Source organism: Marinifaba aquimaris, assembly GCF_013328345.1.
Lineage (GTDB): Bacteria > Pseudomonadota > Gammaproteobacteria > Enterobacterales > Alteromonadaceae > Marinifaba > Marinifaba aquimaris.
Map to the genome: position 1 here is coordinate 56,083 of NZ_JABULX010000015.1, position 43,456 is coordinate 99,538.

45 protein-coding genes and 2 pseudogenes (1 of these 47 cut by a window edge) are annotated in these 43,456 nt (G+C 38.1%); 8 read left to right on the forward strand and 39 right to left on the reverse strand.

Features of this window, described 5'->3' with window-relative positions:
- Positions 1-3,284, reverse strand: the 5' portion of a protein-coding gene (gene hrpA / locus HR060_RS10860; protein ID WP_174200363.1) for an ATP-dependent RNA helicase HrpA. Its footprint begins 637 nt before the window's first position; the window shows 3,284 of its 3,921 coding nt (coding positions 1-3,284); it begins with the start codon at positions 3,282-3,284; its stop codon lies off the left edge, out of view.
- 191 nt (positions 3,285-3,475) lie between these two features.
- Complete coding sequence (locus HR060_RS10865) at positions 3,476-3,895, reverse strand: CBS domain-containing protein (RefSeq protein WP_174200320.1); 420 nt, start codon at positions 3,893-3,895, stop codon at positions 3,476-3,478.
- 229 nt (positions 3,896-4,124) lie between these two features.
- Here HR060_RS10865 and HR060_RS10870 point away from each other — a divergent pair, with 229 nt between their 5' ends.
- Positions 4,125-5,585 carry an NAD-dependent succinate-semialdehyde dehydrogenase gene (locus HR060_RS10870; protein ID WP_174200321.1) on the forward strand — a complete coding sequence of 487 codons (1,461 nt, stop codon included), beginning with the start codon at positions 4,125-4,127 and terminating at the stop codon, positions 5,583-5,585.
- Between the two features lie 26 nt (positions 5,586-5,611).
- Here HR060_RS10870 and HR060_RS10875 read toward each other — a convergent pair whose 3' ends face one another.
- Complete coding sequence (locus tag HR060_RS10875) at positions 5,612-5,986, reverse strand: hypothetical protein (RefSeq protein ID WP_174200322.1); 375 nt, start codon at positions 5,984-5,986, stop codon at positions 5,612-5,614.
- 170 nt (positions 5,987-6,156) lie between these two features.
- Between HR060_RS10875 and asnS the strand changes: the two genes are divergently transcribed.
- The 4 genes and pseudogenes from asnS to HR060_RS10895 all read left to right on the forward strand — a co-directional run bounded on the left by asnS (position 6,157) and on the right by HR060_RS10895 (position 11,035).
- Entirely contained in the window at positions 6,157-7,551 is a 1,395-nt protein-coding gene (gene asnS / locus HR060_RS10880) for an asparagine--tRNA ligase (RefSeq protein ID WP_174200323.1), read from the forward strand.
- A 333-nt stretch (positions 7,552-7,884) separates the two neighbouring features.
- A pseudogene (locus HR060_RS19860) lies at positions 7,885-9,144 on the forward strand (chitinase); the annotation flags it as partial.
- A gap of 291 nt (positions 9,145-9,435) precedes the next feature.
- A complete protein-coding gene (locus HR060_RS19865) occupies positions 9,436-9,843 on the forward strand; it encodes a cellulose-binding domain-containing protein (protein ID WP_174200364.1) in 408 nt (135 codons plus the stop codon).
- 106 nt (positions 9,844-9,949) lie between these two features.
- On the forward strand, positions 9,950-11,035 hold the full coding sequence (locus HR060_RS10895) for a substrate-binding domain-containing protein (RefSeq protein WP_174200324.1): 1,086 nt from the start codon (positions 9,950-9,952) through the stop codon (positions 11,033-11,035).
- Between the two features lie 5 nt (positions 11,036-11,040).
- On the opposite strand, the gene HR060_RS10900 is transcribed toward HR060_RS10895, so the two are convergent.
- The 3 genes from HR060_RS10900 to smc form a co-directional block, all read right to left on the reverse strand.
- Entirely contained in the window at positions 11,041-11,430 is a 390-nt protein-coding gene (locus tag HR060_RS10900; protein ID WP_174200325.1) for a hypothetical protein, read from the reverse strand.
- 144 nt (positions 11,431-11,574) lie between these two features.
- Positions 11,575-12,411 carry a cell division protein ZipA gene (zipA, locus tag HR060_RS10905; RefSeq protein WP_174200326.1) on the reverse strand — a complete coding sequence of 279 codons (837 nt, stop codon included), beginning with the start codon at positions 12,409-12,411 and terminating at the stop codon, positions 11,575-11,577.
- Positions 12,412-12,480: 69 nt separating this feature from the next.
- Positions 12,481-15,969 carry a chromosome segregation protein SMC gene (smc, locus tag HR060_RS10910; protein WP_174200327.1) on the reverse strand — a complete coding sequence of 1,163 codons (3,489 nt, stop codon included), beginning with the start codon at positions 15,967-15,969 and terminating at the stop codon, positions 12,481-12,483.
- Between the two features lie 95 nt (positions 15,970-16,064).
- Between smc and cysZ the strand changes: the two genes are divergently transcribed.
- Positions 16,065-16,757, forward strand: coding sequence for a sulfate transporter CysZ (gene cysZ / locus HR060_RS10915; RefSeq protein ID WP_174200328.1), 693 nt, complete (start codon positions 16,065-16,067; stop codon positions 16,755-16,757).
- Positions 16,758-16,776: 19 nt separating this feature from the next.
- Positions 16,777-17,775 (forward strand): 2-hydroxyacid dehydrogenase, encoded by a 999-nt coding sequence (locus tag HR060_RS10920; RefSeq protein ID WP_174200329.1) that lies wholly within the window; start codon positions 16,777-16,779, stop codon positions 17,773-17,775.
- A gap of 99 nt (positions 17,776-17,874) precedes the next feature.
- On the opposite strand, the gene HR060_RS10925 is transcribed toward HR060_RS10920, so the two are convergent.
- Positions 17,875-18,411, reverse strand: a complete 537-nt coding sequence (locus HR060_RS10925; protein ID WP_174200330.1) for a hypothetical protein — start codon at positions 18,409-18,411, stop codon at positions 17,875-17,877.
- A gap of 185 nt (positions 18,412-18,596) precedes the next feature.
- On the opposite strand from HR060_RS10925, the gene HR060_RS10930 reads away from it, so the two are divergent.
- Positions 18,597-19,811, forward strand: coding sequence for a serine hydrolase domain-containing protein (locus HR060_RS10930; RefSeq protein ID WP_174200331.1), 1,215 nt, complete (start codon positions 18,597-18,599; stop codon positions 19,809-19,811).
- A gap of 332 nt (positions 19,812-20,143) precedes the next feature.
- Here HR060_RS10930 and HR060_RS10935 read toward each other — a convergent pair.
- The 32 genes and pseudogenes from HR060_RS10935 to HR060_RS11090 form a co-directional block, all read right to left on the reverse strand.
- Positions 20,144-20,284, reverse strand: a pseudogene (locus HR060_RS10935) (NAD(P)/FAD-dependent oxidoreductase); the annotation flags it as partial.
- Positions 20,275-20,931: a sigma-70 family RNA polymerase sigma factor gene (locus HR060_RS10940; RefSeq protein ID WP_174200332.1), complete on the reverse strand. Its 657-nt coding sequence runs from the start codon at positions 20,929-20,931 to the stop codon at positions 20,275-20,277. The gene HR060_RS10940 and the pseudogene HR060_RS10935, both read right to left, overlap by 10 nt.
- 4 nt (positions 20,932-20,935) lie before the next feature.
- Positions 20,936-21,664, reverse strand: coding sequence for a flagellar type III secretion system pore protein FliP (gene fliP, locus HR060_RS10945; protein ID WP_174200333.1), 729 nt, complete (start codon positions 21,662-21,664; stop codon positions 20,936-20,938).
- A complete protein-coding gene (locus HR060_RS10950; protein ID WP_174200334.1) occupies positions 21,651-21,932 on the reverse strand; it encodes a hypothetical protein in 282 nt (93 codons plus the stop codon). The genes fliP and HR060_RS10950 overlap by 14 nt, the downstream gene beginning before the upstream one ends.
- Positions 21,933-21,943: 11 nt before the next feature.
- Entirely contained in the window at positions 21,944-22,261 is a 318-nt protein-coding gene (locus HR060_RS10955) for a FliM/FliN family flagellar motor switch protein (protein WP_174200335.1), read from the reverse strand.
- A gap of 1 nt (position 22,262) precedes the next feature.
- Positions 22,263-22,979, reverse strand: a complete 717-nt coding sequence (locus tag HR060_RS10960; RefSeq protein ID WP_174200336.1) for a hypothetical protein — start codon at positions 22,977-22,979, stop codon at positions 22,263-22,265.
- 2 nt (positions 22,980-22,981) lie between these two features.
- Positions 22,982-24,154 (reverse strand): flagellar basal-body rod protein FlgF, encoded by a 1,173-nt coding sequence (gene flgF, locus HR060_RS10965; protein WP_174200337.1) that lies wholly within the window; start codon positions 24,152-24,154, stop codon positions 22,982-22,984.
- Between the two features lie 10 nt (positions 24,155-24,164).
- Complete coding sequence (locus tag HR060_RS10970; RefSeq protein WP_174200338.1) at positions 24,165-24,581, reverse strand: flagellar hook assembly protein FlgD; 417 nt, start codon at positions 24,579-24,581, stop codon at positions 24,165-24,167.
- A complete protein-coding gene (locus tag HR060_RS10975; RefSeq protein ID WP_174200339.1) occupies positions 24,571-25,425 on the reverse strand; it encodes a hypothetical protein in 855 nt (284 codons plus the stop codon). Before HR060_RS10975 ends, HR060_RS10970 begins: the two co-directional genes overlap by 11 nt.
- Complete coding sequence (locus HR060_RS10980) at positions 25,425-25,880, reverse strand: hypothetical protein (RefSeq protein WP_174200340.1); 456 nt, start codon at positions 25,878-25,880, stop codon at positions 25,425-25,427. The genes HR060_RS10975 and HR060_RS10980 overlap by 1 nt, the downstream gene beginning before the upstream one ends.
- 9 nt (positions 25,881-25,889) lie before the next feature.
- On the reverse strand, positions 25,890-27,185 hold the full coding sequence (locus HR060_RS10985; protein WP_174200341.1) for a FliI/YscN family ATPase: 1,296 nt from the start codon (positions 27,183-27,185) through the stop codon (positions 25,890-25,892).
- Positions 27,185-27,901, reverse strand: coding sequence for a FliH/SctL family protein (locus HR060_RS10990; RefSeq protein WP_174200342.1), 717 nt, complete (start codon positions 27,899-27,901; stop codon positions 27,185-27,187). The genes HR060_RS10985 and HR060_RS10990 overlap by 1 nt, the downstream gene beginning before the upstream one ends.
- Positions 27,894-28,166 (reverse strand): hypothetical protein, encoded by a 273-nt coding sequence (locus tag HR060_RS10995; protein ID WP_174200343.1) that lies wholly within the window; start codon positions 28,164-28,166, stop codon positions 27,894-27,896. Before HR060_RS10995 ends, HR060_RS10990 begins: the two co-directional genes overlap by 8 nt.
- A 1-nt stretch (position 28,167) precedes the next feature.
- Positions 28,168-29,514, reverse strand: a complete 1,347-nt coding sequence (locus tag HR060_RS11000; RefSeq protein ID WP_174200344.1) for a flagellar M-ring protein FliF C-terminal domain-containing protein — start codon at positions 29,512-29,514, stop codon at positions 28,168-28,170.
- A 19-nt stretch (positions 29,515-29,533) separates the two neighbouring features.
- Positions 29,534-29,845: a flagellar hook-basal body complex protein FliE gene (gene fliE, locus HR060_RS11005; protein ID WP_174200345.1), complete on the reverse strand. Its 312-nt coding sequence runs from the start codon at positions 29,843-29,845 to the stop codon at positions 29,534-29,536.
- Positions 29,846-29,847: 2 nt separating this feature from the next.
- Positions 29,848-30,216: a flagellar basal body rod protein FlgC gene (locus tag HR060_RS11010; protein ID WP_174200346.1), complete on the reverse strand. Its 369-nt coding sequence runs from the start codon at positions 30,214-30,216 to the stop codon at positions 29,848-29,850.
- Positions 30,216-30,569: a hypothetical protein gene (locus HR060_RS11015; protein ID WP_174200347.1), complete on the reverse strand. Its 354-nt coding sequence runs from the start codon at positions 30,567-30,569 to the stop codon at positions 30,216-30,218. The genes HR060_RS11010 and HR060_RS11015 overlap by 1 nt, the downstream gene beginning before the upstream one ends.
- Before the next feature lie 15 nt (positions 30,570-30,584).
- Positions 30,585-31,709 (reverse strand): flagellar basal body P-ring protein FlgI, encoded by a 1,125-nt coding sequence (locus tag HR060_RS11020; RefSeq protein WP_174200348.1) that lies wholly within the window; start codon positions 31,707-31,709, stop codon positions 30,585-30,587.
- Positions 31,706-32,299: a flagellar basal body L-ring protein FlgH gene (locus HR060_RS11025; RefSeq protein ID WP_174200349.1), complete on the reverse strand. Its 594-nt coding sequence runs from the start codon at positions 32,297-32,299 to the stop codon at positions 31,706-31,708. Before HR060_RS11025 ends, HR060_RS11020 begins: the two co-directional genes overlap by 4 nt.
- Before the next feature lie 9 nt (positions 32,300-32,308).
- Positions 32,309-33,223, reverse strand: coding sequence for a flagella basal body P-ring formation protein FlgA (locus HR060_RS19755; RefSeq protein ID WP_174200350.1), 915 nt, complete (start codon positions 33,221-33,223; stop codon positions 32,309-32,311).
- A gap of 1 nt (position 33,224) precedes the next feature.
- Positions 33,225-34,013 (reverse strand): flagellar basal-body rod protein FlgG, encoded by a 789-nt coding sequence (gene flgG / locus HR060_RS11035; RefSeq protein ID WP_174200351.1) that lies wholly within the window; start codon positions 34,011-34,013, stop codon positions 33,225-33,227.
- Positions 34,014-34,015: 2 nt separating this feature from the next.
- Positions 34,016-34,681: a flagellar basal body rod C-terminal domain-containing protein gene (locus tag HR060_RS11040; protein WP_174200365.1), complete on the reverse strand. Its 666-nt coding sequence runs from the start codon at positions 34,679-34,681 to the stop codon at positions 34,016-34,018.
- A 9-nt stretch (positions 34,682-34,690) separates the two neighbouring features.
- Positions 34,691-36,784: a flagellar biosynthesis protein FlhA gene (locus HR060_RS11045; RefSeq protein ID WP_174200352.1), complete on the reverse strand. Its 2,094-nt coding sequence runs from the start codon at positions 36,782-36,784 to the stop codon at positions 34,691-34,693.
- A complete protein-coding gene (locus HR060_RS11050; protein WP_174200353.1) occupies positions 36,784-37,848 on the reverse strand; it encodes an EscU/YscU/HrcU family type III secretion system export apparatus switch protein in 1,065 nt (354 codons plus the stop codon). The genes HR060_RS11045 and HR060_RS11050 overlap by 1 nt, the downstream gene beginning before the upstream one ends.
- Positions 37,848-38,585 carry a flagellar biosynthetic protein FliR gene (locus HR060_RS11055; protein WP_174200354.1) on the reverse strand — a complete coding sequence of 246 codons (738 nt, stop codon included), beginning with the start codon at positions 38,583-38,585 and terminating at the stop codon, positions 37,848-37,850. The genes HR060_RS11050 and HR060_RS11055 overlap by 1 nt, the downstream gene beginning before the upstream one ends.
- Positions 38,585-38,848, reverse strand: coding sequence for a flagellar biosynthetic protein FliQ (locus tag HR060_RS11060; RefSeq protein WP_174200355.1), 264 nt, complete (start codon positions 38,846-38,848; stop codon positions 38,585-38,587). The genes HR060_RS11055 and HR060_RS11060 overlap by 1 nt, the downstream gene beginning before the upstream one ends.
- Before the next feature lie 3 nt (positions 38,849-38,851).
- The gene (locus HR060_RS11065) at positions 38,852-39,964 is read right to left on the reverse strand and encodes a tetratricopeptide repeat protein (RefSeq protein WP_174200356.1); all 1,113 of its coding nucleotides are present in this window, start codon (positions 39,962-39,964) and stop codon (positions 38,852-38,854) included.
- Between the two features lie 182 nt (positions 39,965-40,146).
- Positions 40,147-40,476 (reverse strand): hypothetical protein, encoded by a 330-nt coding sequence (locus HR060_RS11070; protein ID WP_174200357.1) that lies wholly within the window; start codon positions 40,474-40,476, stop codon positions 40,147-40,149.
- Positions 40,477-40,481: 5 nt separating this feature from the next.
- On the reverse strand, positions 40,482-41,060 hold the full coding sequence (locus HR060_RS11075; RefSeq protein WP_174200358.1) for a tetratricopeptide repeat protein: 579 nt from the start codon (positions 41,058-41,060) through the stop codon (positions 40,482-40,484).
- A 120-nt stretch (positions 41,061-41,180) separates the two neighbouring features.
- Positions 41,181-42,014, reverse strand: a complete 834-nt coding sequence (locus HR060_RS11080; protein WP_174200359.1) for a transposase — start codon at positions 42,012-42,014, stop codon at positions 41,181-41,183.
- Between the two features lie 239 nt (positions 42,015-42,253).
- Positions 42,254-42,637, reverse strand: coding sequence for a hypothetical protein (locus HR060_RS11085; protein ID WP_174200360.1), 384 nt, complete (start codon positions 42,635-42,637; stop codon positions 42,254-42,256).
- Positions 42,638-42,674: 37 nt separating this feature from the next.
- Positions 42,675-42,980: a helix-turn-helix domain-containing protein gene (locus tag HR060_RS11090; RefSeq protein ID WP_174200361.1), complete on the reverse strand. Its 306-nt coding sequence runs from the start codon at positions 42,978-42,980 to the stop codon at positions 42,675-42,677.
- Positions 42,981-43,456 lie beyond the last annotated feature (476 nt).

Sequence of the window (43,456 nt, forward strand, 5' to 3'; positions counted from 1 at the left end):
TTGTTTGGCAGTTTGTTTTGTAAATGACTCACTGGCGATGGAATGTTCAGACAAACCAATCTAACTAGACCTTTTAAGTGAAAATGTTCAGCTAATGTCGCCTCATCAAATAACTTAACAGCAACCGTTTTACCCTCATCATGGAGTGCAGGAAATGCCTTGACCTCATAGTTTCCGCGCTTTTGTATATACTCAACGGGTAATTCTACATTTTCAGGCCAAGCGGTTAATCCGTTTTGCTCAATACCTTTTTCGGCAACTTGGCTTAATGTCTTTTTAACCTTTCCTTGGAGATTTTGTTTCAATAAATCCAGAGACTTACCAAATGCGATAGTTTTATTGTGCTCATCAACAACTTTATATGTTGGTGTTAAATGACTAGGAATTTGCGTCAGGTCCCAACTGTCTTTTTCGATTCGTGTACCTGACATTTTTAATAACGCTTTACTGACTGCATCGAGCAGTGACGTTTTTTCGTCAAATTCAATCGATTCTAGTACAGCATTAGCATAAGTCGGTGCAGGTACAAAGTTCCTTCTAATCGCCTTTGGTAATGACTTAATCAATGCGGTGATCAGGTCGTGACGATAAGCAGGGATGGTCCAATCAAAACCAGCGGGTTTAACCTGATTTAATAAAGGAAGTGGAATAATGACATTAATACCGTCGTCATCTTGATTAGGTTCAAAGACATACTCTAAATTTAAATTGAGGTTACCTTGCTGCCATTTGTCGGGATAATTGAATTTGGTGATCTTTTCAGCATCGTGCTGCATTAATTCTTCACGTTTAAAGTGAAGATATTGAGGCTGTGTATCGCGTGTTTTGAGCCACCATTTTCTAAAGCTGGCCGTGTTTGATATATCAGCTGGGATCTTACTCGCATAGTAGAGGAATAAGTCTTCCTCATCAATGAGGATATCACGACGTCTCGCTTTATCTTCTAATAGATTGATCTCATCGATGAGTCGATTGTTATCATCAATAAATTTATCTTTGAAGTTAATTTGTCGATTGATTAAGGCTTCACGAATGAATAACTCGTGGCTCAGCTGTGGATCTATTTTCCCATATTGAACACGTCTACGATTGACGATCGCCAAACCGTATAATTTTTGCGTTTCTAGTGCGATGACAGATTGGCGTTTTTTCTCAAAATGGGGCTCATCATACGATTTTTTAACTAAATGCTGGGCATAAGGTTCAACCCAGGAGACGTCTATACTGGCATTATTTCGCGCATAAAGTTTACTGGTTTCAACCAGTTCAGCTGACATGATCCATTTAGGCTGCTTTTTAAATAAGCCAGAACCGGGGAAAACATGAAAACGAGAGTTTCGTGCGCCCAAATAACCACGCTCAGTATCTTTCATACCAAGGTGGCTCAATAAACCGGTTAATAAGGACTTATGAATGTCATCATCGCTACCCGGATTAGCATTCAATTCAAACTTAAGTTCCCTTGCGCTTTGTTTTACCTGGGCGACTAAATCTTGCCACTCACGTAATCTTAAATAACTCAAAAAGCCCTGTTTACAGGCTTTTCTAAATTGGTTGCCTGTGAGCTTTTGTTGAAGTTCTTTAACATGCTGCCATAAATTCAAATAGCTTATAAAATCTGATTGCTCAGCGAGGTATTTCTCATGAGCCTCATCTGACTTTTGTTTGAAATCATGTGGGCGTTCACGTGGGTCTTGAATACTTAACCCAGTCACGATCACCATGACTTCATTTAAGCAGTTTAATTGGTTAGCGGTGATCAGCATTCTTGCCAACCTTGGATCAATTGGCAATTTAGCGATTTGTCTACCTAACTCTGTTAACGTTAAATCACTGTTTTTTTGGCCCTTACCTTTCCTTTTATTGCGCTTCACCGCACCGAGTTCAAGTAACAAGTTAATACCATCTTGAATACTACGGTTATCTGGGGCTTGAATAAAAGGAAACTTATCAATATCGCCCAAACCTAGTGCCAACATTTGAATAATAACGGATGCCAGGTTGGTTCTCAGTATTTCAGGATCAGTAAACTCTGGACGACCATTAAAATCATCTTCGCTGTACAAGCGGATACAAATCCCTTCAGCAACACGACCACAACGACCTTTACGTTGGTTGGCAGAAGCTTGAGATACGGCTTCTATTGGTAAACGCTGTACTTTAGTACGATATGAATAGCGAGAAATACGCGCAGTACCGGGATCAATAACATATCGAATGCCAGGCACAGTTAACGAAGTTTCGGCAACATTGGTCGCTAAAATAATTCGTCTACCGTTAGAACCTTTAAATACCAGGTTTTGTTCTGCAGCTGATAATCGAGCATACAGAGGGAGTATCTGAGAGTGGCGTAACTTTCGTTTCTCTAATGCCTGAGCAGTATCACGAATTTCGCGTTCACCGTTTAAGAAGATCAGAATATCACCCGGTCCCTGTGCCTGCAGCTCATCAACAGATTCAAAAATGGCGCGCATTTGCTCGTCGTCTTCACCATCAAATTGACCTTTCACTTCAGTTGGATCTTTATAACGCACTTCAACTGGGTAGGTTCTACCGCTAACTTCAATGACGGGTGCATTGTTGAAGTGTTTTGAGAATCGCTCTACATCAATGGTTGCCGACGTGATGATAATTTTTAAGTCTTTTCTTTTATCAATTAATTGCTTTAAATAACCAAGGATAAAATCAATATTTAAACTTCTTTCATGCGCCTCATCTATGATAATGGTGTCATATTGGTTTAAGAATCTGTCGTGCTGCATCTCAGTTAATAAGATACCGTCAGTCATTAATTTAATATAAGAATTGTCATTAACGTGATCGCTAAATCGAACTTTAAAACCAACTTCTTGACCCACTTCACATTTGAGCTCTTCGGCTATACGGTTACAGACACTTCTTGCTGCTAAACGTCTTGGCTGAGTATGGCCAATAAAACCATTGGTGCCGCAACCCGCTTGTAGACACATTTTAGGTAACTGAGTTGTTTTACCTGAACCCGTTTCACCAGCGATAATCACCACTTGATTATTTTTAATGAGCTCGATGATTTCTTGTTTTTTACCTGATACCGGTAGATTTTCAGGGTATTCAATATCCGGCAGATTTTGCTGGCGCAATTGGCGCTTTTCAATTGAGGTTTGTAAAGCGAGTAACCAATCTATTTCAGCATCTGTAGGGGCACTAATATTTGCATCTTGGGTACGTGCTTGATTTTGCTTTTTCAGAATATTTTGGCGTTGTCTCTTTAACCTAAACTTATCTGCTCCGTAGCAATCTTGCATAAATTTGAAATCAGATAGGTATTGATTTATTGATGTTGTCAAAGACTCAGACAAAACATAACTCCGAAAATACTAATAAAAACGGGCGGATAATAGCAAATTAAGCCCGCATGCGGTATCGGAGGAGAATAAAAAAAACGGCATAGGTAACAACGTCTATGCCGCTTTTGCTTCAGGAAATATTCGATGAATTAAGATGCCATGTGATAAGCGTCGTGTAGATGGTTGTCAATCGCTACCATAATGTCATGCCTTGTAATAAGGCCTTCGAGATAACCATCATCATCAACGACAGGGAAAATTCGCGTTCGATTTTTTGCCATATCTTGTGCTAATTCTAATACTGAGTCATAGGGTTTTACCGTTCTAACATCAGCAACCATAAATTGCCCCAGCTTAGCAATGGCCTCACGGTAGTATGTCGACTCTAACATTTTTTGAATACAATCTTGTTCCGAGACAAAGCCAACCAATTTGTTTTGTTTATCCACCACTGGACCACCTGACTGGTTTGAGCTTATCAGCAATTCAACCGCTTCAGCCACAGACATATCTTTATGAAACTTGACTGGGCGAGCTTTCATATAGTCTTCAACTTTGAGTGATTCCATCTTGACCTCCATCGATCAACAAACAGCGCAAATTTTATTATCTTTTCTGATGATACTTATAATGTGTATCGTCTTTCATCGAAAGCTTCGACAAGTCATAAAAAATTAACTTGCCTTAATGTAAGCTTAGCCATTTGCCTTAATTTCGCCTAAAAAAATGACGCTTTTTTCTAGATTATTGTGATAGAGTTTTTCAATTGTTTCTAATTGCTTACAAATGGTTGTTTTTATGGTCAAAAATCGACTTATCCAAAACCATATCGACTCTGGATTACTTCATACTCATAGCTTTATCAATGGTCAATGGCTAGATACAGGCATGGATACACTGACAGTTTACAGCCCAATTGACCAACAACCTTTGATTAACCTCTCGCAAGTTTCTGAATCACAGATCACATCAGCAATTGAATCAAGTGTAAAAGCACAACAGAAATGGAAAAAAACACCTGCAAATAGCAGACGTGAAAAACTAAAAAAATGGTTAGCTTTAATTGAAAAGCACAAAGACGATTTAGCCCAGATCATTAGCCTAGAAAATGGTAAACCGGTTAGTGAAGCCTTAGTAGAAATAGACTACGGTGCAAGCTACATCGACTGGTTTGCTGATCAAGCAATTCGTATCAAAGGTGATATCTTAGTCAACCAAAACAACCAGCAGATTTGGTTAAACAAACAAGCAGTTGGTGTGGTCTATGCCATTACCCCTTGGAACTTCCCAAATGCGATGATCACTAGAAAAGTAGCCCCAGCCTTAGCAGCTGGCTGTAGCATTATATTAAAACCGTCTGAGCTCACCCCTCTCTCGGCAATTGCTTTAACAACGCTTGCCGATAAAGCAGGTATCGACCCAGGTGTGATCACTTTGCTCATATCAAATCACGCCGAACAAGTCAGTCAACAAATCATGGCTGACAAACGGGTTCGAAAAGTCAGTTTTACGGGTTCAACGCGTGTAGGTAAATTACTTTGCCAACAAGCTGCAAAGACAATGAAACGCACCTCTATGGAACTTGGTGGTAATGCGCCTTTTATTGTTTGCGACGATGCAGATTTAGATCTCGCTGTAGATGCCGCCATTGCGGCAAAATTTAGAAATGCAGGCCAAGCCTGTGTCGCCGCTAATCGTTTTTACCTGTCACAAACGATTGCCACCACCTTTACTGAAAAGTTAGTACAAAAGCTTAAAGATCTATTTGAGAATAAGACCGAGCAATCACTGATTATTGGTCCGATGATTACAGAACAGGCTAAAACAAAGGTACTGAGTTGGATTGAAGCGGCTATCGCACAAGGGGCAAAAAAAGTATATACCGCAAAATGTCGTAATGATGGACAGTATCTAGCACCAACTGTTATTAATAATATCAGCTCGGAAATGGCACTTTTTCAGAATGAAATTTTTGCGCCGGTAATAGCAATTACACATTTTGACAAACTAAGCGATGTAATTGCTCAAGCGAACAATACCGATGCTGGACTTGCAGCATATTGTTTTAGCCAAAATCTTGAAACCATTACACTGCTCAACAACGAATTAGAATATGGCATGGTCGCTATTAACCAAGGTTCACTTTCAAATGCCATTGCGCCTTTTGGTGGCATAAAAGATTCAGGTTTAGGCCGAGAAGGTAGTGATTATGGCTTAGATGAATACCTAGATTTAAAATATACCAACTTAGTTATCTAATAAGACAACTAAGTTTCTTGGTAGACTTAAAGTACAACAAAACCTATATATATAGCTGCGGTAACGCTGATAATAAGCAATAAAAACAGGTTGAAACGTTTATAGTCGTTTTTTCGTCTTGCGCGGCAACGAATGATGATAATTTGTATTAATGTAATAGCACTGCAAATCAGCAGTTGAATAAACAAAAGATTAGTCAGATCTTCATTCCAAGTTGTACGATAAAGATCTTCTAGCCCTTTATATTTAGAATAACCTGGCACATGCTCTGGTCTGGCAAACTCAAACGTCAATAAACTCGCTAGTAAAATAAGCCAACTCAACACGTTCGTCACATTCAAGCAGGTATGCCAAAAATTGTTGCCCGAACGCCTTTCTGGTTTACTGGCCTCTTGCTTCACTTTACACATCCCATAATTAATTATTTGAAATCGACTTTTTAACTTGAGTCTAGCATTTTACAAGGTAACATAGCGGATCACTTTATATTAACAATTATAAACGGGTATCTGCTTACCTATTCGAGCACCTACTAGATACCGTCGTAAATATTACTTTGGAGCCCAATTCAATGAGTCATAGCTCAGTCAGCGCCCTACTCGCAGGACAACAAGCCGTTGATCAAACCGTAACTGTAAAAGGTTGGATCAGAACCGTTCGCTCAAACCCTAACTTTGCCTTTATCAATGTTAATGATGGCTCATGTTTTGATGCAATTCAGGCTGTTGTTAATAATGACTTAGCAAATTATGAAGATATCTGTAAATTAACTGTTGCTTGCTCTGTTGTAGTAACAGGTAAATTAGTGGAGTCGCAAGGTAAAGGTCAAGCATTTGAGATCCAAGCTTCTGAGGTAGAGATCTTAGGTACAGTTGAAGATCCAGATACTTACCCGATGGCTGCAAAACGTCATACAGTAGAACATATGCGTGAATATGCACATTTACGTCCTCGTACAAATATGTTTGGTGCCGTTGCCCGTGTTAGAAACTGTCTTTCACAAGCTATCCATCGTTTCTTCCATGAAAATGGTTATGTTTGGGTAGCAACACCTATTATCACGGCTTCTGATACTGAAGGTGCTGGTGAAATGTTCCGCGTATCAACACTGGACATGAATAACTTACCGCGTTTAGAAAACGGTGAAGTTGATTACTCAGAAGACTTTTTTGGTAAAGAAGCCTTTTTAACGGTATCAGGCCAGTTAAACGGTGAAACATACTGTAGTGCACTATCAAAAATTTATACGTTTGGTCCTACATTCCGTGCAGAAAATTCGAACACTTCTCGTCACCTAGCAGAATTCTGGATGGTTGAACCAGAGATCGCTTTTGCTGATCTAGCCGACGTTGCACAACTTTCTGAAGATATGCTCAAGTACGTATTCAATGCGGTATTAGAAGAACGTATGGATGATTTAGAGTTCTTCGATTTACGCGTTCAAAAAGGCGTAATTGATCGATTAAAGAACTTAGTTAATTCAGAGTTCGTTCGTATGGACTACACAGATGCAATTGATATCTTACAAAAATCAGGTAAGAAATTTGAATTCCCTGTTGAATGGGGCGTCGACTTATCTTCAGAGCACGAACGCTACTTAGCTGAAGAGCACGTAGGTGCACCAATTATTCTTCAAAACTACCCGAAAGATATCAAAGCTTTCTACATGCGTATGAATGAAGATGGTAAAACGGTTGCAGCAATGGACGTACTCGCGCCTGGTATCGGTGAAATCATCGGTGGTAGCCAACGTGAAGAACGCTTAGATATGCTTGATAAGCGTATGGAAGAAATGAACTTAATCCCTGAAGATTACAGCTGGTATCGTGATTTACGTCGCTATGGTACCGTACCACATGGTGGTTTTGGATTAGGTTTCGAACGTTTAGTCGCTTATGTGACTGGCATGGGAAATGTACGCGATGTGATCCCTTTCCCACGCGCACCAAAGACTGCTTCTTTCTAAAAAGCCAATTTATTCAATCGATTAAGGGTAGCTTCAGCTACCCTTTTTTATATCTAGTACCCCGATTAACAAGATATTTAGTTCTCTTCTTCATTCCCTTCTCTAACAAAATCCCAGTTATCATTAACTATTTAAATTTAGGTATTTATATAAATTTATGTGATTTACTTCACATTATCGCTTTTTGTTACAATTCCCTTGACTTTGTTATCAAATGTTATCAGTATGTTAACGTTATTGATGAATTATGTATTATCAGTTATCAAAACTTTTGGATTGTTACGAGATAATGACAACCAAAAAAAACGACCAACTCTTACTGAGGAACAATTTATGTTTACAAGACGTTTATTGCCAACACTGATCGGTTTAGGTATTGCCTCCAATGCATTAGCTATGAATCCTCAACCTGATCCAGAAAACCCTGGCGGCTACACGCTAACTAAACAAGAAGTACAAGCAGCACAAGATGCTAAAACACCTGAAGCTATGTATGACGTTTGGGCAAAGGCGCTTGAAACAAGAGATAACTCAATCGTTGAAGCGATTTTACCTGGCTTAACTGCTAACCCAGAAAACGTTAAGCGTGTTGAACGCGTATTCCCTGAAGCTGAGTGGGATTTCTTAACGCAAATGGCTGCTCCAGAATATACTTACACACGTTTCTTACGCGCTATTGGTAAGTTCCCAGCTTTTTGTGGTGAATACACTGATGGTCGTGATTCTGATGCAATCTGTTTAAAATCAGTCATTACAGCATTTGCTCACTTTGCTCAAGAAACAGGTGGTCATATTGCCAAAGACAACACTTGGGATAACCCTAATCAATTAGAAGAATGGCAACAGGCACTTGTCCACGTTCGTGAAATGGGTTGGTCTGAAGGTCAAGCTGGTTACACGACAGGTTGTGGTCAAAACGATTGGCAAAACGAACGCTGGCCATGCGAGCCAGGCCAAGGTTACTTCGGTCGTGGTGCTAAGCAGCTTTCTTACCACTTCAACTACGGTGCATTCTCAGAAGTAATGTTCAACGGTGATGCGACTGTATTACTTAAAAATCCAGGTCTAGTTGCAGATTCTTGGTTAAACCTAGCATCAGCAATTTGGTTCTTCTTAACACCACAAGCACCAAAGCCGGCTATGTTACACGTTATTGATCGTACTTGGGTACCTTCACAGCGTGAGTTAGATGCAGGTATTGGTTACGGTTTTGGTACAACAATCAACGTAATCAATGGTGGTATCGAGTGTGGTGAGCAAAACAAAAATAAAGGCCAACCAGTAAACCGTATCAAATACTGGGAAGGTCTAGCAGCTCATTACAATATTCCAGTAGAAGCAGACGAGAAAAATACCTGTTGGCAACAAACACCATACGGCAGCCTTAACTTAAACGGTGCTGACGATGTGTTGTATACAAACTGGGATGGTAACTGGAAATACTATGCTGATCGTCCAGAAGGTCAATCATTCGAGTGTGACTTAGTTGGTTTCCAAACTGCTTACTCTGCACTTGTTCCAGGCGATTACGAAAAATGTGTAACTAACTTCTATGGTTCACATGCTAACTGGCCTCAAATCCGTGTTGTTGATACAGGTGCAGGTACTGGCACTGGAACAGATACTTCAACTGACACAGAAACAGTAACTGAAACAGACACACAAACTGAAACAGACACACAAACTGAGACAGATACTGCAACTGATACCTCTACTGCAACTGAAACTGAAACTGAGACAGCAACAGAAACGGTTACTGAAACAGATACAGCGACAGAAACAGATACTGACGGCAACACATGTAGTGCTCCACAGTATGTTGCAGGCACAGCATACTCAGCTGGCCAAACAGTAAGTAATGGTGGTAGCCAATACACTTGTAATATCGCAGGTTGGTGTTCATCAAACTCTGATTGGGCTTATGCACCAGGTACAGGTTTATACTGGCAGCAAGCTTGGTCACAAGCAAGCGGTGCTAGCTGCGGCACAGGTACAGATACAGTAACTGCAACAGAGACTGCGACTGAAACAGAAACGGCTACTGAAACTGCAACAGAGACAGAAACAGTAACAGAAACGGATACTGCGACAGATACAGATGTAGGTACTGGCTGTAATACTTCAGCTTACCCTGCTTACCCTAACTTCCCACGCACTGACTGGAAAGGCGACCCTAGCCATGCATTAAAAGGCGACCGTATGTCTCACCAAGGTGGTGTTTACGAAGCTAAGTGGTGGACAAATGCTAAGCCTTCTTCAAGCGCTGCAGCTTGGAAAGCAATCTGTCAATAAGCACTAAATGAGCCTAATCTCGATTAGGCTCACATTAAAATACTTGCGCACTTAACATCCAATATTACATACTAGAAACACTGTTAGTATGGTTTGAGATTGTTAAGTGCGTTTTTGTTTGTTTGCTTTATTACTTATTACAAGTTTCCCTTCCTTTGCACTTAACATTGTTTTCGTCTGCCCAACTGATGAAAAAGAACCTTTCTGGAAGTATGTACGCGCTGCTACCACCGCAGCTGCTGAAGATTTAGATATACAAGTCAATTACCTTTATTCACACAGTTATCGCATCATTCAATCAGAAGTGATCGAGACAATACCTACAATGGAAACCAAGCCAGATTACGTAGTGTTTATGCCCTACGGTGGCAGCATTGTAAAATCATTCAATATTCTAGAAAAAGCTAAAATACCTTTTGTTACTATGGAGCGAGTATTCGACTGGCAAGCGCTAGAAGAAGTCATCGCCCTGCCAAGGCAAAAATATCAGTATTGGTTAGGTGAGATATATCACGATAACATCAAAGCCAGCCATGAGCTTACCCAAGCTTTAATAGATGCTGCTCAATCAAAGAAACCGGAAAAGAGCCTGAACTTAATTGGTTTTAACGGGGATTATTATTCCGAATCTCTAGATCGTGCTAAGGGATTCAAAAAACATATTTTTAGCCAAAATAAACACAATATTATTCGTATTATCCCCGCACAGTGGAGTGCCGAACAAGCACAAGAGAAGTTTGGCATTATTTACAATAAGCACAATGATATAGATATCGTTTGGTCAGCTTCAGATAAAATGGCGCTAGGCATCATAGAGGCCACATCTGCATACTCGAACATTGAGCTTAATCAAAACATGTTTATCGGTGGTTTTGATTGGCTACCATCCGCCTTAAAAGCGATTGAAAAAGATCAGATGACAGCCAGTGTTGGTGGCCATTTTTTACAAGGTGCATTGAGTTTATTGAAGATTTACGATCACGAGAAAGGTCAGCCAGTGTTCATTAAAGGTGATAACAAGCCCCACATACAAATGTCACTTATTAATAAAGATAACATTTCAGATTATCAGCGCTTATTTCAACCAGAAGATTTAAAGAAAGTAGATTTTAAGCAGTTTAGTCTTTATCACAATGAGCAAAAAGCGTATCAGTTTAATGCTGATATGATCGTTAAAGCGCTATCTTATTAGCTGTATCAGGGTTCCAATATTACTTGGTAGGGTGAAACATAAGCGATAGGTAATATGCAATCTAGGTATGCAAGCCCTAGCCTTTCATGCTCAGCAGTAGATGAAACAAAAACATGTGTGCCAAAGAGGTAAGAATTTTTACATTTATTTAACTTAACTTCTTTGTAGTGATTACAAGATTGAATTGAATAGCCATGAGCACCGTTGTTTATTTGACAAAACTCAGTAGCTAAAGCGTCGAGTAATTGGAAATAGGTATCTTCAGGGATCGGGTGCTCGTCAATCGTTTCTACGCTGTAGCCGTTAATTGACATAGGCTCTATCTGATAATCTTTAGCATCGACTAATTGATAATAGGCAAAACTCAGTAAGCCAATTAAAAATATCTTCTTCATGCTATTCCCTTAAACCACTACTACTAACACGTGTATAATTAAACAAATCATATACAATTATTTATCAAAACCCAAGATAAATGTAAAAAAAATGTAATAAAAAAGCCACCCTAAGGTGGCTTTTTGTGAACTGGTTAACAAAAATTACTTCAGCAGTTGTCGACGTTCAAATTCACGAATGCGCTCTTTGTAGTGTTGTACAGTTTGACTCGTTAAAACACTGCGTTGCCCATCTAATACTTGGCCATTGAATTCTGCAGCTAATTTTTTAGCGGCATTGTGCATCATGTTAAATACTTGATTTGGATCACCTGTCACAGGAAGGCTCATAAATAAAGATAAACCTTGAGTTGAAAATGTTTCCATATTATCGATATCAAACGTACCGGGGTTAAACATATTAGCTAGGCTAAACAGAACATCGCCACTGCCTGCACTATCTTCATGGCGGTGGAAAATTTTCATCTCGCCATATTTAAATCCAAGTGTTAATAAAAATGGTAATAAACTAGCACCAGATATCTGCTGTCCTTCAGCTGCCATCACGTTAAGGATTAATACTTCCTCTGGTTGACCGGCTTCGGTGTTAACCTTGGTTTCAGTTGTCTCTGCCGCTTTTTCTTGCTCCACTTCAACAACGGGCTCATCGTCTTGAGTTGCTACAAGTGGCTTAATATCTTCTTCTGGAAGTTTTATTTGAAGTTGATCATCATCACTTGGTACATCAACATGACCATCTAAATTAGGCTCTACACGTGTTTTATTTTGTTCTTGTGTATCGGTTGATAGTTTTTCTTTGAGGGAGAATTTTTTACTAAGTTTGTTGTCTTTCTCAACTATTTCATCTTCTACTTCTAGCTCAACACCTTCTTCTACTTGGTGTTTCTTATCGTTTTTACGAACCGTCCAAATGCCATGTATAACTAAACCTGCAATGGCTAAGCCACCTAAGACCATTAATACGCCGCGAAAATCTTCCATCTATGTACCTGTTTTATCCAAAACTTGTGTTCACATGTTAGCTATTTATTAGATTAACATGATGCGTTATTAAATTTCAGCAAGTTCTATTGCTTTTTCCATGTCAACAGCAACCATTCTGGAAACACCAGGTTCCTGCATGGTTACACCGACTAAATTATCTGCCATCTCCATCGCTATTTTGTTATGCGAAATGAAAACAAATTGCACTGTATCTGACATCTCTTTGACCAATCGACAAAAACGCCCAACATTTGCATCATCAAGTGGTGCATCCACTTCATCAAGCATACAAAAAGGAGCTGGGTTTAATTTGAAAATTGAAAAAACTAAAGATAGTGCAGTTAATGCCTTTTCACCGCCAGAGAGTAAATGTATTGTGCTGTTTCTTTTACCGGGTGGCCTTGCCATGATAGTAACGCCAGTATCGAGTAAATCCTCACCAGTTAAATCTAAATAAGCAGAGCCTCCACCAAAGACTTTCGGAAATAACGTTTGCAAGCCGTGATTAACCGTATCAAAGGTTTCTTTAAATTTGGCCTTTGTTTCCTTATCAATTTTCCGAATAGCTTCTTCAAGCGTGTCCAAAGCATTAACAAGATCGATATTCTGCGCATCTAAATACGTTTTGCGTTCACTTTGATGATCGTACTCTTCAATTGCAGCGAGGTTAATTGCTCCCAATCGATTAATAGAAAGTGTTGTCTTTTCTAAATCCTGTTGCCATGTATCCTCATCAGCATCGTCAGATAATTCATCTAATACCGTTTTTAGATTCACATCGAGCTCTTTTAATACATCTAAAACGGCAATTGCGCGAACGTTATAACCTTCTCGTTCAATTTTTAATGCGGCAATTTGCTCTTTGAGTTTTTCAGCTTTAGTAAATACGCCGTGTTGACCTTTTTCTAAATCAGCGATCAACTGCTCAACATCAATAAGCTGGTCTGCAATGAGTGCTCTTTCTTGTTCAGTTTCTTGTTTGAACAATATATTTTCCTGTAATTGAATAGCACTATCTTCAAGAGGAAAATCAACTTCTGTCAGTTCTTCATTGCCTTGTTGTACTTGTGCATGTTTAGTATCGAGTCGCTGTAGTACTTGTTTTAAATGTTGGGCACAAGATTGGAGTTTGTTCTTGTCTTGTTCAATTGTTAATACCAAGCTGTGTTTTTGGTTTTTTACCGACTCTAACTGACTGCGCAGGGCTTGTATTTTCTGCTCACCCTTTGCTTTAGTATTACGGGTCGCATCTTGCTGCGCTTGATAGGTTTGCAATGTTGCACTTAACTCAATGGCCTGCTCTTCTAATTCCATTTTCTGTGCAAGTTCAAGCTCGATTGTTTCTCTAGTGTCACTAACTTCTTGTTGGAGCTGTTGACGCTTTTTCGCCGCTCGTTGTTGTTGCTCTTGTTCAATTGAAATTTTGTGTTCGAGGTTGGTGATTTGTACCTTGTGGGCAGCCTGGTCTTGCTCTTTTAGTTTATAGTTTTGTGTGATGCGCTCAACATCAGTTTGTTTTTCTATTATATCAGCTGACATTGTTTCGAGTTTTTGTTCTACAACCGATATTTCAGCATCAACCGCCTTTAAATCGGCAAGTAATGACAATCTATTCTCAACTTTACCACTTGGAATATAGCTAAACTGGTGGCCAATCCACACGCCCTGTTGATTGATAATACTTTGATTTGACGTCAGCTCACTTAAATGGCCTTTAACAAGCACATTGCTAAATAACTGCCTGATGTGCTCAGGACCTTTTACAAACTGAGCCAATGAATCAGCGTGGTAAGGCATCTGATTGCTAGAATGTAACGATTCATTCTGTGAATGATATAGCTTTATCTGTGCTGGGCTGTTACTGATATCTTCATTAATAGGTTTTGAATCGCTTTTGCTAATAATGTGCTGAGTTTGTGTATTGAGTACGTGTTCTACAGCACATGCCCATTCAGGTTCTACTTCGATCGCATCATAGATACTGCTCACATCGTCATAACCTAACGATGAAAGGAATGTTATAAGTTCATCTTCAGAGCAAGGTTGTTGATTTTCAATCAATGTCGAGAGTGACGTTTGTTTAGCCTTTAATTGGTGATACTGAGCTTGTAATGCTACCTTGGATTTTTCCAGTTCATTTAGTGCTTGTTTACTGTGAACTAATTGGTCACCGAGGGTTTGCAAGGCCTCTTGGCACATTTTAAACGCAAGCTTATCGTTTTCTAATTGTTCAAAGAGCCCATCGATACTTTCTCCATCTTCACCGTCACTAGCTTTAAGTTCGTTTGATAGTTTATCAATTTGAAGCTGTCCCCGTTCTATCAAGCGTGTTAACGAGATGATTTGGTGCTGATTAGCCTTCAATTCACTATCTGACTTAAAGTATTGCTCGGAATCAGCCTGCCATTTAGCTAGCTCTTGTTTTTGCTGTGTTTCTGCATCATCTAATGCAATCTGAGCCTCATCCTGAGCTTGTTCGATAATTTCTAATTCGGGAAGATTAAATTCTAAGGTTTCTTCAAGCGCTGCCTTTTGCTCCTCTAGCTCAGTATTTTGAGCCTTAAGTTGTGTCAGTTCAGCTTCATGCGTAGCTTGTTGCCTGATTAAATTTTGCTTTTTTTCTTTTAAATGAAACTGAGTTTGTTCTTCTTTAGTAATGGCCTGACCAATTTTAAAAAGGGTCTGATTGATTTGCTCTAGCTTGTGTTTAAATTCAGCTTGTTTCGTCTTGTGCGTTTGCATTTCACCTTCATCACCTTGGTGCTGTGATAAAAGTTGTTCTAACGCCAAATTTTTCTGGCTGATATCAGCATCTAAACGTTCTGTTTGACCATTCATCCGCAACCAACGCAAAGCAGAATATTCAGCTTTAAGTTTGCGTTCACGCGCTTTTAGGTCTTTATAGCGTTTAGCCGCCGAGGCTTGTCGCTGAAGCTTTTCTAATTGCTGCTGTAATTCAGCTCTTAAATCATCTAATCGCTCAAGGTTATCACGGGTATGGCGAATGCGGTTTTCGGTTTCACGGCGCCGTTCTTTGTATTTAGAGATCCCCGCCGCTTCTTCAATAAATAATCTTAGCTCTTGAGGTTTAGATTCAATTAACCTTGAGATCATGCCCTGCTCGATGATGGCATACGATCTTGGACCTAGCCCTGTACCTAAAAATAATTCGGTAATGTCTTTTTTTCGGCATTTACTGCCATTGATAAGATAAGTTGAAACCGCATCACGTGTCACAATACGCTTAACAGCGATATCCGTATACTTGGCATATTCGCCTTGTAAACGCCCTTCACTATTGTCAAATACCAGTTCTATGCTGGCTTGAGATACGGGTTTTCGAGCGGTTGAGCCATTAAAGATGACGTCGGTCATCGCATCGCCACGCAAGTTTTTGGCAGAGCTTTCGCCTAATACCCAGCGAACCGCATCAATAATATTAGATTTACCACAACCATTTGGACCAACGATTGCTGTCATCGAAGCAGGAAACGGAACCGTCGTAGGGTCTACGAATGATTTAAAACCAGCTAATTTTATTTGTTTTAACCGCATCGACTGTGAGTTTGTAGTAATTATTCTTGAGTTTGCTCAACCAATAGTGAAACATATCAGAAGCAAAAGTTAACAACAATCAATAGTTACTCGATATGAATTATTTCCTCTCAGGCTTTTCATTAATTAGCCAAAAAGGTTTAAAACGCTTTGTTTTTATACCGCTTATCATCAATATCATCATCTTTACGGGTGCGTTTATCTATTTACTAAATCAGCTTTCTTCCCTGAATGAATGGGTACTGAGTTTATTACCCAGTTGGCTAACGTGGTTAAGTTATTTAGTTGGGCCATTTGTTGTGCTGTTAACCTTACTTAGTTTTTATTTTTTATTTACCGCCGTGGCGAATTTTATCGCCGCACCGTTTAATGGCATTTTGTCAGAGCGTGTACAGGCATTACTAACGGGTGAAAAGCCCAACGTCGAAGAAAGCTTCAACCAAATGCTCAAACGTTCATTGCAACGAGAGTGGCAAAAGCTCGTATATTCGATTCCAAAAACCATAGGCTTCTTTATTTTGTTTTGGATCCCCTTTATTGGGCCTGTTTTATGGTTTCTATTCGGCGCATGGATGTTAGCTATTCAGTATTGTGATTACCCGTTTGATAACCATCAAATAGAATTTAATGAAATGCGTGACGAGCTTTGGCAAAACAAAGGCCAGAGCTTTAGTTTCGGCACCAGTGCTCTTATTTGTACTATGATCCCAATATTAAATTTTTTAGTCATGCCCGTTGCTGTATGTGGAGCGACTAAACTATGGGTGGAAAAATACCATCGACGTTAACAAAAGGAATATTGAAAGTATGAAAGTAGCTGTTTTCAGTACAAAACCCTACGACAAGGAATATCTCACTAGCGCCAATGACACCTTTAATGCCAATTTAGAGTTTGAGTTTTATGAAGCTCATCTCAATAAAGATACCGCCATCTTGGCCAAAGGCAGCGATGCCATCTGTTGCTTTGTAAATGACAATATAGATGCAGATGTACTGACACAACTAGTAGCCTTTAATATAAAAGATATAAGTCTTCGCTGCGCTGGCTTTAATCAGGTTGATCTAGATAAAGCCAAAGAATTAGGTATTCGAGTAGCCCGAGTACCTGAGTACTCTCCTCATGCAATTGCTGAACACGCCCTTGCTTTAATTCTTGCGCTTAATCGAAACATCCATCGTGCGCACACGCGTATTCGTGAAAACGACTACTCTATTCATGGCTTATTGGGCTTTGACCTCCATGGTAAAACTGTGGCGGTATTTGGCACAGGTAAAATAGGCGCAACCTTTGCTAAAGTAATGAAAGGGCTTGGCTGCAATGTGGTTGCTTATGACCCCTACCCAAACCCTGACCTGCTAGCGCTCGATATCCCATACGTTAATTTAGATCAGGCACTTAACCGTGCAGACATCATTTCTCTGCATTGCCCGCTTATGCCAGAAACGCAATACCTCATTAACGATGAAACCTTAGCTAAGACAAAAAAAGGCGTTATGGTGATCAACACGAGTCGTGGTGGGCTAATTGATACCAAAGCCATTATCCGTGGCCTCAAAACTGGTCAAGTTGGTTATGTAGGGCTGGACGTTTATGAAGAAGAAGGTGATTTGTTTTTTGACGACTTGTCTAATCAGCTATTACAAGATGATGTATTTGCCAGATTACTGACTTTTCCTAATGTGGTCATCACCGGCCATCAGGCATTTTTTACTAAAGAAGCCCTTATCAATATTACCGACACAGTTGTGCAAAACTTAATGGATATGCGCAATAACCAAATTAAAGCGAGTAATCGCGTGGCTTAATGTCGTTTGACCCAATATGCCACAATCAGAAAGCAACGAACTGGTTGTGGCTGTTTGACTTAGTTTAGATTTAGTGTTGCTGCATTTACCAGAGCCCCATCAACAAAAATAAAAAAGCTGCTTTATCTTGCTAAGCCAATTTACATCTGAGCGAAGCCAAGTTTTATGATACGTAAAGGCTTGATTAAAAATGCCGTGACCTTTTTTATCGTAAATATGGAAAATAACCTGATCAGAGCACATGCTATCTGGTGTTTCAGAATAACTCGAATATTGCACTTTAACTTTATGGTGCCCCTTTTGAATACCGTTTGGTCGACACCCTAGTAGCAAGGCTTTGCCATCTTGATGTATACGACCGCACGTTGTTGCATATTCTCCTCTCGTACCCGCGTACATGTATTCTATTTCCAAAGTCAGTACATCTTGCGTTTCACCAATCACATTGACAGCGATTAAAGCTGCATCTTGCCAAGAACGTTCAAAGCTATCGAAATCGGAATACTGAAAATCAGCACGGTAAATTTCACGTACTTGATTGTTGGCAGCGCTGGTGTGGCTTTGTATCAGTAATGCTATTAATACAAGAATAAGTACGAATAATATGCTCGATGAAATTTTGTTGCGGGTATTCATTTACTATCCCTATGTTTAATCCTTGTTTAAATTAAACACTAACACACGTTTTCAGATAAGCCTATATAGTTCAATTGGATACAATATAAGTTGAGTTAATAAGGTGAGTAAATGCCAAATACGTTTAAATGCAGAGCTTTAATCTCATAAATAAGACAAGCTAAAAGCAAAAAAGGACCATTACAATGAAGTACCTAGTAGCAACAAAGTTGTTTATTTACACTTACCTCATAACGTTAATAACGGCTTGTGGCGGCGGCAGTAGTCAATCGTCAAATAATCAATCACGAAATACATCTACAAGCCAGCAGCATCAAACGGTAACCAATAATTCAACAACATTGACCATAGGTACCCAAGGCGATGGTTTACTTAGAGAAAAACTAGAGCATATTAAAAATACTTACAACCTACCCGCATTAGGGACGGTTATTATTCAAAATGGTGAGCTGGTTAATTTAACGGTGACAGGTGAACGCACCCAAGGTGAAGATAATCCAGTAACCAGTACAGATAGATGGTCAATTGGGTCATACACAAAACCAATGACGGCGACCCTTGCCGCTGTTATGGTTGAAAACCAGCAAATTCGCTTTGACTCAACAATTGCCGAGACCATGCCGGATCTAGTTGGTACAATTAACCCTGCTTATCACAATATTACATTAGAACAATTACTTTCAATGTCATCAGGGTTGTTGGTTAATCCGCCTAATTTTTTCTCCAGTAATTGGCTTTCATCAAACCGCCCTATGTTAGAGCAAAGAAGGCAATTAACTTCAGATATTCTAAATACTGAACCAGCCGTCTCTGAAGGTACTTTTCTCTACAGTAATGCAAGTTATATCGTTGCGGGTCATATGTTGGAAACGATCTCAGGCCAGAACTGGGAAACACTCATAGCTCAACAAGTATTTGCACCTTTAGGTATTACTAACTTTGGGTTTGGAGCCCCTGCTCATGATGAACCTGGCCTGCAACCACAAGGGCATTCGGGTACAGCCCCAAGTGTTAATATACTTCCACTTGCATTAGGGCCTGCTGGTACCACCAACATGGATTTAACCGCCATGGCAACTTTTTTAAATGCGCACCTTATGGGCATCAATGGTGAAAATAACTTACTCACTGCTGAAACATACCAGAAGTTACACACTCCAAGAGTCAGTACATTAGAAGATAATGATAATATTCAATATGCCCTAGGTTGGGGCCATAATATTGAGCAGCATAGTTTTAATCATGCAGGCAGTACAGGTAGCTTTTATGTCGTTAATTTGGCCTTACCAGATGAAAATGTTGCTTTTTTAGCGGTAACCAATATGGGCGGAGAGAATGCTAAGAGGGCCGTAGACGAAACGCTAAAATTACTTGAAGATCGATACCGAGCAATGCAGTAGGTATCATATTAAAAGCGCGTTTATTTTTGCTCTGTACTAACCGTTACAATTAGATACAGAGCAGAAAACCTTATTTGGTAAGCTAGTTACTAATGAGGAAACTACTGAGCACATCAACACCATGATTAAAGGACATTCTTTACATTTGCTATTTATCATCATGGCCTTAACGGCATTACCTGCTTGTAAATACTACAAAAATGATAAATTACAAAAGTTTGATGTCCCCCGTAAAACTAATACAGATTCGAATTTTTTTTGGTGGCCTTCACCTATTGAATATGCCCCAATGAGTTCAAAGCTAGAGCCAATTAAATTAGCATAAAAGCAAGTTAACAAGCCTGGCCACAGGCCCAACCGCAACTCCAGGCATATTGGAAGTTATAGCCGCCTAGCCAACCTGTAACTTCAGTTACTTCTCCAATAAAGTAAAGCCCTTTAGACTTTTTAGCTTCAAATAAAGTTATATTGAGTAGCTAGAATGTTCAGTTAAGCTATCCCTAATAAGGTTGATGGCTTTTTTATGTATATTGAAAACTTGAGTTTTACTGAGATCTAAAATTGAAGCTATTTCCGAATAGCTTTGTCCTAAGTTGTAATATAAACCAATCACAGACTGATAATCAGGTGGTAAGGTTTCTCGCCTATGTTTGATTTTATCTATCATCAGCTTATATTCTAATGAATCGTAAATCGCACCATCTACAGCCCTAATATCTTCGCTCTGCTCGGAGGTTTGATTAATTAATATGTCATAAGTTATTTGTGTAATTAGGCTTCTAAGAGCCTCTTCAGCATGAGGTAAAGTTTCTTCTACACCATTGACAATACTATCAACATACTCATTTTTAATTGCCCTCAACTTATGTCTGGACCAGCTATACTCGCTGAATTTAAAAATTGAATTTAAGATTGTTCCTTTTATCCTTAATTGAGAATATGCAATGAAAGTCCCTTCCTGGTTCTCGTCGAAATTATTAATCGCTTCCATTAACCCTAGGTAGGAATACTGTAGATAATCATCATACTCTGCACCTGAGAAATTTGTTTTTCGATAAAGCTGATTAGCCACATTCCTAGCCCAATTTTGATATTTTTCAAACAATTGATTTTTATCCATAAAATCAATTTATAAAGCTTGAAATTAATGAACCAGCAATTAGCCCCCATCCATCTATCAGTACAAAAAGCATAACTTTCAGTGGCAATGCAACTGTAATGGGGGGAACCATGATCATACCGAGCGACATAAGTGTACTTGCGGTAATTAAATCAATAGCAAGAAAAGGTAGAAATATAACAAATGCAATCTTAAAAGCAGTAGTCAATTCACTCAATAAAAAAGCTGGGATAAGCTGAACAAATGAAACTTCATCAGCATCATTAGGCATATTTGCTCCAGACATTTTAATTATTGTTTGAAAGTTATCTTCACTTGTTTGACTTAGCATGAAAGCTTTAATTGGTTTCGAAGCTCTATCAAAGGCTACTTGATAATTTATTTCTTGATTAAGATATGGTTTAAGAGCTTCCTCATTTACTTTTTCATAGACAGGACTCATGGTGAAAAAAGTTAAAAAAAGTGCCAGTGTAATTAAAACAATATTAGGCGGAGATTGCTGCAAACCAAGTGCGTGACGAAGCATCGCCAAAACAATAATTATCCTAGTGAAGGCCGTTGTTGCGATTAATGCAATAGGTAAAAAAGATAGCAAACCCAGAGATGCTGCTATTTTTAATTCCGGTGCTAATTCGTTTATCTGAGTAATCGTATTGTCAGTTATTCCAGAAGCAGCCATTGCGTAATTCGGAACGAAATAAAGAAACAACAATAAGAAGTTAAGTTTTATCATTTTTATCCTTAACAACGTCACTTTTATCTAAATTAATTACTGACGTATCAGATTCATATAAGAGGTACTTTTTACCATCATGGTTAATTTCAACTAGTCTTCTAGTTTTACCTAAATGGGTAATCTTCATTTTAGAATCAGTCTTGCTTGTTAATTGTTGCTGTTTGAGAAACCAAACTACAGCTAATATCAGAGACAAAAAGACTAATACGATAACGATTTCTACAGGGAAGCTGTTATCAACTGCTTTGAACTTCAAATCTGACATATGAATTCAAATTAATCAGTAATTGTTGAGACGCTTGTTATTTCTACACCATAACAATCATCAACAGCAATAAGCCTACCTTGTGCAAGTTCATTCTTGCCCAAAACTAATTTTACTGGCTCTTCAATTAGCTGCTCTAATTCAACAACCTCACCGACTTTCAAATTATATAGGTCTGATACACTCAATTTAGTTTCACCTATTACAGCAGTTAAGCTTGCCTCGATATCTTTTATTAACTCAATATCAAAAGCTGACTTATTCGTTTTATGTTGGTCAGTAATCTCATCAGCATTTGTGTATTCAATTTCATTAACTACTTTAGACATATTATTTATCCATTATGATCATTGATTTATTGTCTTTAGAACTAAGTAAGTAACCAGGTATTAAGGCCCCATCATTGGATATGGAAAGATAGAATGGTTGATCTAATTTCTGTTCTAATTTAAAGACATCTCCTTTTTTTAAATTAAAAAGGGTGTCTATGGCTACGGGCTCAATTTTAGCTTTCACTTGGAGTTTAACTTTTTCATTGAGTAAGCTTTTTACGATACTAATCTTGTTGTTATTTTGATAATTGATGTCGACTAAAAATAACCAGCTAGCAAAAACAATATTAAACAGTGGCTGTTTTGTTGTTTTGTCAATTACTAACGCCTCAACAGCGTATATGTCCCTTGAGTTAGTATTGATTTTAGAAGCAAAATCATTATCAACTTCTGCACATAAATCACTAAAGCAATCATTTACCGTAGATGAAACTAAGTGTTCATCAACTTTATCAATTTGGATTGTTCCAAATAAAGCTAATGTAAGTGCTTGTTTATTAGATGGGCATGATTTAATCAGAATCCCTTCGCTAATTTTTTTATGTGTTGCATCAGGAGTAAAACCTTGAAATGGCTTAGTTGAAAAGTTAACTTCAATTAAGAAAGATGGCTGTTGAAACCAAGCTCTTTGCCATCGTTCAACAGTCTTCTCGATTTTTTCCTGTATCGCTTTTTTTCGTTTATTACTTAATAAGCAAGAGTGAGTTACAGGCACTATTACCCCCCTCTTGTATTTTCATAGAGCTTATCCAACAATTGATCAGCTGCATTTAAGACTCTTGAGCTAGCCTGATATCCCCTTTGAATAATTAGCATGTCAGCAAATTCCTGAGATAGGTCAACGTTGGAAAGCTCAATACTTTTCCCTTCAATCGTACCTATGCCTGACTGCCCAGCAATATTAATCACTCGACTTGATGTGTCATCAGCTTTAAAAACTGCGCCATTTACAAGCTCTAGAGCTTGCTCATTCGCAAACTTTGCCATAGCTAGCTTGGGCCCTGTAACCTTTTGGCCGTTACTATAAGTAAATTCAATAGAGCCATCACTTTGAAATTCGAGTGCACTCAAAGAACCAATTTTTAAACCATCTTCAACAGAGGCTTGTAACGTTGATGTGCCTCCACCATCAACAGAAGTAGATTGAGCAAAACTACCATTATCACCAAAATTCAATGTAATCGGAGTTTTACCTCCCATTGAATCAGCTAAATCAAAAGTTAACGAATTAGCGCTATTTAGTGGTGTGCCATCGTTATCAAAGCGAATTTCCCCAGATTTTATTACGTTCCCTTCTTGATCGGTAATATCGACTAACCAACTGCCTGTTGTCACACTTGAGTTATTCGAAAATGATAATGTGACAAACTTTTCTTCGCCTAAGGCATTTATTACACTTACCGAACTTATCTCATGGCTAACGCCTCCAGAAGACAAATTACCTGATAATGAAATACTTGTTGAAGCTTCAGGTGCTGAAACTTGGAAAGCATCGATATTGAAAGGGACAACCTGACCATTATCATCTAGAGCTGCAACAGTGCCACCAGAATTTTTATCGATTAAGTTACCACTTTGATCAAATGAAAACTGCCCAGCCCTTGTATACAACGTATTATCATCTTGCAGTAAAACAAAAAAACCTTCCCCCGTTATTGCAAGATCAGTAACGTTACCCGTTTGTTTGATGTCACCGTTTGTAAAGCGGTAAGCAATTTCATCAAGCTGGGTACCGTGGCCTGCTCCATCACCACTATTAAGGCTTTTATAAAATGCATCTTTGCCTCTGTATCCAGGTGTACTCATATTTGCAATATTATTACTCACCGTATCTAGGTTCTTCGAAAAGGAGAACAACCCTGACAAACCGGTATAAAACGATTGGAACATACTTTCTTCCTTAATCTTCAATTATTTGTATTTGGCTCAGTGAGATATTTTCAGTTAACTCACCTTGTGTATTTCTAATCGATAGTAAAGGCCCTGTAGATGAATAATCTGCAGACTCCACTCTTCCTTCAAAACTGACTCCGCTTGCTGTTTGAACTTGAACATTCTTCCCTAGCAAAGATAATGACTGGCCAGAACTCGTCATCGATAACAAACCAGTTAGGTTTTCATTAGTCAATCTACCTTGCTCTAATGTTGAAAACTGAGCCAATTGGGCAAGAAACTCACGATTATTAAGAGGTTCAAGAGGGTCTTGGAAATTTAATTGTGCTAAAAATAACTCTACAAAGTCTTCTTGCGAAATACTAGAATTGCTCGCTTCAACTGCATTAGTTGATATTTGATTTCCAATGGCTTCAACTGTCATGTCCGTTTCCTTTTTGCCAAACCACTTGGCCATTAATATTGATTTCTTTTATTTCTTGTTTTGATTCAAATGGGTTTTCTTGAATCATTGCTATTAGCTCCTGGCTTTGATTTTTTGCCAAGTTAAAGTCACGTATCCAAAATTTTTGCCCATTACTGCTTGTAGTAGAGAAAAAGTTCTTTGATAAAATTGGATGACTAAAGTGGGCATAAATCAGTTTTTCATTAGCTTTGTTACTTTCAACTAATTTAGAGTTATTCAAAATTTGATTTGAATTAGTTGAATAGCGAATACTTTCACCGTATTGCTTTGAACTTTCAGTAACGTGAGAAAATTGCCAGCTTAAATTAGGTAATATTGTTAAAGGGCCATTAAACTTGGAATTACTTTTAATATTATTTAAGGGGTCAACTTGCAAAGACGTTTCTTGAGAACCGTGATGAAACAGCGTAAATGAAACTTCATTTGTGGCATAAAACTTAAATAGAATAGTTGTTTTATAATTAGCGATGTCTTCTAAGCTTTGATTCTCAGTAAAATGTATCTGTTTATTAGGTAACTCGTTCTGATATTCTGCTTGAAATAGTGCTTGATTTAATCGATTACCCATCTTGTTGTAGTCTTCATTAGCAATTTGATGCGAAGGAATAACGTCTCGATTAAAAACACGGTCTTCAAAGGTTACTTTGCTAACAAGTTGATTTTCATAAGCCGTTTGATCTTGAGCTTTTTCTGATAAATGTTGAACAAAATCCAGTAAGTGAGCACCACTTATACTACTAGTTGTATTATTAACAAGCTGCTGTCCGTTTATAGCTAAAGTACCTTTCAAATCAATCATCATTAATTTTGTTCCTGAGTGTTATATCTCATTGAAAAAGCATCATTCAATTCAATCTCAAGTGATTTAAGATTCTGTGTATTGAGTTCACTCTGCTTGTTATCTACTTGAGTTTGGTAGTTTTCTCGTTGCTTTCGTAAACTGGCTAACTTGGCTTTTGATTTAACAACTTTATTGTTAGCTTCTTGGTGGGCAAGGGTTAACTCTCTTAATTCTTGTTCATTAGAGCTTAAAAATGCATGGCATACATTGTGTGTTATTAATATATCGGATTGATTATCAAGTGAACTATTGGCTTTTTCTAAAAGTGTTTTCTTCGCAAAAATAAGATCAGCTATAGCCTCAACTTCATTCTGGGCTTTGGCAAGGTTTCCCGCTTCAGAAATAAAGGCCTGATTTTTTACCTTGGCAAATATCTCAGCTATTTTGATTGACTGCTTGATTTTATTCGTTGACATGTTCACCCCTTAACTGAACATTTGCATTAGCATTTTCTTACTTTGGTCTACGCTCAGTAAGTCGTCTGGTGTTTGCTTCAGGAACGCTTCAAGCTCAAGCCATTTTTCTACGATAGCTTCTGATTTATCAGTATCTGACATGGCTCCCATATCAATTAGCTCTTTATTATCAATGTAATTTGTTAATGCTGACTTTGCTTTACCAACATTTTCTAAATGGCTGTGATTATTCAACTGTCTAAACAAGCGACTGACACTTTTAAGCACATCAATTGCTGGGTAGTGGTTTCTATCAGCTAACTCTCTAGTCAAAACAATATGGCCATCTAATATCGCTCTAACACAATCTACGACAGGGTCATTAAAATCATCCCCCTCAACTAGTACACTGAAAATTGCAGAAATAGCACCACGACCTTTGAACATTCCACAACGCTCAATAATCGAAGGGATTTCAGAAAAGACAGAAGGAGTAAAACCTTTAACAGTCGGTGGCTCACCAATTGACAATCCAATCTCCCTTAGTGCCAACGCAAAGCGAGTTATTGAATCTAAAATGAACAGAACATTCTTACCTTGTTTTGAGAAATATTCCGCAATAGCCATTGCGTTATAAACTGCGTGGGCACGTATTAGGGGCGGTTGTTCAGCTGTGGCAGCTATAACAACAGAGTTTTCCATCCCCTTTTCGCCAAGAGAAGCATTCACAAACTCTTCTACTTCACGCCCTCTTTCCCCAATTAATGCAATGACATTTATATCTTCAGACAAGTTATTACTGACCGTACTTAATAAAGTACTTTTCCCAACACCACTTCCAGCAAACAAGCCAATTCTTTGTCCACGGCCAAAAGTAATAAAGTTATCAATAGCTTTTATGCCTGTATCAATCGGTGCAGTTATAGGGCTTCTAGACATTGGATTTATTGGTTCCTGATACAAGGGGTAATCTTTATAACCTTGAATATTACCTTTGCTGTCTAAAGGCTCACCAAATGCATCAATAACCCGTCCTAGTAGGCCTTTGCCTACTTTAGCCATTGCCATATTTCCAGTAGCATTAACCAAACTACCTTGAGAAATTCCTTTAATTTTTTGATAAGGCATGAGAAGTACGCGATTTTCTTTTATGGCTACCACTTCAGTGATCACTGTTTGTCGGCCAAATTTCGGATGAATTTCGCATATCTCACCGATATATGTATCGGGACATGTAGCTTCAATGACCATACCTTTGGTCTGAATGACTTTTCCATGCCTTTTAAAAGGCGATAAGTTATCTAAAGCATCGAAGTACTTCTGCATCAGACTTCATTGCTCCCCGAACATAACAATGAAGAAATTTTGTTAAAATTTTCATTAAACCAGAATTCTAAGGTGCCTGATGCCGTCTTAATTTTATAACTGCCTAAACTAATTTCGCTGCACGGTTTGATTTCAAAACCTTCCTGAAGATGAGACGATATATTTAACTGAGTCAACATATTAAAGTCAGCCTCATTAAAAAAGATCTCTACACCTAACTCTTCTACATACTCATGAGTAATTTCGTCTAAAATGTTTTTTACGCGTTCACTATTATTTAAATAGTCGATTCCTAGAAGTGTTAACGCTCGATGAACTAAAGCTATTACTTCCTGCTCATTCTCAATATTGAGGGACAGCTCTTTAACTGATAACTTTTCAAGTAGATTATTAAGATTAGTTTTTGCGGTTTCCAACTTCTGAATAATTTCATTGTGTTCAGTTTCATATTGGTCTTTAGCAGTATTCTTACCCTGTTCAAAGCCTTCTTGGTAACCTAATTCAGTAGCTTTACTTTCAATAGCTCGATATTGCTCACCAAATGTATCCATTAATAGGGAATCAACTTCATCTGTATCTAACTTCAACATTAAAGATTTAATTTGTTCAAGTGGTGAAATTTCAGCAACATTTTCTAAAGTATTTACTTCCTGATTCAAATCCATATCAGGCAAGTTCTTGAGGCCAAAAGTCTGAATTTTATTCATATCAGTCATGATTCTTCTCTAAATACTGCGAGATAGATTGCTTAAACTTAGCTGGTAAAGCGCTATCATCCTTTTCGACCTTTTCAATAACCGCTGTTATTTTTTCAGAGTAAGCAAGGTTTTTAGATGTCGATTTTTTTACTGAGCTATTAAGTAAAATCTTCAAATTCTTTTTACTTTTTTTATCTAACTTGAAGTAAAGCCAACATTTATCCAACCAATTTAATTGACTAATTTTTTGATTAAGTAATTCAATATCACAGTTCACAATCACTTTACCTCTTTGCCATCACTGCTTGATTGACTTCAACCAAAAGAGCCTGTTTCTCTTGAGCAGACAAACGTTTTTGTTTTCCAACTGCGAACATTAGAATGTTACTGGTAATAAAAATTAATAATGCTAAGCCATACCAGATAGGATTTATTTCTAGACCTAATTCATCTTTTCTAGATATCTCTGTGCTTGTTGGGTTAGGTACAAAAGAACTGCTAACACTTTCTTCTTCTACAAGGGGGGGGGATAAGTTTTCCAATGGAGTAAAAACATTCACGGTTAACACATCACCTCTTTGCTCATCAATTCCAACAGCAGTGCCAATTAATCGAGTTAATTCTTTGAGCTGGTTATCATCAATATCCGCCAACAAAGCAACGGCAACAGACAAACGTTGAAGTTTCTCTGGCGCATAGATAACTTCTTTTGTTTGTTTAGTGTGGGCATATTCAATTTCTAGATTACTTTGTTGGTCATCTTGTTCACCATCGGTTGATTTTTCACTGATACTTTCTTTTTTACGCACCATTAAACCACTCTGCCCGTTCACCGGTAGAACGGCTTGAGTGATGGTTTTCGTCTTAGTTTTATCCACAACAGCGGATACCGTCACACTGTATTGTTGCTTGTTAAAATACAGTGATAAAACTGATTCAATTTTATTCTGTTTAGTGCTTTCAATGTTCGCAGAAACATTTGAATAAAGCCCAATCGAATCTAATGCCCGATTGCCGAGTGATTGGCCAAACTGATCAAATACGGATACATCTTTCTCATCTAACTGATCAACTGATGACGAAATAAGTTGCTTAACAGTTATAACTTGTTGGTAGGTCATTTGATGTTTATCAACTATCATCAATTTAACCGCCGCTTTTGCTCTGTCTTGCTCGGTTTTAAAGAGCTTTTTCTCAGCTGGGGTAATATGAACACGAGCTGAATCAATAAAGCTAAATTGACTTAGTGTTCTTTCAAGCTCTCCTTGAATAGCACGTTGATAGGTGACTTTTTGAGTATGTTCCGTCAAGCCATACTCAACGGTATCATATAACTCTAAACCATTAGACTTATGATCTTTTCCTTTAACGCTTGAAATGCCGAGTAAAGCCTCTTCGTAGGCAGATTCTGGCACTGCAATAGCTTGCCCGTGTTCTGATAACTCGTATCCAATTCCCTTCTCAATAAGAGCATTGACTAATGTTTCAGATTCGCTTGCGTCACTAGTACGGGTTAATTGAACATAGTTTGGGTTGAGCACCCAATAAACAGCTAAGAGCGATCCAAACAGGATCACAAAAATACCGGTGAGCAAGCTAATTTTCTTTGCTGAACTTAAATTGTCTAACATTGATTGACCCTTAACCTAACTACAACTGCATTCGCATAACTTCTTGATAAGATTCAAGTAGTTTATTTCTAACTTCAACTGCTAACTGCAAGGACAGTTTGGCTTCGGTCATTGTTAACATTACTTCATGGGTACTTACTTCTTTGCCCATTGCAACTTTTTCTAATAATTGATTACTTTCAATCAATTTGGCATTCAAATCAGTAATTGCGTTACTCATTGCACCCTGCAAAGAAAAATCCTGATCCGGCTGTACAGTTTGATTTAGTTCCAATGTTGGCATCTCAGTTTTTAACGCAGAAACACCAAAGTCTATTGCATCAATAATCACTTTTATTTTCCTATCTCAATTGCTTTAGCGCCCATTTCTTTATAGGCATTAAAAGCTTTAATGTTGGCCTCGTAATGGCGATTAGCTTTATTAAGCATGAGCATTTGTTCGACCATGTTGATGTCAGGCGTATAAATAAAACCTTGCGCATCAGATTTTGCATGTTCGGGCTTATAAATGGCTTTCATTGCAATGTCTTGTTCGATAACTTCAACTTCATTACGACTGTTCAAACTAGCCATAAACGGCTTTGCAACGTCGTTAGGCGAAGAGCTAATTTGATTAGCATTAGCAATATTTTTACTCGCGGCTTCTAGGTAAGCTTTTTGTAGCTTCATTCCTTGTAGTGCAATCTCGTAAACTTCAGACATTAACGGTTACCTACAATTGCAGTCTTTAATAGGTCTAATTTTCGGTTTAAGCCTTCAGCAAGAGACTTATATTTGCCAGAAACAATTAACGATTCTGCAACTAATTCATCAGCACTAATTTCATTTGCATCAATGCTTTTAAATTCAGCAAACAATTCAATATCATTGTTAACTTGTTGAACAAAATTGCTTTTTTCTTCAGGTGAAAGGTTATCCAATTGCGCTAATACATGCGAAAAATTGACTTCTTTCGGGGTACCAATTCCTGCAATATTTTTAGCTAGAACACTTTGTTCAAGCTTTAACATCGACAGTCTCATATTGGCTAATTCAATAACATCAATACTATCCATTTATCTCTCCAAATATTATTGAATAATTAATTCTGCGTGTAAGCCACCACTCTTTTTCAAAGCTTGTAATATTGAAATAATATCTCGGGTGGATAAATTTAACTTCTGAAGCGAAGTAACAAAATCGGCGATATTGGTGCCCTGCTCATTGCTATATACAACCTGATTTTCAGTGTTATCAGATAACCTTGTTTCAGGTACAACTTGGGTTCTAATAGCATCTGAAGGGCGATACAAGAAACTATTTGGTTGGGATACAAGGTAATCTGTACTCACCGAAAGTTTAAGTGCGCCATAAGAAATGACAACATCATCAATCATCACATCAGCACCTGAGACAATGACACCTGTTTTTTCATTAACAACTACTCGTGAGGCAGTGTCAGGTCTTACTTGTATTGTTTCAATTTTGGCCATTAATTGTACAATTGAAACATCTTCATCTAATGGTTTGATTTTAATTCTACTAGCATGAATAGCTGTCGCTTCTATGTTACTTAGAGATCTATTTAATGCAGCTTCTACTTTGGCCGCCGTAGCAAAATTTTGGCTATTTAAAACTAAATATAAAGAACCATCATCCGCTAAAAAGTCATTATTGATACTGCGTTCAACAGTGCCCCCGCCGAGCACCGTTCCAACGGTTGGATGATTTTTTTGGATAGCACTATCAAACTTATCTAGTTGATAGCCCCCTACAGCCAGAGGACCTTGTGCTAGCGCGTAGATCGAACCATTTACAGCTTTCAAAGGTGCTAATAAAAGCGTCCCCCCCATTAAACTTCGTGCATCTCCCATAGCTGATACTTGAACATCGATCACATCACCTTGCTGAGCAAATGCGGATAATTCTGATGTGATTAAAACTGCAGCAACATTCTTGCTGAAAATATCTTTGTCATCTACCACTACACCAAAGTTTTGTAGAGTGTTTCGGATTGACTGCACTGTCGATCGCGAACGATTTGAATCACCAGTGCCAGATAATCCAACTACAAGACCATAACCTGTAAGAGCATTATTTCTTACGCCATCAAAACGTGCAAAGTCTCTAATTTGAACTCCAGATTGATTAACAGCTAAAGATAAGGGGCTAAATATAAGAAATGATAATATCATTAACGTTAAACAATGGTTCATATCAACCCCACTCCTTTAAAGAATTTGTAAAAAATTCCAGAGTCTTTCCCTTCACTAACCTCGCCTTGGCCAGTAAATTTAATTTGGGCATCAAATAAACGTGTCGAAATTAAAGTGTTATCTGAACTAATATCCGAGACTCTTGCTTTACCTGTTATTTCGATGGTCTGTTCTTCACCGTCAATTTTAATACTTTGCTTACCTCGAATGACGATGTTCTGGTTCAAGTCAACTTCAAGGACAACAGCTGTTAATTGAGCACGAATAAAACCATTCCTTTGGTTACTTGCATCGCCTTCCTGATCAGAGCCAACGCCTACGTTAAAATCTCTAGACCAATTCAAATTGTCATCACTATCTTTGCGTCCTGCTTTAGCATCTAAAGACATGCCAAAGCGTCCAGAACTTCCATTGCCGGCACTAGATGCAGCTTCGGCCGTTTCCATAATCATGATGGTGACAGTATCACCTACTTCACTTGCTCTTTTATCGGCAGTATAAGATTTGAAAGCATCTTCATTGAATAAGGAATTAGCCCATCCAGTATGGATGATGCTAACAAACATCAATAACGCACATATTAATTTCATTACCTTTCCTTAGATCTCGACTAAGCCATCAGAAACAACAGTTGCAGTAACTGCTGATTTAGCACCATCAACCAAAACCTTAACTTTTTGACCAACTAGGCCACCTATGAGTGTTTTTCCTGATGTTTGGATAAAAACGCCTTTATGAGAGCTAGTCACCCTAACTTTTTGACCTGCCATTACGGGTTTGTAGGGTTTAAATTGATTGAGGACTAAACTGTCACCTTCAAGTGTGTTTGCTAGCGCGACAAAACGTTTGGTGTTGTTTTGTTTAGTTATAAAATCAGCCTTCGACAAAAATTTTTTTGCTAATTTACTATCTACTTTGATCCAATTTATGTCAGATTCATCAATTGTTTGCCCTTGGTATATGTCCTTATTTCCTTGTGCTATATCTTGCTCAAATCGAATTTGGTACCAGACTGTCGATAGTACATCGTCATCACCTAATAGCTCTACCGCTATTCTTTGTTGCTTCAAGTTCCGATCGATAATAGGCCTCACCAAGGTAACTTGATTATCAAGACACATTTTTTTATTTGCTTCGACTCTTTTTAACGACAACAAGTTAACATCAGGCCTTTTCTCAAAAAGTACTTCACGTACTTTATTTAGAACAACGTCATGGTCTACTTGATGGCATACCTCAAGTATTATTAGACTGTCGGAGTTCACCTTAATTGCAACGCCTAATTGATTTGTAAGGGTCTCACCTAATTCTGAAGCACGAAACCAATTGCGTTTGCCATCAAATAATAATGGTTGCTGTATTAGTTTAGTTAACTGATCACCATTACTTTTGACTTCACCTAAATCATCTAAAAATACAGGTGAAGACAAACTTAGTTTTTGCTTGTAAATTGTCAGCTCTACTGCTTTAAGTGGTAAGCTCAGGGTTAGCAACAGCAGGATAAACCTTTTCACATTAACGCCTTAAATTATTAATTGTTTCCATCATTTGATCAGAAACTTGTAATATACGAGCATTTAACTGATAGCCACGTTGAGCCATCATTAAATTGACCATTTCTTCGTTCATCGAAACATTAGACATTTCGGTCGCCCCTTGAATTAAATCACCTAACCCAAGTTCACCTGGTTGACCATAAGTAGGATCACCGGAGGCATCAGTAGCTTGATAAACACCTTCACCAATTGCTTGCAACTGAGAAGGACTGTTGAAACGCACGAGCTCAATTTCACCTAATTCAACTAAGCCATCTTCACCAGGCACCAAAACAGAAACAACACCATCAGCTGTAATACTGAGTTGCTCTGTATCAGGAGGGATACGTATATCTGAATTTAATTTCAAACCATCCGGAGTGGCGATAAATCCATCAGCATCCACTTGAAAACGCCCAGAGCGAGAGTAAGCCAAACCTCCATCATCCTGTAAGACTTCAAAAAAACCAATACCATTAACTGCCAAGTCTAAGGGGTTTCCTGTTTGTTTGATTGTACCTGCTGAGTGGTCAACATTTACACTTCCCACACTTACACCAATTCCTTGGATCGTTTTATTCGCTTCATTTATCAGGTCGGTTGAATTTTGTGTATTTACTTGCTCAGATTGAACAACGATATCCACGAAATTGACGTTGGATTTTTTGAAACCAACCGTCGACATATTTGCGATGTTATTGGATATAACATCAATCAGTTTTTGCTGCGAACTCAACCCGCTTTCTGATATGTAAAGTGCATCAAACATAATTATCTATTCCCTAAATCACTTACACCTTTTGACAGCATTTCATGGTAGGTATTAGCTGCTCTTTGAAGGCTTTCTGTGTGTCTACTTAATTCAATTAAATTAACCATTTCTTCACTTGCATTCACATTAGATGCATTGATAGCGCCTTGAATAACTTTCGCATTAGTTTGTATCAACTGCCCTTTTGTGAGTTTGTATAATCCATCACCAGCTGGAACCAGTTCTGCATCTTTCGAAGGCTCAACCAAACTTAGTTGTGCAATGAAGGAGCCTTGCTGCTCAATTTCACCTTTGTAATTAATTGAAAAATCACCGGGTTGAAGTTGAACAGGCCCACTATCTGAAAGCAGCTTTCCACCACTTATATGAAGTACTTCATCATGAGTATTTCTTTCAAACTGGCCGTTTTTTGTAATCAAAGAGCCTTGCTCTGTCTCAACTAAAAAAAACGCTCGCCCATCAATCGCAATATTCAAAGGTAAACCCGTTTCTCGCATGGAAAAACCAGACATTTTCAATGCTATTTTACGATCACCCTCAATAACGTCTGAAAACTGCTGTGCTGCATAGCCCGGTGTATTAATATTGGCAACATTATGGCTAATGGCGTTGAGTCGATTGATGTTATTAGATAAAGGCTCTAAAAATAGTGTCATATCATCCATTCAATATTCCTACTTACTTGATTTGTTATCAGTGAGTGAAGATTCGGGCATTGCGAGTAAATCGACAGATGAAAGCGCCTTAACATTGATGAATGTTGGAATTTCATCGACCGACAAAATGTTTAATTGTGGAATTACGCGCTCCATCATTTGACTTAAGGCAAACCTTACAGACGAGTGAGTTATCAGCACAGGCGGTACTTTCTCAATTAAGCATTTCTCGGTTTTTTGGGTAAGCTGAGTAACCAAATGATCAAGACCTCTAGGCTCTATAGCAAGAGACGCCTTTTCGCCCTCAACTTTAACCCCGGCAATTAGAGTTTGCTCAAGTTTAGGCGCTATCGTTATTACGTTTAACTGACCGGATTGATCAACCAAGTTTTGGCAAATTTGGCTTTTTAAGCGCACTCTACATTGTTGAGTTAAATAGATAATCTCTTTACTGGTACGCCCATAATCCAGTAATACTTCTAGTATCAGGTCCAAATTGTGAATAGGTACCTTTTCCTTGAGTAAATTTTTAAGTATTTTTTGTACTTCGCTGTAGGTTAGAACTTCAGGTATCAATTCATCAATCAAACTTGCATTATCAGTTTTAAGCTGAGTAAGCAGCGCTTCAGTATCACCTCTTGTTAGTAATTCATAGCCATGGGCTTTGATAATTTCTGTAAGATGTGTCAGTAAAGTTGTTTCAGGATCAACAACGGTATATTTAGCGTTTTTTGCGGCTTCAAGCTGTCCCTCTTCAACCCACATTGCCGGCAGACGATAAGTGGGTTCGGTACCTTTAATACCCTTTATTGCCTCAAAATGGCCTTTAGGATCAATAACAAGGTATTTATCAAAATGGAGTTGACCGGCAGCAATTGTCGCTCCGAACATTTTTAATTTATATTCGTGGGCAGGCATCAGGTTATCATGTTTCACAGTCAATTCAGGCAAGGTATAACCGGTCGATTGATAATGTTTTGCTCGGAAAGCTTTTAATTTCTCCGACAGAATATTACCGTTGGCTTTAATTCCATCGTCAACATCTGATGATACTTGTAATTCAAGTGGGTAAATTTTGAAAATATCTTCATCTTTAACGTCACTTTGAAGTGCCTGAGTGGACTCATCGAAATTGTCATTATCTTCCCCGGGCACATCAGGTAATTTATTTTGGCGGTAGCTAAACCAAGCTAGAGTAAGAAAAAAACTACTCATAATAAAAATGGGGAAAGTAGGAAATGCAGGTATTGCCATAGCCGCTGCCAAGGTCAAACCAACAATAGTTAGCGTTTGTGGTGATGACATGGCTTGTTTTGAAATTTCTTGTCCTAATTTAGAATCTGATGCCGCACGTGTGATTATAATACCCGTAGCTGTAGCGATAATGAGCGAAGGGACTTGAGTAACAATACCGTCACCCACAGTCAGCAAAGTATATTTCTCTAGTGCTTCTGACCAGGGTAAGCCAAGTTGCGCAACACCAATGGCTAGACCGCCAATGATATCGATGAGAATGATGATAATGCCAGCTATTGCATCCCCTTTAACAAATTTAGTCGAACCATCCATTGCGCCGTAAAAATTAGACTCTTTCTCTATTTCCTTACGACGGTCTTTAGCCGTTTGTTCATCTATAATCCCCATATTCAAATCAGCATCAATGCTCATTTGCTTACCAGGCATTGAGTCTAACGTAAACCTTGCAGCAACCTCAGCAACACGCTGCGCGCCATTTGTTACAACCACATACTGAATAATAACGAGAATGAAAAATACCACTAAGCCAACAACAAAATTACCACCCACTACATAAGAGCCAATAGATGAAATCACTACACCAGCATCGCCATCATTTAAAATCAACCGAGTTGCAGATATATTCAAACCAAGACGAAATAGCGTCGCAATCAATAATAAAGACGGGAAAGTAGAGAAACTTAAAGGCTTTTCACTATAAAATGTGAGTAATAAAATCATCAATGCAAAGGCAAAATTTGCAATTAACAGGATATCTAAAATCACCGCTGGCACAGGCACAAATAACATCAATAAAATGCCAACTACAGCGGTAACTAAAAAAAGTTCACTCCTACCTTTTAACAAAGTCCACATCAGATAGCTCTCCTTTTCTTTTTCTGGTCAAATAACCATTGATAGATAGGAGCAAGCTGTTGGTAATAGTCAGGTGACACATGACTATCAATAGCGAACTCTTTAAACATTTTTCGTACTAAGCGTTTTTTGACTAACACAGGTACTCGGTGTTTTTTGGCTGTATATTTGATTTTTAAAGCCATCGAACCTTGACCCATAGCAACAATTTTTGGTGACGTCATCGCTTCTGGATCATAACTGAGCGCGATGGCAATTTGAGTCGGGTTGACTAACACCACATCTGCCTGTGGTACGCTAGATAACGCAGTAGCTTTTTTTAATAACTCTTTTTGAATCTTCTTCTGCTTTGACTTTATTTCAGGTGAGCCTTCACGCTTTTTATGCTCATCTTTTACTTCTTGTTTGGTCATCATCATTTTCTGCATGAAATCCCAACGAGAAAAGGCGAAATCAATCAAGACAATAGGCAGCATTACTGCTATCACCCACAAAATGATCATGCTTATTGCATTAAACATGCCTAAGGGTAAAGCTTGTGCAGGCAACAAATATAGATTCATTGCACGGTCAATAAGTGAAGGAAAAATTAAATAGAAAACCAAACCAACAGCAGCAATCTTTAGGGTTGATTTGAGTAATTCAAATAGTGATTTTTTAGATACAATTTTTTTAAAGCCTTGTGCCGGGTTTAACTTTGTAAAATCAGCTTTAAGGCTGTGACCAGAGAAAATAAAGCCCGTCTGTAAAATCGTAAAGAACACACTAAACAGAGCAATAATTAAAAGAACGGGTAATATGATCGCGGCCAACTCCAAAAATGACTTTTGGAACAACAAAAGCAAGGCATCTTGGGTAAACAAAAATTGATCAGCTAAACTGAAAACCTGCTTAGAAAAACGAGCAAGAGCAGATGCAATACTGGCAGTAAAAACATAAAAAATACCGAGTAAAACAACCAGACTCAATAGAAAATTAAAGTCTAATGATTTAGCAACTTGCCCACGTTGACGTGCCTGTTTTAGTTTGTGAGGGGTCGGTTTCTCCGACTTGTGATCGGCCATTACAATAAGCCCCCACTGATATGAGACATCATTATTGTAAACAAGCGTTCAATAGGGGCTTTGGCAGGTACAACCACTAACATCAATGTCGCTATACCCAATAAAATTTTAAAAGGTAATGCCACAAAATAAATATTCATTTGTGGCATCGACTTGGACAGCACTCCAATTGTCACATCGACACACCAAAGCACCAAAATAACAGGTGCAAAAATAACCATGGCTATAAAAAAAATACTGGTTAAAAAGGGTAAAGCTTGGGACAACCATTGGTAGCCTAAAGGACTCCCTAGTGGCATTACACTCAGTGAGTAATGCCAAAATACAAATAAATCAGTATGTAGATTCATTAAAAAAAACATCAGTGTTATCAGGGTTAAATAAGCCATACCAAGAAGGGGCTCCTGACTTTTATTACCAGGATCGACAACGCCCGCGGCTCCAAAACCTATTTGTAAATCAACAAGTCGCCCAAAGAATAAAATAGCGCCAAAACTCATCACAAAAACAAATAGGGTTCCAAATCCAAACGTCAACTCACTGAATATTTGTTGATAAAACGGAATCGTAGCGTTGATTTGAATATTGCCTGAAACGGTTAAAACCATTGCAAAAACAATTAAAATCACCACGCGAACAAAACTAGGCATATACCTAAATGGTCCTAGGCTGCTTATAAATACAGGTGCTAAACGACTCATCACTAAAAAGAGTTTATCGGTAAATATTGCTTCCATTACATACTCGCAATACTGAGAAATAATTGGCGAGAGTATTCGACTAATGTATTTAGCATCCAATGGCCGGCAAAGGCTAAAACGGCTACACAAACCAGTATTTTTGGTACAAAGGTTAATGTCATTTCTTGGATTTGAGTTACAACTTGCACAACACTAACTACAATACCGCTAATTAATGCAGCTATAAGCAGGGGTAAAGCAATTTTTAAACTCAACTCAAACATCCTCGCCAAGGATGTCAGTGCAAAATCAACTTCCATGTATCACCCATTTTGACTAACAAGTGATTTTAATTTTTCTGCTATGACAGATTTAATAGGGCGACCGGCTAATTGCCCCTGTTCAAGAACTTGCTGTACCAAGGTTTGAGCTTGTTGTGCATCACCGCTCTTTTCAAGCATGACTGCATGTGCAAATTGAGCTGTGGCACTGTTTTTATCTAATTTTAAAGCTTTATCGATATATTGCTTTGCCAACGACATTTGTTCATTTTCTATCGCAACAAGCGCCATGCCAGCTTGAGAGTCAGCAAAAGCAGCATCAAGCTCAAAGGCTTGCTTAAAGGCTTCAATATATTCAGTTTGCCGACCCGTTAAATAACAAACCCAAGCTTTTAGGTGCCAACTACCAATATGGCTAGGCATATACTGACAAGCTAGAGAAATACTTTGATAACACTCATCAAAAGCGAGAGATTCAAACAATAATTGTGCTTTTAGTGAAAGCGCTCTGCCCTGTTTTGGTTTTAGGGCTAATGCACTATTTATATAAGATTGAGCTTGTTTGTATTGGCCTTCAGATATGCACAAGGAGCTTAATGTCAAAAGTGCATCAAAATTATTAGAGTTAAGTTGGTATGCAGCATTTGCTGCTTGTTTAGATTCATCAAATAAGCTGGCATCAAAATAAGCTAAACTCAATAACCCAAGTGATTCATCAGACTGTTCGCTCGATCGTTTTAATGTTTCTATGCACGCAGTAGTGTCTAATGTTAAATAATAAGCTCTTGCAACAAGTGTTAGTGTTGCAACGTGCGGATTGGCCTGTAAATTGAGTTCAAAAGTATCAATAACGTCTTGATATTGCCCAAGTAAAAACAAACTGAGCAATAAATAATAATGTGCAGTCTCACATGGATGTAGTGTGATTAATTTATTAGCAATGGTGTGAGCTAGTTCTAATTGACCCGATTCGATCGAAAAATGACAAACTAGTTGAAGCTGGGTTGCAGTAGGTACTGAGTCATCGTTAACAACTGAAAGGGCGTATTCAGTTATGTACTCAGTTTTTTTCTGCTTCAAGCATTGTGAAAGGTAATCAGTAATTAACGCTTTATTATCGGGGTCTTTACTTAAAAATGTCTTTAATACATTCAAATCCATGTACACCTACAAACACTATAACCGTGTTTGAACCACCTCATTGATAAAAGATGGTGAGAGGTTAACCCATTTATTTACATTTTGAAACACCCAATCACATATTTTTATAAAACCTTAACAGTTGTAACAGGCAATTATTAATATTTCTTAATTTTCAACGAGATAAGTTTTTATATTTAGCCTTTTCTGACCTTATTTATTAACATATCAACAACATCCTCATACAATTTAGCTTGTTTTTCGACCTGCTGAAACAAATTTGAAAATTCTGCAGTATTAACCAATCGGCTACCTAATTCATCATGCATTATCTGATGAATAACCTTTTTTCTTAAAAGGTTTTTATCTTGCCCCTCATCAAAATCCTTAATGATTTCTACTAGTTTAGATAGGGGTTGTTGATCTTGGTTATTTGGTTTGCTTGACGCCGCTGTTTTTTTTACAGACGTTACTTTATCCGTTGGCCAAAAACGTGAATCAGAACCACGATTAATTTTATTGATCATAAAGCTTAGTTATAAATGTTGAGCAAAGCTGATGTCGACAAGCCCAAGCCAGTATCATTATCTGATTGGTTTTTATTAGACGACTCCTCCATTGCTTGATAAGTGTTTTTTGTTAGCAACTCAATGACTCGGGTCATATCCTGATTTAATGCGCGATTGTCATCATTTAAGCCAATTCCTTTAGTCAATAATTCAATTGCTTTTTGTGTTTCTTCTTCTGTAAGCAATAAAATTAAAGCTTGATTAAATGCCTTTAAGTAATCGGGTATCTGGTCACTAGCAGTATTTAGGTTTTGCAACTGAACTAATGCGCTATCTAAATGGTCTTGGCAAATTAAGAAAAATCCATATTGAAAGCGCGCCAAGTAAAAATTAGGAGAAATAGTCAGCGCTTTTTCAAATTGCCTACTAGCAGCGTCTGCATTCTGTTGATTTGCATAAATACTCGCCAATAAAAAAGCAATATTAGCGTTGTTAGGCTCAGTAGATTGAATATTGAGTAGGTTTTCAAGAGCTTGGTTATGCTCTCCTTGTTCGATGAAGTTAATGGCTTGGTCTAAAGACTCAGTAATGTTATCTGGCATGTTTTTTTATTTTTACTTGTTATTTACGATTACTTTAGCATTTTAGTGGAACCAAAACTCTATATTGTTGAGATTCTTCAATTAAAAAAGCCTTAGCTAAGAACTCTGGGGTCAGGTCTTTCATTTTGCATCGCGTATTATTCTACTTATTGTTGAATAATGCACACCAAAATAATCGGCTATTTTCTTCTGTGTATAACCACCACTTTGATAAGCTTTTATTATTGCATCATTGCGTTTTGAGTAATGCGTTTGATAAAACTTTAATGGCTTAGCCTCACGTCTTTGTTGTACCTTTGGCACTTCATTTATTTCCGGTATATCAGCAGCTTGTTTTAAAAAGCGCTTGGAAAAGGCTTCATCACCCAAAAAAACTTGATGAGTAACTGACTGCCAAAAATTACTTTCCGACTGCTGATTAACATAATTTTCAAAAAGCATCATTGAACGATGTATATCTATATCAAAACGGCGAAGCACTATATCTTTTACTAACCAGTGCGGACATGAGCACTGACCTGTCATAGCGGGGTAACTACTCCAATTGTAATCACGGACATGATTAACCATATTGGCACGAAGTGGGTTTTGAATAACATAGCGGATCAAGGTTTTATAATAACTATCGCTATCAACTAAAATACTTTTAAACCGTCCTTGAAAAAGATGCCCGACACGCCCTCGTTTGCGATTAAACCTTTGGGTATAAACACCATTCAGCTGCCTCATGCCCAATGACAAATTACCTTCTAATGTTTCAACAACCAGATGATAGTGATTGGTCATTAAACAATAAGCATGTATTTGCCAGTGATAGCGCTTGCAAACCTCACCTAAGGTATCGAGAAAACTTAAGTAATCATTCGGGGAATGATAGATATCCTGCCTAGCATTGCCCCGAGAAGTAACATGATAAAAAGCACCATCAAACTCAATTCGAAGTGGTCTCGCCATTATTGACCCCTCACTTTAAAAATTAAAGTATGGTTCATCAAACAGCAGATGCAAAATGAAAGGCCTGACCCCAGAGTTCTTCAAACATATTGGCTTTCTTTTTAGATATATTATCGAGCCCAACCTTATCATTTAAGTAAAGTTAAATCTTTAGTAAATAAGCTTAAATAAATAGCAAAAAGCCTTACCGAACGACTCGGTAAGGCTGATATTTTATGATGTTAGAAAGTAACAAAACTTTATTTATTCAATTCTAAATTTTGTTGGCTTAGCTCTATCATTGTAATTGCCAATAAAGCATAAGCGCCATCAGCACAAGTTTCTGCAACAAGGGTTTGTCTTTTATCGTACCAAATATTACTCAGTGTATTACCCGTATTATATGCCGATAAAAATGCAGTATACATTGCATCAAAATTGGGATGATCATTTTTCACAACCACATGCATACGATGATAACTGCCCCCGTAACACAACGTAGGTGCTGGCGATAAGGCAACTTGAAAGCCGGCCTGATCCAACCTGATTTTAGTCACCTTAAATGGTCCGCTTTCATGAAGGGCATAACTATTAAAAGTTATCACCGACAAAATTAAAGGTAATAGTTTTATTAACATTTTCATTTTTTTCTCCTTGATTGTAGTTATTTTTCCTATAGGGTCAGGTCTTTGATTTTGCATCGCGCATTATTCTACTTATTGTCGAATAATGCACACCAAAATAATCGGCTAATTTCTGCTGAGTATAACCACCACTTTGATAAGCTTTTACTATTGCATCATTGCGTTTTGGGTAATGCGTTTGATAAAACGGTAATGGCTTAGCCTCACGACTTTGTTTTACCTTTGGCACTTCATTTATTTCCGGTAAATTGGCATCTTGTTTCAAAAAGCGCTTGGCAAAGGCTTCATCACCCAAAAAAACTTGATGAGTGTATATTCCACTCCCAATCGGCCACTTTTCCAAACAAAATCAGCGCGTGTTACGATTAAAAACTGCGCCCATTCCGAGCGGAATGAGCGATGATTGGCACGGCACCCAATGGCGCGTGGCACTGGTCAAGGGTGATCGGCCTTGCTGGTGTAAAAGGATCGGCTCGCTGTTTAAAAGCCAGCACAATCCAATAAAACCAACAAGACTCATTCACCAATCTCAACCGAATGCAAAATGAAAGACCTGACCCCAGAGTTTTAAAGCCAGCACAATCGAATAAAACCAACAAGACTCATTCACCAATCTCAAATCTCATGCAAAATGAAAGACCTGACCCCAGAGTTCCTGTGCTCTTGCACTCTACCCGCCACAACAGCATTACCAAAGGCATCGGCATAACCAAGTTATGCCGAATGATGCAAGATTCAAGATCTGATAATCCTCTAAGACAGCCTCGCTCCTTGCATTGACTTTCAGCACTAAACTGAAAGTTGAACCCAAAACAAACA

Coding starts and splice junctions, on each gene's coding strand:
- HR060_RS10870 (WP_174200321.1), top strand. CDS start 4,125: ATGGTCAAAAATCGACTTATCCAAAACCATATCGACTCTGGATTACTT.
- HR060_RS10940 (WP_174200332.1), bottom strand. CDS start 20,931: ATGGATAAAAATCAATTGTTTGAAAAATATCAAAATTGGGCTAGGAAT.
- HR060_RS11050 (WP_174200353.1), bottom strand. CDS start 37,848: ATGGCCGATCACAAGTCGGAGAAACCGACCCCTCACAAACTAAAACAG.
- HR060_RS10900 (WP_174200325.1), bottom strand. CDS start 11,430: ATGAAGAAGATATTTTTAATTGGCTTACTGAGTTTTGCCTATTATCAA.
- HR060_RS11010 (WP_174200346.1), bottom strand. CDS start 30,216: ATGTCTGAAGTTTACGAGATTGCACTACAAGGAATGAAGCTACAAAAA.
- smc (WP_174200327.1), bottom strand. CDS start 15,969: ATGCGGTTAAAACAAATAAAATTAGCTGGTTTTAAATCATTCGTAGAC.
- HR060_RS10865 (WP_174200320.1), bottom strand. CDS start 3,895: ATGGAATCACTCAAAGTTGAAGACTATATGAAAGCTCGCCCAGTCAAG.
- fliP (WP_174200333.1), bottom strand. CDS start 21,664: ATGATAAAACTTAACTTCTTATTGTTGTTTCTTTATTTCGTTCCGAAT.
- HR060_RS10950 (WP_174200334.1), bottom strand. CDS start 21,932: ATGTCAGATTTGAAGTTCAAAGCAGTTGATAACAGCTTCCCTGTAGAA.
- HR060_RS10925 (WP_174200330.1), bottom strand. CDS start 18,411: ATGAATACCCGCAACAAAATTTCATCGAGCATATTATTCGTACTTATT.
- HR060_RS11025 (WP_174200349.1), bottom strand. CDS start 32,299: ATGAAATTAATATGTGCGTTATTGATGTTTGTTAGCATCATCCATACT.
- HR060_RS10975 (WP_174200339.1), bottom strand. CDS start 25,425: ATGATGATTGATTTGAAAGGTACTTTAGCTATAAACGGACAGCAGCTT.
- HR060_RS10985 (WP_174200341.1), bottom strand. CDS start 27,185: ATGCAGAAGTACTTCGATGCTTTAGATAACTTATCGCCTTTTAAAAGG.
- HR060_RS11015 (WP_174200347.1), bottom strand. CDS start 30,569: ATGGATAGTATTGATGTTATTGAATTAGCCAATATGAGACTGTCGATG.
- cysZ (WP_174200328.1), top strand. CDS start 16,065: ATGAATTATTTCCTCTCAGGCTTTTCATTAATTAGCCAAAAAGGTTTA.
- HR060_RS11055 (WP_174200354.1), bottom strand. CDS start 38,585: ATGGAAGCAATATTTACCGATAAACTCTTTTTAGTGATGAGTCGTTTA.
- flgG (WP_174200351.1), bottom strand. CDS start 34,013: ATGTTTGATGCACTTTACATATCAGAAAGCGGGTTGAGTTCGCAGCAA.
- flgF (WP_174200337.1), bottom strand. CDS start 24,154: ATGTTCCAATCGTTTTATACCGGTTTGTCAGGGTTGTTCTCCTTTTCG.
- HR060_RS11020 (WP_174200348.1), bottom strand. CDS start 31,709: ATGAACCATTGTTTAACGTTAATGATATTATCATTTCTTATATTTAGC.
- HR060_RS11070 (WP_174200357.1), bottom strand. CDS start 40,476: ATGATCAATAAAATTAATCGTGGTTCTGATTCACGTTTTTGGCCAACG.
- HR060_RS11045 (WP_174200352.1), bottom strand. CDS start 36,784: ATGTGGACTTTGTTAAAAGGTAGGAGTGAACTTTTTTTAGTTACCGCT.
- HR060_RS11040 (WP_174200365.1), bottom strand. CDS start 34,681: ATGGATGATATGACACTATTTTTAGAGCCTTTATCTAATAACATCAAT.
- asnS (WP_174200323.1), top strand. CDS start 6,157: ATGAGTCATAGCTCAGTCAGCGCCCTACTCGCAGGACAACAAGCCGTT.
- HR060_RS11060 (WP_174200355.1), bottom strand. CDS start 38,848: ATGGAAGTTGATTTTGCACTGACATCCTTGGCGAGGATGTTTGAGTTG.
- HR060_RS10990 (WP_174200342.1), bottom strand. CDS start 27,901: ATGACTGATATGAATAAAATTCAGACTTTTGGCCTCAAGAACTTGCCT.
- HR060_RS10980 (WP_174200340.1), bottom strand. CDS start 25,880: ATGTCAACGAATAAAATCAAGCAGTCAATCAAAATAGCTGAGATATTT.
- HR060_RS10970 (WP_174200338.1), bottom strand. CDS start 24,581: ATGACAGTTGAAGCCATTGGAAATCAAATATCAACTAATGCAGTTGAA.
- HR060_RS11075 (WP_174200358.1), bottom strand. CDS start 41,060: ATGCCAGATAACATTACTGAGTCTTTAGACCAAGCCATTAACTTCATC.
- HR060_RS11000 (WP_174200344.1), bottom strand. CDS start 29,514: ATGTTAGACAATTTAAGTTCAGCAAAGAAAATTAGCTTGCTCACCGGT.
- zipA (WP_174200326.1), bottom strand. CDS start 12,411: ATGGAAGATTTTCGCGGCGTATTAATGGTCTTAGGTGGCTTAGCCATT.
- HR060_RS11085 (WP_174200360.1), bottom strand. CDS start 42,637: ATGAAAATGTTAATAAAACTATTACCTTTAATTTTGTCGGTGATAACT.
- HR060_RS10955 (WP_174200335.1), bottom strand. CDS start 22,261: ATGTCTAAAGTAGTTAATGAAATTGAATACACAAATGCTGATGAGATT.
- HR060_RS10920 (WP_174200329.1), top strand. CDS start 16,777: ATGAAAGTAGCTGTTTTCAGTACAAAACCCTACGACAAGGAATATCTC.
- HR060_RS10930 (WP_174200331.1), top strand. CDS start 18,597: ATGAAGTACCTAGTAGCAACAAAGTTGTTTATTTACACTTACCTCATA.
- HR060_RS11080 (WP_174200359.1), bottom strand. CDS start 42,014: ATGGCGAGACCACTTCGAATTGAGTTTGATGGTGCTTTTTATCATGTT.